We start from the raw sequence: 56,257 nt of genomic DNA on the forward strand, positions 1-56,257 counted from the left end.
GACATGCTGATGGAGCAGCCTTCTCCATCAAACTTGGCTTCTTTAACCAGATTATCTTCTACTTGTAATTGAAGTTGTATGCGATCACCACAGGTCGGATTATTCATATCCACTGTCATGTGATCTCCTTCAATTGCCCCTCGATTACGTGGGTTTTTATAGTGATCCATAATGACCTGGCGATAAAGTGTATCTAAATTGTTAAAAGACATCGCCAAAATACTCCTTTGTTGTTTGTAATCCTTCAACAAGTTTATCAATTTCTTCTTCTGTATTATACAGATAAAAGCTGGCGCGAGCCGTTGCTGACACTTCAAGCCATCTCATTAAAGGCTGAGCGCAGTGATGCCCCGCACGAACGGCAATTCCTTCAGCATCCAATACGGTCGCTAAATCGTGAGGATGAACATCCGATAGGTTAAACGTAACAAGACCTGCTCTTTCTTTCGGTCCGTAAATCGTCATACCTTCCACTTGCTGCATTCTATCTTGTGCATAAGCAGCCAATTTTTGTTCATGGCTTTTGATTTCGTCCAGACCCACTTCATTTAAGAAATCGATAGCAGCTCCTAGACCAACAGCTCCAGCAATAATAGGAGTTCCTGCTTCAAATTTCCAAGGCAAGTCTTTCCACGTTGAATCGTACCAATTTACGAAATCAATCATTTCGCCCCCGAATTCAGCCGGTTCCATATTTTTAAGGAGCGCTTTTTTACCATAAAGAACTCCAATTCCAGTTGGTCCACACATCTTATGGCCGGAAAAAGCATAAAAATCTGCATCTAAATCCTGAACATCAATTTTCATGTGCGGTGCACTTTGGGCGCCGTCTACTAACATAACCGCATCATTTTTATGAGCAATGGATGCTAGTTCTTTTATTGGATTTATCGTTCCAAGAACGTTGGAAACATGCATGATCGCTACAATTTTTGTGTCCTTAGTAATTGTTTCCCGCGCATCTTCCAAGTTAATCGTTCCATTAGCCTGAAGAGGCATATATTTTAAAACGGCCCCTGTTTCTTTTGCCACTTGCTGCCATGGAATGATATTACTATGGTGTTCCATTGGGGTGATGACAATCTCATCCCCCTCCTTGAGGTTAGCTCTTCCATAACTTGACGCAACGGTGTTAATGGCTGTCGTTGTTCCGCGAGTGAAGATTACTTCCTGAGTACTGGAAGCATTAATAAACCTTCTAACCTTTTCACGAGCACCTTCATACTCATCCGTCGCCCATGTTCCCAGGGTGTGAACGCCTCTATGAACATTTGAGTTATATCCGCGATAGTATTCATCAAGTTTTTCAATGACCTTAATCGGCTTTTGAGATGTTGCGGATGAATCCAGATATACAAGCGGATGGCCATTTACTTCCTGATGAAGAATCGGGAATTCATTGCGTACCGCATTGATATCCATTAATATACTTTCCTTTCAATTACCTGAGTCAGCTGACGTTTAACGGCTTCCACAGGAAGCTGTTTAACAACAGGAGCAAGGAATCCGTGAATAATGAGACGTTCTGCTTCAAACTTGGAAATACCGCGGCTCATTAGATAGTAAAGCTGTACAGGATCCACTCGGCCGACAGAAGCAGCGTGACCAGCAGTTACATCATCCTCATCTATAAGAAGAATCGGGTTAGCATCGCCGCGTGCATCTTTACTAAGCATGAGTACACGAGATTCTTGTTCAGCATTAGATTTGGAAGCACCATGCTCTATCTTGCCAATGCCATTAAAGATTGCAGAAGCTTTGTCTTTCATGACACCGTGCTGAAGTATATATCCATCTGAGCCCTGACCGAAGTGGGTAATATTTGCAGTAAAGTTCTGCTTTTGACTACCGCGGCCAATGGCTACTGTTTTCGCATTTGAATGAGAATTATCACCAATTAAATGAGTGATATTTTCAGACACAGTATCGCCTTCATTCATTTGCCCTAAAGCCCACTCAATCACAGAATCACGATAAGCAACACCGCGACGGTTCATATAAACCGTTGTTCCAGAATCAAAGTTATCAACAGCACCAAATGAAACTTTGGCACCGTCTTTGGCAATTACTTCAGTAACATTATTTGCTGAAGTTTTCTCTTCCTTATTATGAGAGATATAATTCTCCACATACGTTACAGAACTATTCTCTTCCGCCACCACGAGAATGTGGTTGATTAAAGAAGCTTTTGGGTCCTCCTGCCAGAAAATCGCTTGAATAGGCTCTTCAATTTGTACGTTTTTAGGTACATAAAGGAAGACTCCACCGTTCATTAAAGCTGCATGAAGGGCTGTAAGTCGATGTTCGTCCACGTGTACAGCATCATTCATATAATATTTCTGTACTAGATCGCTATGATCTCTGAGAGCAGAAGCCATATCGGTAAAAATGACACCTTGATCTTTTAATTCCTGATCGATCGCTGCATAGGCTACCGTATGATTTCTTTGAATAACCAGGTTTTGCTGTTCTTTCTCTTTATCTAAAAAGTCTTGAATTTCAGCTGGCAAATCCTCAAGTGAATCAATAACTTCGCCTTGAACATTGTGTTTAAACTCAGTGAAATTCCACTTACTTATATTTGTCTTATCAGGCTTAGGCAGTTGAAGTGTTTCCGATTTTTCCAAGGCATCCAATCGAAGGTTTCTCATCCACTCCGGCTCTTGTAAACCATTGGAAAATTGTGTTACGTACTCTTTGTCGTATGGTAGTGAGACGTCTACTGTCATGTGTTAACCCTCCTATCTTAGTTACGCTTTTTGACCGATTGTTTCGTCTTCGATTCCCAATTCTTGCTTAATCCAGTCGTAACCTTCTTCTTCAAGACGTTGGGAAAGCTCAGGTCCGCCTGATTTAACTACGCGGCCTTGCATCATTACGTGAACTTTATCAGGAGTAATGTAGTTTAGAAGACGCTGATAGTGAGTAATGATTAAGCAGCCAAATGCATCATTACGCATTTCATTGATACCCTTAGCTACGACTTTAAGAGCATCGATGTCAAGACCAGAATCGATTTCATCAAGAATTGCAATAGCTGGCTGAATCATCATTAGCTGAAGAATTTCATTACGTTTTTTCTCGCCACCTGAGAATCCTTCGTTTAGATAACGCTGAGCCATATTCTTATCCATATCCAATGTTTCCATTTTAGAGTCCATGTCTTTAATGAACTTCATAAGGGAAATTTCGTCGCCTTCCTCACGCTGAGCATTGATAGAAGAACGCAGGAAATCGGAATTAGTTACACCGCTGATTTCACTAGGATACTGCATAGCAAGGAAAAGTCCTGCCTGCGCACGCTCATCCACTTCCATTTCAAGGACATTTTCACCGTCTAATAAGATTTCACCTTGAGTTACTTCATATTTAGGGTGGCCCATAATAGCGGAGGCTAGAGTAGATTTACCTGTTCCGTTTGGTCCCATAACCGCGTGAAATTCACCGCCGTTAATTGTAAGATTTACACCTTTAAGTATTTCTAGACCTTCGATTTCCACATGAAGATCTTTAATTTCTAAAGTTGATCCTGCCATAATTAATACCTCCAGTATCTATAGTAATGGAATGGGTTTATTTATTTTAGATAGTAGAACCATTCTCAATTTATTCTCATTATAATCTTATATCATTTAGAAAGTGATATCAACTTTTTCCTCCTGATGGAAATAAGCCGATTTTCTAACAATTTACGAGTAAAATTCCTCTGTTTCTACATTATTATAACATGAAAAAATCAGGTGACTAAAGATCACCTGATTCTATGCTTAAGTTATCTATGCAATTGACGATCTAGTTGAGCAAACATCTTCTGACCTTGTTCAAATTCTTTCTGGCGTTTTTCTTCTACTTTCAAGCGTGTATCCAACTTGCTGCTGTACTCGGCATAACTCAGATTATGAGCCTGATGCATGGCTTTTTCCATTTCAGCAGTGTAATTTAAATGCAGTTGGTCACTAATAACGAATCAACCCTTTCAGATTATTTACACAATTCAGAGTACCACAAATCTTTACCCCTGCACAATCAGGGATAAACCTTGAAATATCTGATTTTAATTGATTATTTTAGATGAAAGCGTTTGATTCGACCAGTACATTTGAATACATCTGTTTTCCTCTAATTTTCTAACTATTCAGACTAATTGACACTGGAATTTAAATCCAAATACGCATCCTGAACCAATGTTACAGCCTGGCTCAAAGCCGCGCCTCCGCCAAAGGCAGCCGCTACCCCACAAGCCTCCAGAATTTCCTTTTCTGTTGCACCCTGATCAACACAACCTTTTGTGTGGTAAATCATACAATATTCATCTTGAGCGACTATGCTTATTCCTAGTGCCATCAATTGTTTCTGCTTTTTGGAGAGTTCGCCTTCTTTAAAACACGCTTCTGTAAATTCACTGAATTGATGAGCTACTTCTGGCATTTTCTCAGTAAAATCACCCAAACCTTCTTTATAATCATGTAAATACGTCTGTGTCCAATTCATTTGTTGTTCTTGCATCGCATTCTAACCTCCCAATAAAAATAAGTGACTGCGGTTAGTATAAACCGCAGTCACTTATCTTATCCGTTATTCAGCGCTGCCATCTACAGGTACAACAGCTCCATTATATTCTTCCTTCATGAACGTTTGAATTTCTTCTGAACGTAACACTTCTACTAAAGTTTGCAAAGCTTCAGAATCTTCATCTTTACTCTGAGCTGCAATCACATTTACATAAGGAGATTCAGAACCTTCAAGGATCAATGAATCCTCACTTGGATTCAAGTCAGCTTCAATCGCGTAGTTTGTATTAATGGCTATTAAAGCATCTTCTTCTCGTTTGTAGATCTCAGGTAATGTCGCTGCATCTACACCAGAGTCAAATTGAAGATTTTTTGGGTTTTCAACAATATCGTCTACTGTAGCATCTACCTTATCTACGCTTTCATCTAATTTCACCAGTCCTTCACGTTCAAGAAGAGAAAGAATTCTTCCATGGTCAGCTACTGAACGGCTCATCACCAGGGTAGTACCTTCTGGAACTTCATCAACGCTTGAGATGTTTTGAGAGTAGATACCCATAGGTTCAATGTGAATACCGCCAAGATTTACAAAGTCATAATCATTTTCTTGCATTTGTGTTTCTAAATAAGGGATGTGCTGGAAATAGTTTGCATCAATTCTTCCTTCAGCTAAGTCCTGGTTAGGAAGCACATAATCTTGATATTCTTCAATGGTCAGCGTAATTCCCTGCTCTTCAAGTAATGGTTTAGCTTCTTGAAGTACTTCTGCGTGTGGGACACTTGTAGCTCCAACAGCTATTTCAGTAGTTCCCTCTTCAGAACTGCCGTCGCCGCTGCTGCTATCTTCAGAACCGGAGTTGCCTTCATCAGATGAACCGCATGCTGATAAAAGGATGATTAATAATAAAGTAAAAATACCGAGTGTAATTTTTTTCATGAATACTCTCTCCTTTTTATATAATTTAAATTTTTTTATCTTTTATCCAATTTTCTCGAAACGAAGTCCCCGATAAATTGGAAAATGAAAACAATAATCACAATGAGAATCGTGCAAATAAAGACAACATCAAAGTCGCTTCGCTGAAAGCCGTAGAAATAGGCAAAGTCACCTAATCCACCGGCACCGATCGCTCCCGCCACCGCAGTATATCCGATTAAAGCAATAGCTGTAACGGTAATCCCGGAAACCAGAGCTGGCATAGACTCTGGGAGCAGCACCTTAAAAATCAAGGTAGAAGATTTAGAACCCATCGATTTAGCAGCTTCAATGACCCCTTTATCTACTTCTTTCAATGCAATCTCAACAAGCCTTGCATAAAATGGTGCGCCACCTATAATTAACGCAGGGAGTGCCGCTTTAGGGCCTCGAATAGTGCCAATGAGAAAATCCGTAAATGGGAATAATAACAGAATTAAAATGATAAAGGGTATAGCCCTGAATATATTAACAACTGAAGCTGTTATCCAGTTTAATATCTTGTTATGCCACAGGCCCCCAGGACCTGACAAGTATAGAAGCAAACCTAACAGTAAGCCTAAAATAAACGTACCTGCTACAGAGATAAGCGTCATGTAGAGCGTTTCATTAGTAGCTGTTATCAAATCATCCATAGTGACATTCGGAAAAAATTGATTAATCATCTGGACTCACCTCCACTTCTACAGAGGTAGATTGAATATATTCAATCGCACGAGTGATTTCTTCTTTTTCGCCAAGGAACTGAACGAACATCGTTCCATAAGCACCCTTTTGGGTTTGGGTGATCTTTCCGTGCAATATGTTTACATCTAGCACAAACTTTCTGGACACTTCACTGATTAAAGCCTGATTGGTGTTCTCACCTACGAAGTGCAGACGAAGAATTTCTCCAGTTTTATAGGTATCTTTTATGAGTTGAAGTGAATGTTCCCGTTCAGGGTCTCCCATTACCTGATCCACAAACTTCTTGGTAACCTTCTCTTTTGGATAAAGGAAAACATCAAGCACGTCTCCCTGTTCCACAATTTTACCTTGCTCCATAACGGCTACCTGATGGCAGATCTTTCGGATCACATGCATTTCATGGGTGATGAGTACAATTGTCAGTCCAAGCTTCTCGTTAATGTCTACTAAGAGATCAAGAATGGAATCCGTTGTCTCCGGGTCAAGTGCTGACGTCGCTTCATCACAAAGAAGAACTTTCGGTTTATTCGCTAACGCACGAGCTATTCCTACTCTTTGTTTCTGTCCGCCGCTTAACTGAGACGGATAAGAATTGCCTCGTCCACTAAGGCCTACCAGGTCTATTAATTCATTCACACGTTTGGTTCTTTCGCTTTTAGGTACGCCAGCTATTTCAAGCGGAAAAGCGATATTATCGTGTACGGTTCGAGACCACAAAAGATTAAAATGCTGAAAAATCATACCAATCTCCTGACGGGCCTCCCGCAGCTTCCCTTTGTTTAAAGAAGTTAATTCTTGATCATCAATAGTGACCTTGCCGTCCGTTGGATCTTCCAGGCGGTTTAGCAGCCTTATAAACGTACTTTTTCCAGCACCGCTATAACCAATGACCCCGTAAATCTCACCTTTTTTTATTTGTAGGCTAAGATCGTCGACGGCACGGACCTCCTGGTGTTTTGTACGAAAGACTTTTGATAAGCCTTTAATTGAAATCATGTCGTCTTCCCTCCAATAAAAAAACCTCTCTGCTTGAGAACAGAAAGGTTAGCGTAACAATCTTTATCTGTTCTCTCATCTTTACAAGGAATTACCTTGCAGGAATTGGCACCTTGCCAAGTCTTAGCTTGCCGGTTGCCGGGCATCAAAGGGCCAGTCCCTCCGCCTCTCTGGATAAGAGATTTTATTATATTAATTTATTATCACTTTAATACGTGTACGTACTATAAAAAGGATTCTAGCATTGTTAGAATTTCGTGTCAACTTGATAATATTCCTTTAAATTCGACAAAATAAAAACTCTTCCCTATTTAGAAGAGTTCGTTTAAAACGCTCTTCTCATCTACCAAAGTAAAATACTTTGCAGGAATTAGCACCGTGTTCATCTGCATGAACCGGTTGCCGGGCATCAAAGGGCCAGTCCCTCCGCCTCTCTGGATAAGTGAAGATGTCGCTATTAAATTAATAATTATGTTAGCATGGGGCTACAAATTAAGTCAACAATTAAGGAGTGGTTACGTTGAGGAATGCGCCAAGTTTCGAACTTCCGTATATAAATAAGGAAGGAACTTATAATATTAAAGAGGATCTGGGAAAAGTCATAGTGCTTACTTTTTGGACCTCGTGGTGCCCTGATAGCGGGAAAGATTTACCTAAAAAAGAACAACTTTATAAAACAATGGATCATGAGAAAGTAAAAATGATAACTATTAATGTATCAGGACGTGAACGGAGCGAAGCTGAGGCAGAAGAATATGCGGCAAAGTTTTTATCTCAGCCAGCCCTTAAAGACCAAGGACGAACAATTTACGATTTGTATAACAGCGACGGGGTCCCGACTACTGTTTTAATTAATAAGGATGGTTTTATTCATTCACAATTCGGGGATAAGGCAGATTTCTTATCCGTTGTAGAATCTCTCGGTGAACTTATCTAGCCAATAATAGAAGGGATTCTATAAATAATATATTCCGGTACGCCCCTTGAACTTTAATTGTGGTTTGGGGAAGAGAAGTTAACTTTTGTTCTCCCGCAAACAAAGTTTTCATAATACTACTGGAAGATTGCAGGCGAATGTCATTATGCCCATTATCCTGATGATCTGTTTTAAGATGTACACCTGACTGGTCTATATACATGTAAATTTTAAGACTGCCGACCAGTAGAATTACGTTAAGCGTACGTTCCCGCCAAGTGGGCAAAAGATCAGCTCTCTGGTTCACTTGTTTAACCCAATCTTGTATGAATTCCATCATTGTTAACTCCTCCTTTATTTGTTAAATAAATTCTTGATAAGGAGGAGTCATCCCTTCTAAAATAACGAAGAATCGTTCGTCATTTACCGGGTGATTCATTTATTTTTTTACATATTCAGAAAGTTTATCATACATAAAAGGAACAGAATGAAACGCATAAATTTTCTCTAGAATTTCTCCATGATGGGTTATAAGAAGACAGGGCACGCTTTTAATTTGATACGTTTTCATTAAGTCAGGATGCAGCGAAGCGTTGCATTCTTTAAATAAATCCCTGTTATATGTGACCTCAATGGTCGTAAGCATTTTTCTAGCCAGATGGCAGGTTCCGCAAAAAGGAGTATGGATGAATGTTAATCCAATGTTTTGTTCTTCTAACTCATGGCCTGCTGACTTGTTATCTATTTCTTGCACTATGATCCTCCTAAATAAGATAAATGGACTTTACGTTAAAGTGCCTATTTAATAAGGCTCTAGCTAATTCGGGCTCAGGAGTGGCAGCCACTTCCCGAAATGCTTTATCGATATAGATGTGTACGGCATGCGGCAGTTCTTCTGACAGCTGTTTTCTTAATTTATAGCCGGAATCGTCTTCATCGACAAGAATATACACCCTGCGCTCATCAAGATTATAATCGTATATCAGTTCCTCCATCCGTTCAATCCCCAGCGTTCCATGTGTGCAAATGATCTCTATGTCTTCATCAAGAATTTTCTTGATCTTTCGCTTATCTGTTATTCCCTCAACGATTATAATTCTTTCTCCATCCATTTTCTATCACCCACTATATAGAAACAGACCATGCCAAAGGGGCATGGTCTGAACATGATTAATATGATACACGATCATGTCAGACAAGGATCATATGTAGCCCTGCCTGTACAATTGCTCATGGTAACTGCTTGACTTTAGTCTTCATTAATCATTTCTTCATATTGATCGGATGTCATAAGTTCATCCATTTCAGAAGAATCACCTGGTTCCACAATCACCATCCACGCTTTTTCATAAGGGGATTCATTTACGAATTCCGGGCTGTCTTCGAGCTCTTCATTCACTTCTACCACTTTACCGCTTAAAGGAGCGTACAATTCTGACACTGTTTTCACAGATTCTACGCTGCCAAATGGCTCATCTGCTTCGAGTTCGTCCCCTACTTCAGGAAGCTCTACAAACACAATATCTCCCAGTTCAGATTGAGCGAACTCTGTAATTCCGATACGGACTTTTCCGCCTTCTTCTTTAACCCATTCGTGTTCTTCAGAGTAACGCAGATCTTTTGGTACACTCATTTAAATACCTCCATTAAATTAAATATACTTAATAACAATTACAAACATAAAAGCTTGCTGCTTTTATTTCCAATGTTCTGCTCACTGTCCCCAAACTTCTTGATAAATTTCAGGTTTAAAACCAACAGTGACTTTGTTTCCATCAGTGGCAATCGGCCTTTTAATTAACATGCCATCTGAAGCAAGCCATTCAATCATTTCTTCCTGAGTAGCATCCTTCAGTTTTTCCTTCATATTCAATTCTCTATACTTCTTACCACTCGTATTAAAAAACTTACGAGCAGGTTGATCACTTTGCTGGATTAGTTTTTCCAGCTCATTAGAATTCGGGGTTTCTTCCACGATATGTATGGACGTATAATTTATCCCTTGTTCATCCAGCCATTGTTTAGCTTTTTTGCAAGTCCCGCATTTGGGGTACCAATAAAAGGTAACCGACATAACTGTCACTCCTTACATTTGATATTTTATATTTTACCATAATGAAGATATTTATTTCATCGGTTAACCTAATTTAATGGTGATTTCCCTTAAAAGTAAACAAAAACCCCTGCTTTGACGGGCAAAGCAGGGGTATAATGAATGAATTTATACTACAAACTTCTCTGCTTGAATGAGTGCGGCAGCTATTTCCCGTTTCTTCGCAATTACATTAATTGGAGTATGTCGAGTTAACTTACGCAGCGCACCGAGCATCATTCGAAGGGAGTCACCTGATTCAGCAGCGATCAACGTCTCCTTCGCATGAGCTTCAATTCGGTTAAATGCTTCTTGGGTATAAACCTGGGTGTAAAGTAGTTTCAATTCATTTTTACTTTCACCAGTTTTCTGCAAGGCCTTATCCGTGCGAAGAATAGCAGATTCCATGTTATATATCTCACCTGTAATGTCAGCTATATTAACGAGAACTTCCTGTTCATTTTCAATTTTCTCACCATATTTCTGAGCAGCTAAACCAGCTGCAAGTAAAGCTATTTTCTTAGCATTCTTTAATAAATACTTCTCTTGCTCCAAAGGTTCAATACCTGGTTCTTCTGGCATAAGCGTCATAATTTCTTCTTGAAGGGACTGCGCTTTTTGAAGCAATGGAAGTTCGCCCTTCATGGCTTTTTTAAGAAGCGTACCTGGTACAATCATTCGGTTAATTTCATTTGTTCCTTCAAATATACGGTTAATTCGGGAATCTCTATACAACCTTTCGACTTCATATTCTGCCATAAATCCATAACCACCATGAATTTGAACAGCCTCATCGACAGCGAAATCCAGTAACTCTGTACCAAAAACCTTGTTCAAGGAACATTCAATTGCGTACTCTGCTATGACTTTGGCAACTGCTGCACCATCTTTAAGTTCTTCTTCAGAAAGTTTACCCATACTCTGCTCAAACAGCCCTACAGTTCGATATACTGCACTTTCATTGGCATAGGTATTTGAAGCCACGGAAGCAATCTTCTCTTGAATAAGTGGAAAGCTTGCAATCGGAGTCTTAAACTGTTTGCGCTCTTTCGCATACTTCACTGAAAGTTCTACAGCACGCTTTGCTCCCCCGACTCCTCCAATTGCCAACTTGTATCGTCCTACGTTTAGGATGTTAAAGGCAATTACATGGCCGCGTCCAATCTCTCCAAGAACGTTTTCGACAGGAACTTCGGCATCTTCAAGTACGAGCGTACGTGTAGAGGAACTTTTTATTCCCATTTTTTTCTCTTCTGGTCCTGTAGAAACGCCTGGATAGTCTCTTTCTACAATAAAGGCTGTGAATTTATCACCATCTATTTTAGCGTAAACGACGAAAACATCGGCAAATGCAGAGTTTGTAATCCATTGTTTTTCACCGTTTAAAACATAATGAGTACCAGCTTCATTTAGTTTTGCTGTTGTTTTGGCTCCCAGGGCATCTGATCCAGACCCTGGTTCTGTCAGAGCATAAGCTGCGATCTTTTCACCTGTAGCCAGTACGGGAAGATACTTTTGCTTTTGTTCTTCATTACCGAAAAACACAATAGGCAGTGAACCAATACCCACATGTGCTCCATGAGTAACAGAAAATCCTCCTCCGCGGGAAAATTTCTCTGTAATTAATGAGGAGCTGATTTTATCTAATTGAAGACCACCGTATTCTTCCGGCACATCTGCTCCCAGCAATCCAAGCTCACCCGCTTGCTTCAGCAATTTTACAGAATGCTCAAATTCGTGATTTTCCAGATTATCAATCTTCGGAACGACTTCACCTAACACAAAATCTTCAGCTGTTTTAGCAATCATCAAATGTTCATCCGTGAAATCTTCAGGTGTGATAACGTCCTCGGCCGATAAATCCTCCACCATGAATCCGCCGCCCTTAATCATTTCTTTTAATTCACTCATTTGTTCTTCCTCCTCTTATATTAACTCAAAAACTCCAGCTGCTCCCATACCGCCACCAATACACATCGTTACGACACCGAACTGCTCATTGCGCCTTTTCATCTCATGAATTAATCCTAACGTCAGCTTTGTACCCGTGCATCCCAACGGGTGACCTAGAGCTATTGCTCCCCCATTAACATTCACTTTATCTATATCAAGTCCAAGTTCACGTATAACACGGAGGGATTGTGAGGCAAACGCTTCATTTAATTCAAATAAGCCAATATCCTGAATACTTAGCCCAGCCATTTTAAGCGCTTTCGGTACAGCTTCAATCGGTCCTACTCCCATAATTTCAGGTTCCACCCCTGCTACAGCAAAGGAACGGAATTTTACTAAAGGCTTTAAACCTTCCGCTTCTGCTTTTTCACGATCCATTACGAGAACAGTGGCTGCTCCATCACTCATTTGCGAAGAGTTCCCAGCAGTGACCGATCCTTTTGTTGAAAAGGCAGGCTTCAGTTTAGCGAGGACTTCCTTGGTAGTACCAGGGCGTACACCTTCATCCATAGATATCGTTTTTTTACTTTCTTTTACTTTATTATCAGCGCCTAGAACTCTGTCTTCTACCTCAACGGGTACGATTTCATCATTGAATTTCCCTTCTTGAATCGCTTTGGCCGCACGTTCGTGACTTTGAACAGCAAAAGCATCCTGATCGTCTCTTGATATTTCGAAACGCCTTGCTACTTCCTCTGCCGTATGCCCCATCGACATATAATATTCAGGAGCATTCTTGACCAATTCAATATTTGGCTTGATCACATGACCTCCCATAGGAATTAAACTCATAGACTCTGCACCACCGGCGATAGCGGTATCGTTATGCCCAAGCATAATCTTCTCCGCGGCGTAGGCAATACTTTGAAGTCCTGAAGAACAATAGCGGTTGATGGTAATGGCCGGAACCTTATGGTGGAGCCCAGCAAGCCCCGCTATATTGCGTGCCATATTCATACCTTGTTCTGCTTCAGGCATAGCACACCCAATAATGACATCATCAATGCTTCCTTCGTAGTTACCAGCTCTTTTTAACGTTTCTTTTATGGTTAGTGCGGCAAGATCATCAGGACGCGTATGGGCAAATGCTCCTTTTTTGGCGCGGCCCACAGGTGTCCGTGCTCCTGCAACAATGACTGCTTCCTTCACGGTTCTTCCCCCTTTAATAATTAGTTACGAAGCGGCTTCCCTTTCATCAGCATGTGTTGCATTCGTGCTTGTGTTTTTGGTTCACCGATCAAACTTAGAAAGGCTTCGCGTTCCAGGTCTAATAAGTATTGTTCATCTACAAGCGAACCTTCTTTTAACCGTCCGCCTGCAAGAACGAATGCCAATTTTTCAGCGATTTTCAAGTCATGTTCACTTGCATATCCACTTAGCAACAATGATTTGGCACCTAACAGCATGGTGGCATATCCCTGTTCTCCAACCACTGGGATTTTTGTTCTTTTCGGGGCTGTGTAACCTGAATCAGCCAGACCGATCACCTTCTGTTTAGCATCATGCAGCAAGTGATCACCATTTGCGCTAATAGCATCCATCTGATCAAGAAAACCGTTTTCTCTGGCTTCTTCAGCCGAAGTAGAAACCTTAGCCATCGCAATTTTTTCAAATACATTGTTGGCTACTTTTTGAAGGTCGAAGTCGACCCCTTCAGGAATATTTCTAAGATGCTTCATGTAAAGCTCTTTATTTCCTCCGCCTCCCGGAATCAGCCCGACACCCGGTTCAACCAGTCCCATATAAGTTTCTGGTGAAGCCTGCACAGCATCAGATGGGAGACAAACCTCTGCACCTCCACCAAGCGTCATTCCAAAAGGTGCTGAAACAACTGGTTTGTCGGAATACTTTACTTTCATTAGCGCATCCTGGAAATTTTTCACGACCATTTCAATCTCAAAAAAGTTATAATCCTGTGCTTCCATAAGCATCATCCCTAGATTTGCACCTACACAGAAGTTTTTACCTTGGTTTCCTATGACCAGCCCCTTGTAGTGCTCGTCAACGTGGTCTATCGCAAAGTTAATCATTTGGATGATATCCAGTCCGATCGCATTGCTTTGGGAATGGAATTCCAGACAGGCCACATCGTCCCCTATATCTATTAAGCTTGCTCCCGCATTCTTTTTGATTACGTCTTTTGTCTCTTTAACTCTCTTTAAATTAATATTCTTTTTGTTGAAAGTCTGCTGTTTATACTCCGCGTTATGGTAAAAGTAAACGTTTCCATTTTCGGTTTTATAAAACGACCCAAAACCTTTATTCAGCATATCTTCTATCCAGGCAGGGATGTTTTCACCATCTTCCTTCATACGGGTCACAGAAGCTTGAACTCCGATGGCATCCCACATTTCGAATGGTCCCATTTCCCATCCGAATCCCCAGCGCATCGCTTCATCGATGGATGGGACGTCGTCAGCGATTTCACCATACAATTCAGCGGAATAAAGGAGCACGGGTTTGACTATGGACCAGATTAAATCTCCCGCTGGGTCACCTTTAGCATTTATTAACGCTTTTAGTTTGCGCCCGGATCCTTTTTCCTGTTTAGCCATTTCTGTTGCTTTTGTATTCAACTTTCCTCGTTTTTCATATTCCATAGTTTCAGGATTCAACTGTAATATTTCACTACCATCCTTACTTTTTTGTTTCAGGAAGAAACCTTGACCGCTTTTTGAACCCAACCAGCCTTTTTCAAGCATCTGGTTCATAAATTCAGGGATTTCAAAAGCTTCTTTCTCTTCTCCTTCTACTACTTGGTCATGAACGTTATTGGCTACATGAATGAAAGTATCCAGTCCAACTACATCCAATGTGCGGAAAGTAGCACTTTTTGGCCTGCCAATCATTGGACCGGTGACAGAATCTACTTCCCCAACGCTGTACCCTTTCTCTAGCATTTTCTGCACGGTTACAAGTAACCCATATGTTCCAATTCGGTTCGCTATGAAATTCGGTGTATCTTTAGCTTCTACTACGCCTTTACCGAGAACGTCTTCCCCAAATGTTTTTATAAACTCAAGAACTTCAGGATCCGTATCCTTGGTAGGAATTATTTCAAGCAGCTTTAGATAACGCGGCGGATTAAAGAAGTGAGTGCCTAGAAAATGCTTTTGAAAGTCTTCACTGCACTCGGCTGACATGGCTTCAATGGAAATTCCTGATGTATTGGAACTTACAATAGCTCCATTCTTTCTATGCTGATCCACCTCTGCTAACACTTTCTTTTTCACTTCTAAATTTTCCACGACTACTTCGATAATCCAATCGACTTCACTGAGTTTTTCCATGTCATCACTCATGTTGCCGACTTCGATTAAATTCAGGCTGGCTTTACTGGTAATCGGAGAAGGTTTTTGTTTTTTTAATGCCTCTTTATTCATTGAAGATATCCGATTTCTCACCTCTTTGTCTTCAAGTGTTTTTCCCTGTTTTTTCTCACGATCGTTCAGTTCGCGAGGAGTAACGTCGAGCATAAGTACTGGAATTCCGATATTTGCTAAATGTGCGGCTATTCCAGCCCCCATGACACCAGATCCCAAAACAGCTGCACGCTTTATTTTACGATTCATACTATGTCCCCCTATCCATTTGAATGAATACTCATTCATTTTATAACCAAAAAAATAAATGTTGCTGAGTTCGTATCTAATACTAATATAAATTATTTTCTGACATTTCGCAATCCTTTTTTCTACAATATGCTGGAAATATTTCGTTTTGAAAAGGAAGAATGGTAAAAACAATTATTCATTCAGAACTAGACGGAAAACCAACCTATCTTCTACGCAGCTGCGTCCACTAAACAACTGTAGGATCTGCACTTGCCCACGACTATCTTATGATTAACACCTTGGTTAAGGTTCCTAAAGTTTATTATCATCAAAAAAAGATCGTGTCACAGCAAGTTTGTTGTCATGACACGGCCTTTAGAGGTCCTTATTTTCCAAGGACACCTTTCAGAACAAAGGCTACATTCGCCGGACGTTCGGCTAAGCGTCGCATAAAATAACCATACCAATCATTACCATAGGGGACATAAACCCTCATTTTATACCCCTCTTTCACAAGTTCCTCCTGCCTTTCAACGCGGATCCCGTAAAGCATTTGAAATTCGAACTGGTCATTAGATATATTATTTTCTTCCACTAACCGTTTCGTGTACTCAATAATTGCATCATCGTGTGTCGCAACAGCTGTATAATTTCCATTTAAAAGGTGCATTTTGATAATTTTTTTATAGTTCTCATCAACGTCTTTTTTTTCGGGGAACGCAACTTTGGGAGACTCTTTATAAGCTCCCTTCACTAAGCGGAGGTTCGGGTCATATTGATTGAGGTCTTGCACATCCTCCGCCACTCGATAAAGATAGGCTTGCAGGACAGTACCAATGTGATCGTAATCAGCTCGCAGCTTCTTAAAAATCTCAAGCGTTTTATCACAGCGATCATGGTCTTCCATATCAATCGTTACAAATACATCTTCTTTCTCAGCCACATCCAGAATGCGACGCATATTCTCCATTACGAGTTCTTCTGAGATATCCAGCCCCATAGATGTAAGCTTTAATGAAAGTTGTGAATCCAGGTGATGCTCACCTATTGCTTTAATAGCTTCAATGCACCCATCGGCTGCTTCTCGAGCTTCTTTTTTACTATCAATAAATTCTCCGAGGTGGTCGATGGTTACTGACATTCCTTTATCATTAAGCTTTTGAATTGTATCAACTGCATTTGGAATCGTTTCACCTGCTACAAATCGACCAGCGCCGAATCGGAGACCGTATTTTTTAGCCAACTTTGTAAAGAAACGATTTTTGGAGAGAAACAAAAAGAAATTTCGTAAAATTTGTTCCATCACACTTCCCCCTACTACCAATTTTATCTCTTTTACCGTGAATTAAATGTAAGAAAATTGAGTTTTGTAAACGAAAACACACTCTTATTTTATCATCTTTTAAGATAAATGGGTACATAATCGGAGCTTCACGCTTCGAATTTTGTATGTTTTTCCATAAAAATGGGTTTATTAATGATAGAAAGTAATTTTTTTGGAATACTACAAAAGAATTTTAAAAGGAGGTAAAGATATTATGCAACAACAACAAAACCAACCGTCTTCTATGCAGCAGCAGGCTCAACCAATGGCTCAAGTCCCAGAAGTCGTAAGTACGAAAGACCAGCTTTATATTACGGACATGCTTTCATGGAATTTAAACGCCTGCAAAAAAGCTCACTTTTTTGCGCAGAACTGTCAAACTCCTGAAATCCAATCAGCTTTAGAAGAAGCTGGACAGATGCATCAGCGACATTACAATAAAATCCTGACTCACCTGGATACCCAAACCCAAAAACCTAATTAATGAATGGAGGTTATTAAATTGAAGCAAACTTCAAGCAAAATACAAAATCCCGAGACATCTGTACCTAAAACACCTCAGATGAATGAGCGTGACTTTTTAAATGACCAATTAACCACAGAAAAATACATGACGGCTTCTTATAACATTGCTTTAAATGAAGCGAGTAATCAGTCGCTTTATCAGGATCTTGCAACTATTTTTAAAGAAACGCAAGATTGTCAGCGTAACTTATACAATCTCATGTTCAAAAACGGCTGGTATGCTGTTGAACAGGAGCAGCAGCAAAAGGTTCAGCAATCGTATCAGCAATTCAACGGCTATAAATCGCAGCTTCCTTACACCGTGCAATAACCTTCTCCATTCAAGCTAGATAATTGAGTTAATCAGTGATACTTCTAAAAGAGAGAAATCGATATAGATACCATCACCCTTTACCTGTGGTATCTCTTTTTCAAGCACCTTCGATCCATGTAATTAATCCGATGGACTGTAACCACGAAGCGCGTTAAACGCCTGAAAGTTGTATTGAGTTTTTTAAAATAAGCGATCGCTTCGATTTGATTACTCAATTATATATGACAAGTCCTGATAGCCAATAACAAAAAATGAGACACCCGGCTTTAATAGCCGGGTGTCTAAGATTAACCTACTGCTTCATACCCTTGTGCTTCAATTGCTTCCTTCATCATGCCTTTAGATACATAAGCTTCGTCATACATAACGTCTACTTTACCACTGCTTAAATGTACCTCTACTCCGTGAACCCCTTCTAATTTTTCAAGAGATTCCTTTACTGTTTTTTCACAGTGCTCGCAACTCATACCGTTTACTTCTAATGTTAGATCCATTTTTTCACAACCTTCCTATTTCACTTAATAATTGAAATACATTCTGAGAAATCAGTTAAACTTTCTTTTTTATCTCCTCTTATATTTACTATTCCACAATTTAGCGATGGAATAACATCTGAGCATTGAATTTTTCAGAAGCTTCTATTATAAAGGCTGACACAAAACATATTTAAATATAAACTGAAGGAAGTTAGAAAGATTTATTTAAGCTAATTTATACTTGTTTTTCCCTTTTTACTACAGTTAGGAGATTTCATTATGAGAAAGTACATATATTTAGGTATCGCTTGCGGGGGCGGAGCGGGCGCAAGTTTACGTTATATTATTTCGACTCTATTTCCTTCCCATGGAGGCTTTCCTTATGGGACATTCATAGTAAATATGCTCGGTTGTTTTCTTTTAAGCTTTATGTATCATTTTTTTTCAAAATTTTTCACTAAAGCCGGTGTCCTAAAGAAGGCTGTAACGACCGGATTGATTGGATCTTTTACTACATTTTCAGCCTTCACTTCTGAATTTGTACAATTAACTTTTACGGACACTTATTTAGCATTACTCTACATAACGGGGACACTTCTGCTTGGAGGTATTATGACCATTCTTGGGTCCCAGTGGGGAAAGAAGTGGTTTATATGAGTATTTTGCTGGTGTTTTTTGGGGGGATGATTGGTGCCATCGCTCGATTTGAAGTGAGTAATCTCTTGAATGGTAAAAGTGATTTTCCTTTAGGTACTGCAGCAGCTAATATTTCAGGAGGATTACTACTAGGCATTCTAATTCGTCTACAGGAAACAGTTGGTCTGGAAGATTGGCTATGGCTGCTATTGGCTGCTGGATTTTGTGGAGGTTATACTACTTATTCTACTTTCAGCTACGAGGTTTTTCACTTAATTGAACAAGGCCAATGGAAGAAAGGATTCGTTTATGCTGGAACCTCGCTTATAATTACTGTGGCCGGCCTCTTTTTCATTCTCCTTCTCTGAGTCCCCATATACACATTTCATTTTAACTAGTTTTTCCAACAGTTTATGAACTTTACGCTCATGATGGTGGCAACCATATATAACCCCTCGATTTCTCTTATTTCAAAATCGAGGGGTTTATTGAGCACAATATTTAGCTACAGCCTGCTGCAGCGAGTGCATATAATTTATTTCCAGCGGAAGCTTTAAGTCGTTCAGCTGTTTTGCCTGATGCGGCTGGATGCCTATAATAATTATTTCCGCTCCCATATAAAACAGAGACTTCATCATATCTGTTAGAACATGAATCCCATCCCTATTAAATTCACCTACTGCTGTGAAATCAAACAGCAGTCGATCAATACCTTCTCTCTGTGAGGACTTCAGTAAACTATCTTCTACCGCGTGCATTTTCTCAATGGTAATATCTCCAAACAAGGGGATCATCGCTGTGTCCGCCGAAAGCACAATAAATGGAGCAGATAAACGATTGCTTTGCTCAATCGCTTCTTCTAATTTCTCCTTCTCTTCAAAAAGTTCAAAATTCGTGTCATTTAAACGGCTTCGAAGCTGAGTTAATGTCTGGGTAACTTTAGACAGTCGCTCATCTTTCACGTGTAATAGAACTTCAGCATATAAATCATTCTCCCACGAGACGTACATATCAGCCGTTTTTATAGAATCCTCCTCATCCAGAGGTTTTAAATGAACTTCAAGGGAGGCTTTTTGAATTTCCGGTTTTATCGTTCCTTTAACTTTTGTGAGACTCGCTTCATCAAAAATATCAAGCAAATGTTCTTTCACACCGTGCAAATCACAAGCTTCTTTAGAATAAGCATATATAAAGAAGTTTTTATTGATACGATAGTAAGGCAGCGGAAAGACGCGTTCAACTTGTTTCATTTATTGCGCCTTCCCTTCCTTCATTAAACCACTGATATAAATGATTTAAATCTTTAACCACCATAACTTGTGCGGATTCAAACTCATCCAATTGAAACTTCTTAGCCATACGCCCGCCAATCATAACCAGAGGCTTCCACTCCAATTCCATGAAACGGTAGAGAACTTTTTTTAACACGGGCAGGCGATAAGACAAAGCAGCTGATAATCCAATGACATCAGGACGGAATTTTTCAATTTGACTCATAGAATGCTCCATTGATAAATTCGGACCAAGGTATCTTACTCTCCACCCTTGCTCTTTAAATGTGTCTGCAACCATCTTCAGGCCAATGTAATGCTGCTCGTCTTCAACTCCAAATAGCAAAGCTTTATAATTCGTTTGGTGCTTGCCTTTAATCGGTTTGAGTTCGGACTCTAATCTGGATAAAGAAAAATCACAAATTGCCGTTGCCAAATGCTCGTCAGCTACAGTTATTTTGTTTTGTTCCCATAACTCCCCAATATAATACATAGCAGGGGTAATGATTTCTTGATAAAGGAAGGCTTTTGAATGAACCTTTACAAGCTCTTCCATATAGTCTAACGCCCCATCTTCATCTCCATTTAAGAAGTACTGGGCTAGTTGTTTGTGTTGTACACTCACACGTGTCACCTCTTTATTCTGAACGAGTACGTAAATAATCCAGGGCTTGCTGCAAAAATTCTATATATACTTTCTTTTCATATGAATCCTCGAGATCCGAATGCTCCAATAATCTTATCAACCGTTCGTAGTTATCAATGATTAAAGCCGTACCTACGTCTCTTGCCGTCAAGACACTGTTCAGCCATTCTGTATAATCTATGAAAAATGTAACACTACCCATTTCATAAGCGGTCTTTAAATGGTCAAGGTGATGATAATTGTCCTCTTCCGTTCGATCTCTACCATGCTGACCAAATCTTTCCCAAAGATTTGGATAATCATGATAAATCTCTGTAACTACCTGGGTTACCAAAAACTCTTGCTCCACTTTCTTCACTGAGCGACCACCTCATATTTGGAAACTTTCGGTACAATGCCCTGCAACTCCTGGTCAGGATATTGGCGTTCCAACTCATGAATTTTCTTAAATTGATCGCTTCTTGCCCAATTCAAGTAAGCACTTTTAGATTCCCATTCCAAATGTACAGTTAATTCTCCAGGTTTTCGCTCTTTTTGAAGTAGTTGAAAAGAAAGAAACCCTTCGGCCTGATCAACCAGACGAGATCGTTTTTTATATATATTAATTAATTCTTCAGCTTTATGCTCTGGCACTTCTACAGTCGAGTCAACTACAAACATTTAAAAATCCCCAATCTTAGCTCGTTTTCAATAAATACTATTTTATCATACTAATGAAACGTATGTATAATAGATCACCCTTAGCTTATACTTCTTCATCTTGAACGACTTAATCTGACAATAAGTAAGAAAAAAAATCAAAATACACCGAAGGGTTTAATCATAGAATCAGCGAAGGCGTAATATAGTACACTTTTTGAGGAGGCAAAGCTGTTGAAAGAATATATTCTGAATAATCTTAGCAGGGTTAAAGCTGAAATATTATACTCGGAAGCATGTAGGAATCACTCAAGAATCAGTCAAAAATCTCGACTGGCAGGTATGGAGCTCGCCTATTCAAATATGCTTTTTGTATTAACGGGCAACCGAACATTTGTAGATTTTAAGGATTCAGATCAGGCAAAGAAATTTGTAGATCAATCCGTGAAACAGCATGTACGGAAAGGATTTCGTGTTGGTAATGAGACATTAGACAAATTACTAATAATGGAATACCTGACTGATAACACTAGATGTTAAAAAAAGACACCGTGGCATTGCCCCGGTGTCTTTTTTCGTCTAACTTAATATTTGATGACTTCATCGATCACATGCATTTCTTCATGATCGAGCAAGTTTTTGTTAACCATATCTTCAGCGTTTTTGTTCATATTATCCTGTAAGTCTTTAAGTTCTTCTTTATCACCGACAAGATAAAATCTTTCCCATTCGTACTTCTTAGCCAGCTTATCAATCTTAGGAGCAACGCTCTTGTACCAACGGTAACGGTTATGTTCAAAGCGTTCTTTATACTCATCTCCCTGGGAAGATTTCGCTCCGCCAGATCCCATAGATGGCTGGGCACGATGAGGACCCTGATGCTGTCTCCAGTCTTCAGTATTTAAATCAAGCTCAAATATTTGAGTATCATTCAGCATACCAAGTTCAGCATCAATTACTTTAATCTGCTCTTTTTGAGTTAATACAATCCCTGTCTTAGGGAAAGAGTTACGCATTTCTTTTAATTGATCCAGTACAGGAGTTTCCTCCCAATAAAATTCAGTTTTCACTGGCATTTGGAAACGCTCAGCAAACCATACAGTTTCATCTGCGGTTGCGAACAGAACTACACTTTTAGCAAAGTGCTGTTCATTTTCTTCAATGAACTGCTCTACTTTTTCTTTTACAGCCCAATAATTTCTTTTTTCATCTGAATCTCCATCTTCCTGAAGATAAGACTCAAAGTTATTTAATCCATTTTTTAAGTGTATCTTCCATTCCCCGCCTTGTTGATCAGGGTCAGAAGGGTCGGTGTTTAAATACATTGAAAGTACTTTTTGTGGTTTTTCTAAATGAACTTGCTCTAATTTCTTAATTTCTTTGTTTAAATCCATAAAACAGCGACTCCTTTCAAGTGCTAAATTAACTTCTAGGAAGTATGTTACCTGAAATCGGGGCGCTTAAACTCTAATCCTAACATTTTATTTTTTATTCCTTATTTTCTTTACCAGCCAATTGTTTTTTCCACTTCCTAATTTCATCATAAAATAGGGATGTCTCATCGTTCGAAAGCTGTTCATTTCCATAACGGACTTTCTGATATAAATGGAGATTCTCTGCTGTAATCCCTATCCGTTCAAACCAATTTTGGAGAGACTCATTATACTTACGGCCATACCCGCATTTTTGAGCATAGTTCTCAAATTGCAAAAACTTCTTTCTTACTGGACCGTCAGCAGGACTTCGATTAAATCTCCAAACTGATTCATGATCCTCATCGCTATACTGAAGGGCATAGCTTTTATAAGTTAACTTTTGTCTATCTACTCGATCAGACCTTTTCTTGTTTCTTAAACGGTACATAATATACAAAATGAGAATAATACCAACGATTAGCAAAACGACCGTTCCCGCCTGTGCAGCCTCGGCTAATTGCTCCGAGGGTTCAGCGTCTCCTGAAGATGGTGGTTCATCAGAATCACGAAGTATTTCACTGCCTTCCTGCTCCTGATTTAATTCCGCTAAAGGCTCAATTTCGGATACTTCAAATCCCGTATGCTCTAATATAAAGAAAAACCCCTGTATTCCTTTTAAAAACACCATGGAAACTGCCTGCCATGAACTTGTAATTATTAACCTTAGAGGTTGGAATAAAGCTGCTAGCCCAGATGCTCCAGCGGCAAACCCGAGTATCAGCATCACTATTTTCTTCTTCCCTTTTTTTCGATCACTTTTAGAAACCTCTATGTAATGAGAGAAAAAATAACCAAGAATAATCACACCATACTGCAATGCTAAAACTATGATAATCTCTGGCTGGGCAAAGAAGAGCATACATACAAAAGCAATGATCGTCGTAAACAAAAGCATAAATCGTTCGTTTTCCCGATCAGGTTCCTGCTCATGCAACAGATAACGCCAAACCAGAAAGCCGGAAAGTATGAGGCTAAATACCAATGGTACTCCCATAACTACGCCTATCCCAGCTAATAAAACAGCCACAATAATGAAGGGAAGGAAGCTGGAAGATAACTTCGAAGCCCCAAGGAAGAATAAAAGCGACAATATGACTACTGTTATAAAGGAAAGAAGAGGTACCTGGAGAGAAATCCAGCTCCATCTTCCCACAAGAAATAGAAAAAAGAAAAAAGCCAGACCTTCACTTACAAATTGATAGGAAACGACGGTTAACTTATTACCACTAATCATACATATGCTCCCCTATAAGAAAAAGGCACCAAGATAGCTTGGCCGTCTTCTAATTGGATTTGAAATACTTTCAAACCTTTCCGGCTCCATTCTCTTATGTATTGATAGGTATGTTCAGGTATATCCCCAACAATAATAATGGTTTTCTTTTTGTAGAGCTCATGATGTAATCGGTGCATTAACTCTTCCATTGGCATAAATGACTGGTTAACTTGAATCCTCGCCAATAACTCCAGAGAATCTTTCAAGTGTTGATTTCCACTGCCTTCTGGTTGAAAAAAGAACGGTCTGTCATGCGGTCTCCTCATATTGATTAGCAGTTCGAAATCGTAGTTATTTTGTGTAGCAAAATGACAAAGGTAACTGGCATGAGATAATAAATTTTCTAAGTTTCTCGATATGTGTTCATTCCCAAGCCGGGTTTGCTGCGTTACATTTACAACGATCGTCCAACTTATATCTACTTGGCGTTCATAAACTTTAGTTTGCAGCGTGCCCGTTTTAGCACTTGCTTTCCAGTGAATACGATGAAACGGATCAGAAGATACATAATCCCTGGTTCCTACAGGAGTAAGTAAATCCTCAAATGGGGAAAATGAAGCTCGTTCTTCACCAGGCGCTATTTGAAATACTTCTTCCATTCCATACACTGGCTTTTGAATAGGGTAAATTACTATCTCCGTTTCATAGAGTGGCAGGAAATCCATAGATATTGAAGTGAATTTTATTAGATGCGGAAAACGATATTGAATATCCGTAATCTTAGTAACCCCGCGCTTCACAGCTTTGATTGGAAGTCTTACCTCCTTTTCCCCTTCGCTCATTAATGAGAATGGGAGTGAATATTGATACCCTTTCGTACTCTCTCTGGTAAAAGAATCATCAGCCTTAATGTTCGAGTTGCTCTTAAAAGATAATCGACCGTTTAGGACAGGAGCTTTAGAATTATTTCTAAATCGAAAACGAAGAGATGTATTTTCTCCAGGAAATAATCTAATGGATGTTCTATAATTAAACAGTTTCAGTGAAGACCCGCTGTATCCGTCATACCATTTACTCGCCAGAGCAATAACTACAAGTAAACTAGTTGGTATCAGAAGCATGGATTTATCGAGAAAAAGACTTAATACTCCAGTCAGTAAGATCATCGCCAAAAGAAAATCATAATACTTGCGATTTTCATACCCAAGATCTTTCTTCCACTGTTTCACCGCGTATCTCCCGCTTCAACTGGTACGGGTACTTGTTCTATAATTTCACTTATCACTTGAGAATTCGTTTTTCGAATTGAACCCTCCATTGAAAGGACAATACGATGTTCAAATACATAAGGAGCCAGTTTTTTTATATCCTCAGGCGTCACATAACTTCTCCCATTGAGTAATGCTTTAGCCTGACAGGATCTCATAAAAGCTAATGCTCCACGAGTACTTACTCCTAATTCAATATCGTGATTATGCCTGGTTAAACGTACAAGGTCCAATAAATAATTCATCGTATCCTCGGCAATTGTCACTTTTTTTACTTCTTGGCGTAAGGTCAGAATATCCTCAATATGAAGATCAGCCATTAACGTATGCATTGGTTCATCCATTTGATAGGTACGGAGAATGTTTCTTTCTTCTTCAGCTGAGGGATAGCCCATATCTATCTTAAACATGAATCGATCAAGTTGGGCTTCTGGTAAAGGGAAGGTCCCCTGACTGCTCTCGATTGGGTTCTGAGTAGCGATTACAAATAATGGAGGTTTAATTTGTAATGTTTCTCCATCTACTGTCGTCTGTTTCTCTTCCATAACCTCCAAAAGACTGGACTGAGTTTTAGGAGTGGCACGATTTATTTCATCAGCCAGTAAAATATTCGTCATGACGGGGCCTTCTCGCAATTCAAATTCCTGAGTTTTTGGATTGAAAAATTGAATTCCCGTTACGTCACTGGGAAGCACGTCCGGTGTAAATTGAACACGGCTGAACTTACCATCCATGATCTTCGCAAAACTCTTGGCCAACTTTGTCTTACCTGATCCCGGAACACTTTCCAACAGCACATGGCCATCTGCAAGTATTGCTGTAAATAACAACTCTATAACTTCTTCCTTTCCTAATATCACCTGGTTAATGGATTCGTGCGCTTTCCTTACAGTCTCTGTCCTTATGCCCAATCTTCATTTCCCCCTTATGTATATATACCTACCTAATCGTAACATATTTCTGATAATTCTATAGGACAATAAAAAAACAACCTGTTCTCGGGAGAACAGGTTGTTTGTAAAGGAATCGTTATTCAGCTGTCCATTCATCAATGACATCCTGATGTTCATCGATCCAGTTTTGGGCACCCTCTTCAGGAGTTTCTGCTTCGTTTAAAGCAGCCATCAAACTACCCAGCTGTTGGTCGTCCATCTTGAAGTTGTCAAACCATTTTACAACGGTAGGATTGTCTTCTTCCAAACCTTTACGGGCAGCATATGAAATATTTTCTGATTCACCATATACGCCTTTAGTATCTTCAAGGAACTTAAGATCCATTTCTGCAAATACCCAATGAGGTTTCCAAAGTGTTACAACGATTGGTTCTTCATCTTCAATGGCACCTTTAAGTTCTGTTGTCATTGTTGGGCCAGATGAAGCGGCCAGTGAATAGTCCAAGTCGTATTCATTAATGGCGTCTTCCGTTAATGACATCAGACTTGCGCCAGCGTCTATTCCCACGATTTGTTTCTCATCGAGTGCATCTGTAGTTTTTAAATCTTCTATCGTATTAATGTCTTCCATATATGTTGGTACCACAAGGCCTAATTCTGTACCTTCATACCAAGTTTCGCGCCAGTCAACATCTTCTTCATACTTTTCATAGAAAGCTTTGTCTGTGTTTGGGAGCCAGATTTCCATCCCGATGTCTAGGTCTCCAGAAGAAAGGGCTTCATATAAGAATCCTTTTTCTACTTGTTTAAGCTCCACGTCATACCCTTTTTCTTCTAAGACAATTTTCCACATATTTGATACGGCTACGTTTTCAGCCCAGTTGTTCATACCAATACTAATAGAACCTTTTTCTTCGGTAGATTCGCCGTTATCTGAACCACCATCACCATTTCCACCTTCAGCATTCTCGGAGTCGTCTCCTCCACCACAAGCGGCTAGTACAAGCACGATTCCTAAAAATAATGCAGGAAGCCATTTACGTAAATTGCTCATTAATATCCTCCTTTAGTATATTCCCTGATGACTTTAGTCTTGATTATATTTTCATATTATAGCATAAACAATCTCAAGTTCAAACAATTTTAACTGTACAATCATTCTTTTCAGTTTTTACTAATTTAGTTTTAAAAGCTGATAGCTACCTCAGACATCCAACATTTGGATGACCTGAGGTAACAGTATATGGCATTTATTTATTTGATTTTTTGTGAGCACGACGGTCAGCTGCTTTACTTCTTTCTAGAGCTTCCATATCTTCACGATCGGCAAGCTCTTCAGAAAATTCAACGTCGATACCCGGGTGCTTCTGATCTGTAGGTGTTTGAGGAAGTCGTTGTTTTCTCTTACCTTTTCCGCTGTTGTGTTCATCTCTTCCCATTAGCCATACCCTCCTTTTGGTTGATCATTTCTATTATTTACAACTAAAATCTTTTATATTCTTTGGTCATATTAAATGAAATAAAAAACCCCAGGAACATCCATTTTTTTGGATGACCTGAGGTTACATTTATTTCCATATCAATATTGCTGGATAGTCTGGGTTTTCGAACTGCCTCTAGTAATTGAGAAACAGCTAGAAGCTAGAGCAAGAAGAACAAACAGTCCACCAACTGTGGCGTTATGAATAACTGAACTCTGCTCAATTACTATACCACCTATAGTTGAACCTAAAGCAATTCCTAAATGAAGAGCAGAGTTGTTCAAACTTTGCTGGATATCAGAGGTTTCAGGAGCAGTAACTACAAGATAATTTTGCTGAGCAGGTGTGATTGCCCAGCTTAGAGAACTCCAGAAGACCATGACAATTAAGAATAAAGGTAATGAAAAAGTAACGTAAGGAATGATAAAGATCGCTAAAGCAAACAGTACAATAATACCTATAATGCTCTTCTCCGATCCCCATTTATCTGCCGCCATACCTCCTATACCGCCGCCTGACACTGCTGCCACACCAAAAATAAAGTAAGCAATACTTACCCACGCTGGGTCCAGCCCTAAAGTCGTTTTTAAAAAAGGTGTCAGATAAGCATATAAGGTCAGATGACCTGTTAAAAACAAGAAGGAGGTCAACTGAGCTGAAAAAATTTTCTTATCTTTCAAAGAATGGAGCTGTTCCTTAATTGGAATCACGGGCTTAGGCTTAATTCGTTCCAAAGTAAACGCCACAACAATCATAGAGACTAATGTAAGGATCGAGATAAGTAAGAAAGGAACTCGCCACCCAAATGCATTACCAATGGTTAGACCTATTGGCACGCCCAAAACCAACGATCCGCTAATTCCCATAAAAATAATGCCGATAGCACGTCCCCGGTATTGATTCTCCACAATAGCAGAGGCAATCGTAACCCCCAGCACTACTAACAAGGAACCACTTGCTGCCGTCAGCACTCTTGCCGCCATAAGAATAGCGTAAGAGGGACTCCAGAAAGCTATCATATTTCCTGTAAAAAAGATGAATAACGTCCATAACATTAATTGTTTTCTTTCTATTTTGGCAGTCGCTGTTAAGAGTATGGGCGAAGCCAAAGCAAAAACAAGAGAAAATATTGTAATTAATAATCCAGCCTGTCCTAAAGAAATACGTAAATCAGCAGCAACCAGGTCTAATGTGCCGCCTATAATCAATTCAACCGTACCAACTACAAAAGCAACGATAGCCAGCATATATACTTTTTTGTTCATTCGTCTAAAACCCTCTCTAATTAGGTTACCACTACAATAGTAACCACTTACCTTTACAAAAACAAGAGAAAATATGCTAGTATATTTTACGCAACAACTTATTCCATGTATTCTTTAAACAAGAAGTTATGGACAAGGGGAATCTAGTATGTTACAAAAATTCGGTTTTACTCAATACGAAAGCCAAGTTTTTGAAGTATTATCTGCAAGTCATCAGCCCATGGACGCAAGTACAATTGTTAGATTTTCTCAAGTTCCCAAGTCTAAAGTTTATGAAGTGCTGAATCGAATGGTCGAGAAAGGGCTAATCTTAAGTTCCTCTACTGACCGGAAAAAACTTTATAATGCTGTTCCGCTTGAAACTATTATTGAAAACCTAACCTCCGAGTTTGAAGCTAATGTGAAAGATCTGAGGAATAAAAAATACTCTCCCCCTCCGGTGGACGATCGTGTATGGACAGTAAAAAACAGCAGAACGATCTCGTCTATTACAAAAGAATTAACAGAGAATGCGAACTCCAGCATTTACATATCAGGTTGGAATGATCATTTGAAGGCTCTCACTCCATTACTTGAACAGAAAAAAAATGAAGGCGTTACAGTAGAAGTGCTGTCTGTAGGTGAACTGGAGAGTTCCATTCCACAAACTCATGTGTTAATACCGAATGAAGGTCATGAAGCTCTTGAAAAATATCAATTGTTGATAGTTGATGAAAAGGAGATAATGTTCGCAGGGATTGAACAGGGGGAGTGGCAGGGGATACAAACACTATCCAGATCTCTTGTTAAATTTTTCACTGAATTCTTTTACCACGACGTAGCCCTTACCGAAATTACAAAAAAATATGAAAACATTCTCATGGAAGATGAGAGTATCAAGACGATTCTTATGAAACTGAGGTATTAAAAACACCTCCGGCCTCCTATATTCCGGAGTACCCGAGGTGTAATCATTATACCTTTTCAACTATATAAGCTTTTTTCTCACGGAAGTATTTTTCTCCGTCCTCAGCGGAATGTTCAAAGAACCCTTCGAATACGTCCACAACTTTATATTGGCGCTCTGGATCAGTAAACAATTGTGATTCATTGTTTGATAGAACAACCACATCGGTTGTAGAAACAAAGCTGTCTAATTCTTTTGCTAAATAGTTTTGACCTACTTCTACATTACTTAAACGATGTTGTGTCATTTCTTTATTCCACCTTTCATATAGGGACGGTTTCCCTTTAAATTGAGCTGTAAAACATAAGAAAGCTAATGGATACAGAATGATTATTAGAAAAGAATTTGCAGGATTCTCCTTATATTAAAATAATTCGAAGTTACCAAAGGAAGAGTTTTTTCAAGTTATTCCTCCGGTTAGAAACGGAAGATAACGTGATCCAGCCCCTCTCTCAGGCAAGGATCTGTCTTAAAGATATTAAACGAAGTCATTTGTTGAGCCCGACTTTATCTTTAATAAGCATCTCTCCTCAGGTTTTTTCCTTAAACGTCTAAACCACCTCCCTTGCCTCTACTTTAAAACTAAGGTAAATTAAGGCTGGCAAACACAACAAATAACACTATCCAGCGGTCTGCTTGTAAGAGTGAGGCTGAAGGCTTTAAGACAGGAAAGCCCCTCTTTTTATCTCAGGAACTGCGTGGATGTTCATTACGCTGAATTTAATAGAGGAGAAGCGGGTATATGTGTTATGAAAGTAAAGAATTAATCCCTGCTCAACCTAACGATTAACCCAAAACTTACAATCAATATTACTTCGATTGATCAGCAAATGAGTTGTAAAAGTATGAAAAGGGATTGAAAGTGGAGGAGTCTGTTAAAAAGTTATTATCAATAGTCAAAGATTAAGAGTGGAAAGCACAGACCGTATGCATGGTATAATCTGTGAAATATTGATATAAAGAAGCCCCATCAATTGTCTTTATTGCGACTGAGTCTTTTAAATAAATAGAGGTGTAAACTTGTTAGAATATAAAGTATTTAGTGAAGAACATACAAAACCATATGTACTTTTACTTCATGGGATAGGTGGAAGTGCCAACATCTTTTTCCCTCAAATTAAAGAATATAAAAAACATTTTAATGTTGTCGCTGTTCATCTCCGTGGACATAAGGGGTCCCCAAGTGTTTATACAAACTCAAGCTCGTTTTCTTTTAAAGAGGCGGCTAATGATGTTATCGAGGTTATGGATCAATTACGAATTAAGAAAGCGCATTTCGTTGGGGTGTCTCTCGGAACGGTTATCATTCACCAGTTGCTATCTATGGCCCCTAACCGCGTAGAAACTGCCGTAATGGGAGGAGCCATAACAAAAATTAACCCTATATCGAGGCTGCTTCTTGCTTTTGGAAAGCTGGCCAAGAATGTCATGCCATATTTATGGCTGTATTCTTTGTTTGCACGAGTGCTGATGCCTAGAAAAAACCACAAAGAATCAAGGAATGCTTTCATAAAAGAAGCTTCTCAAATGAAACGAGCAGAGTTTTTAGGTTGGTATGATATAGCTCCCACTGTAGACACTACCTTTGAGAATGTAGAAAAAACGGCTGGATCTATTCCTAAACTTTACCTTATGGGCAGCGGAGACCGCATGTTTAAAAAAGATACATGGAAGGATGTAAGGAATATACCTAATACAACATGCCTTTTCATTCCTAATTCCGGCCATGTAGTAAACCTGGACACGCCAGAAATTTTCAATAACTGCTCAATCTCATATATCAAAGCCAAAGGAAACATCCATGGCTCCATACTAGAAGAAAAGACTTGAAATATCGGTTTATAAAAGGAGAAAGAGGTCCGGCGAATCGGCTCTTTCTCCAATAAAAAGATGGTCATGTGTATATTTATCCTAAGAACCCCTCCCGCTCCTAAAGCCTTCTCCTCCTAAATGGATAACAAGCGTTTCCGATACAGCAGTATGATCAATTCTATCAATAATTTAGGAAATCGCTTAGGGAAAAACTTTCTCAAGTAAAACTTATAGTATGCTTTCTTCAAGTCGGGCCAATATTGACATTCGTAAGGTTGAGTGAATCTTACCACATCAATCAGTACTACTTCGTTATTTCTGGTTAGCATAATATTTCTCAGATGTATATCACTAGGTGTCAAGCCCCTACTTCTCACATATGTTAACACTTCATCAACTTTACGTACCATCTCTGGAGTAATACGTTTTCCAGTTGTGAGACAGTCGTAAAAAGTAATACCTTCTACATACTCCAGAATTAAATAGCCATCTCCAACTTCTATTAAACGTGGAAAAAATACTCGGTTGGATAAGCGATTATAAACCTCTGCTTCTCTGAATGCTAAATGCTTATGAGAAGGGTAAAAGACTTTGATTACCTGATTGATGTTTTTCATTTTAAAAACAGCCGCACTGCGCCCCTGACCTACACACTCGAGTTCAACCGGAGAAGTTACAATACGGTTATCTTTAAACACAATTGCCTCGACCAGATCTTCTATCTTTTTCATAGTATCCCCTCTATGGAAAAACGTTTATTTATTACTTTCTATTATACCGGAGTTCACAAAAAAAGAATGAACTTTGCTTGTTCATTCTAATTTACGCAACTATATCATTTTAGTGCTCAAATAAGAAAGCGGGAAGATTTTCTTCCCGCTTTCTTATTTGAGCACTATTTATTTTTTTCCATAAGATCCTTCTGGGCTTGTCTAACTAATTCTTTTACCATTTGTCCCCCGATTGGTCCGCCAATTCGGCCAGCGTCCCGTGTACTTAAGTCTCCGTTATCATATCGGTTTAATGGTATGCCTTTTTCTTCTGCAACTTCAAACTTTGCATTTTCAGGAGTCTGGCTTTTCAGCAGTCTTTGCTTCAAATCATCCAGGCCTTTTTGTGCCTCTGGAACTAATATTTTATTTTTTCTGGCCATATAAATAACTCCTCACTTCTTATACTTAGGAAAACAATCTCGTGAAAGAGGTTTGCCTTCATGACTTATTAAATTTCCATCCTGGTCTAATTGATCAATGTTACCGTCGATCGATCCTTCCGTCATCGTGTCCGAAACTTGTTCGTGAGTGACTGAAAGACCCTGCGATGCTTCATCAGTTTTTTCGTAATCAGCCTGCTCATAATTGCGTTCAGCTATTTCTTCTATTTTTTGTTTTTTATTTTTCAAGATAAATACCTCCTTTACTTGCTCTTAGTTTCTACTTCTTTATTTAAATTCATTCGATGTCCTTTAAATGAACAACTAAAGCTTGGATAAAATTATTTTTATCATCCAAACTATATATGGAGGTGTTAAACGATGAGCAAGAAAAGTAATGCCAATAAAAGAAAGGTCCCAAAAACCGTGAATCCTCAAGGTTTGACAGAAGACATAGCCGATCAGCAGCCAGATTCCCAATTTGAACAAAAAGCTAAAAAAAGTAATACTAAAAGATAAAAGCTGACGCTTGCCGTCAGCTTTCTTTTAGAAACCTTGAAACAAACGAAATCGAAGGTTTTTCATCATACATTTGATAAATGGTTTGAGAAATACGGATCGGATCTCCAAAAAAGAACCGCTCATAAAGTGTTTGTCTCGAACCGAACGAGCTCATAGTCAGATCCCATGCTAACCTGAATAAAGCTACCCTATCCTTACCTTTCCAATCCCCTGCTCTCAAGTAATGGTTTAATTCTTCTCCTACACTTGAATCAAACGTTTTTTCGTGAGGAATAGTCATTAATCCACTTGCACCTATCAGTTGAATGATTTCAATCAATCGAGGATACAATTCCTGTGTTTGATTAATGGCTACATATAGAGGCTGAACAGAGGGCACAATTGTTCCACTTTTGTCAGTTTCAGCCTGGCATTCAGAATAGTGGAGCAAAGCCTTTAAACTCTCCAAGCCTTTTATAATTTCAACCACTTTGGCCTGAATATGCTGGTATTCTCCTATATTGATGGTCTCCACAATTTGGTGAGCGATGCCTAATAGAAACTCTAATTTAATAATTTGTCTGGAAATAATCTGATGGAGCGTGAATGGAATGAATTTACCTTTCTTATAAAAGTTATCAGCTGCTCGTATATTATCATGCAGGAATACTCTTTCCCACGGAACTAGTACATCATCAAATATTACCACCGTATCCATTTCATCAAATTTAGATGAGAGAGGAGAATTATAAGAGGAATGGTCATTACTGAAGGATTCCCGGCAAATATACTTTAATCCTTTCGTATTGCTGGGAATTGAAAAACCGTAGGTGTGAGCGCTCTCTTGTACTCCGGGGGCAGAAAAAACAATGATTTGATCTGTCATGCCGCCCTGAGTGGCCAGCAGTTTAGCTCCTTTAATAATAAGCCCCGTTTTCGTTCGGCTCACGATACGTGCATTGGTTACATCTTCATCAAGAAAAGCCAGTTTACCACGATTAGTCTGAGGATTTACAAACGTGTGCGTAAAGGTAAGATCTTGTTCACGCGCTTCCTCATAGATGGATAACAAACGATCCGGATAGCAATTAGCTTCCCCTCTTAATAAGTCGGCTGAAGCGGCAAAGGACGCAAACACTGTATTCATATAGTCAGGACTCCGCCCTAATAAACCGCCTGAATGGCGTGCCCAGCATTGAATCATCTTTCTTCTTTTTTCAAGATCTTCTTTTGTTTTCGGAATTAAGTAAGAGATACCAATCTCATTTCCCGTGGTATCTGACATGAAAGTTAATTCTTTTTTATGACCGGGGTTCAACTGCAAATCATAAAGCTCGCCCTGAGTCTGGATTACTCCTTTAAATGCAGGGTGACTTGATATTCTTCCCGTAACCCGTTCTCCGTCCAGCCAAACTTCCGCGTTTATCCCATCCACTCTTTCCTTGTACTCATCACCTGATATGGCAGGCATGTAATCACTCCCTTTGCTTACGTACACACAAAAACAGCCGATAACATACCTTATTACTTTGTAAAGATTATGTGAAAAATTCCCTACAAAAAGCCCACCTATTTAAGATGGGCTTGAAGGTTAGGACTGAGATACTGTTTCCGTCGTAAATTGCTCGGATTCGGTAGAGCCTTTTAATGCCGTAGTGGACGACGTACCTCCTGAAATAATTTGAGCTACTTCATCAAAATAGCCGGTTCCTACTTCCCGCTGGTGTCTGGTAGCTGAATATCCGTAAGTCTCACTACTAAATTCAGCTTGCTGTAATTCAGAATAAGCTTCCATTCCACGGTCTTTATAATGTCTGGCTAATTCAAACATGCCATGATTAAGCGCGTGAAAACCTGCAAGAGTTACAAACTGAAATTTATAACCCATCTCACCAAGTGTCCGTTGAAAACTCGCGATCGTCTCGTCATCCAGTTTTTTCTTCCAATTAAAAGAAGGCGAACAATTGTAGGCAAGCAGTTTTCCTGGAAACTTTTCATGAATGGCTTCCGCAAATCTTTTTGCTTCTTCTATGTTTGGTTCCGAGGTTTCACACCACACTAAGTCTGCATAAGGGGCATAAGCTAACCCTCTTGAAATCGCCTGATCTATCCCCGCTTCCGTTTTATAAAAACCTTCCGCTGTCCTTTCTCCTGTTAGAAATTCCGCATCACTTCCATCCACATCACTTGTGATAAGATCCGCTGCATTCGCATCGGTTCGCGCTATAATAATAGTAGGGACACCCATTACATCAGCTGCAAAGCGTGCAGAGATTAAATTTCGAACAGCTGTTTGAGTAGGCAGAAGAACCTTACCACCAAGGTGGCCGCATTTCTTCTCTGAGGATAGCTGATCTTCAAAGTGGACGGCCGATGCTCCCGCTTCTATCATTCCTTTCATTAATTCAAAAACGTTTAGCTGTCCCCCAAAACCCGCTTCGGCATCCGCAACAATAGGGGCGAACCAGTCAATGTCGTGTTTTCCTTCCATATGATGAATTTGATCTGCACGCTGTAATGCCTGATTAATTCTTTTAACTACCTGAGGCACGCTGTTCGCAGGATACAAGCTTTGATCCGGGTACATGTGTCCCGACATATTAGCGTCCGCTGCTACCTGCCAACCACTCAGATAAATAGCCTTAAGTCCGGCTTTTACTTGCTGCATTGCCTGGTTTCCAGTTAGAGCACCCAAGGCGTGAACATAGTCTTCTTCATGGAGAAGGTTCCACAATTTTTCGGCGCCCTTTTCAGCAAGTGTATGTTGGATATCCATAGACCCTCTTAATCGGATAACGTCTTCTGGCTCATATGGACGTAACACGCCGCTCCAACGTTGTTCTTGCCATTGATTTCTTAGTTTTTCTACTCTCTCATTCATCATTCCGCTCATCCCCCTCAAGATAACTGCTCATAGGCTTTAATGGTTAAAAAGTCTTCAAACTCATCATTTCTAATTAAGGTATCGAATAGTTTTTCAGCTTCTTTATATGGCCGTTTTTTGAAAAAATCGGCACTTACTTCTTGTCGGATAGCCTCCATCTCTTCTTCTTTTAACTTATCGTAAAGCTCAAACGTAATTATACGTCCGTCATTCAATGTACCTTTTGGATGACGGATCCATTGCCACACTTGAGCTCTTGAAATTTCAGCCGTTGCAGCATCTTCCATTAAGTGATGAATCGGTGCAGCTCCTTTTCCAGCGAGCCATGATGCAATGTATTGAATCCCTATGTTAATGTTCGTGCGTAACCCCTCTTCCGTAATTTCTCCTTCAGGAACTTCCAGCAAGTCTGCTGCTGAAACTGTAATCTTCTCTTTCGTTTTACTGATTTGATTGGGTTCCGGCATTTCCTCATTGAACACTTCCATGGCCGCCTGAACCATTCCAGGATGAGCTACCCAGGTCCCATCATGTCCGTCTCGGACTTCCCTTTTCTTGTCAGCTATTACTTTTTGAAAAGCTGCTTCATTCTTGGAGGGATCATTTTTTACAGGTATTTGAGCTGCCATGCCTCCTATCGCAGGAGCTCCACGGTTATGACACGTTTGAATGGTCAGTAAAGAATAGGCACGCATAAATGGAACAGTCATCGTTACTTCTGAACGATCAGGAAGTATCATAGATGGATCGTGACGGAATTTTTTTAAGTAACTGAAGATATAATCCCAGCGTCCGCAATTAAGTCCTGCCGAGTGTTCCTTTAATTCATACAATATTTCATCCATTTCATAAGCGGCGAGGATCGTTTCCAATAAAACCGTTGCTTTAATTGTTCCTTGAGGAATGTTCATGTAGTTCTGAGCATAAACGAAAATGTCGTTCCATAACCGCGCTTCTTTGTGATTTTCAAGTTTAGGGAGATAAAAGTAAGGGCCTGATCCGTTCTTTATCAGCTGTTTGGCATTGTGGAAAAAATACAATCCGAAATCAACGAGACTTCCAGACATTGCCTTATCCTGATAAGTTAGGTGCTTTTCCTCTAAGTGCCAGCCTCTCGGTCGCACCATAAGTACAGCTGTATCTTTTTCCAGTTGATACAATTTACCTTTATCATTTTGAAAGGTAATGGTTTTCTGAATCGCGTCCCGCAAATTAATCTGCCCGTGAATCGTATTCGACCACGTGGGCGAGTTGGCATCCTCAAAGTCCGCCATAAATACTTTTGCTCCAGAATTCAGCCCATTAATGACCATCTTACGATCAACAGGACCGGTAATTTCTACTCTTCGATCTTTTAAATCTTTTGGCAGATAACTTATCTGCCAATTCCCTTGTCGGATACGTTCCGTTTCTTTAAGAAAATCCGGCTTTTCCCCTCGCTCTAACTTTGATTGAACTTCTTCCCTTTTTTCTAATAATTGCTCTCGTCTCTCTTCAAAATGAAGATGTAAGGATTCTAGAAAATCCAGAGCTTCTTGGTTTAAAATTTCTTCAAAACCTGGTTGCAGGTGGCCCTTCACCTTGATCCCGGAAAACTTTGTCTCCATTTCCAACCCCCTCTTTATGTTATATATTAGATAACAAAATTATATATTGTTATATAACAGAAATAACGTACTTTTATTCAGCTTTCTTAGACAGACACCGATCGCATTCCATCATGTAAGTATAATGATGACCCTTCACTTCAGCACCACATTGCGGACATGGAACAGAAACCGTTTGATTTTTCTTTTTCATTTTAAATTCCTCCTTTTTTATATAACAGCTTAACTAACCTTTAACTGTTATGATACAGTTTACGATGTAACAACTTGTTTTGCAACAGTTTTTTGAAAATTTTATATAAATAGGCAGATGATGTAATATATCTCTCCCTCAAAAACTGGGAAATAACGGGCTTCATGGGCTATATATACCTCCATAATTTTTTTCAACAGCCTAAAAATGCCTGCCACGATGGGCAGGCATTTTATTTAAGCAAAAATTTCGTGTATTTGCTTTACTTCCTCTTTAGATAGCTCTAAATCCAATGTCTTTAAGTTGTTCGTTACTTGGTCTATTTTTTTAGCACCGGGGATGACAGCATCAATCGAGTCCTGAGTTAAATACCAGGCTAGCACGAGGTTTGGAACCTCTACATTTTTCGAATGAGCTATTCTTTTCAACTGATCGACTTTTTGCAAATTTTTTATATATTCTTCGCCCTGGAACAACGGGTTTTTAGCACGAAAATCATTGAATGTTGTATGTTCGTTATATTTCCCTGTTAGCAGACCAGAAGCAAATGGGAAATAAGGTACAAAGGAAATTCCATTCTCGGCTGTGTAAGGAAGCATCTCCTTTTCTGCTTCTCGTTTAAACAGATTGTATTCTCCCTGAATTACATCTACATATCCGTCCTTATCCGCCTCTTTCAACTGATCGACTGAAAAGTTCGACACTCCTATGGAACGAATTTTACCTTGATCCTTCATTTCTTTTAAAGCTCCCACAGCTTCATCTTTTGGTGTATGATCATCTGGAAAGTGTATATAAAATAAATCAATGTAATCTGTCTGTAGACGATCCAAACTTCCTTCCACAGCCTCTTTTAGAAAAGAAGGCGAGTTGTTAAAAACCACGTCGTCTCCTTTAAACTCATGTGCACCTTTAGTGGCTAGTACGACCTCTTCACGATTACCCCGCTCTTTGATAACTTGACCAACTAGTTCCTCAGAACGCTTCGGGCCATAAATAAAAGCTGTGTCTAAAAAGTTCATATTGTTCTCAAGCGCCGTACGCACCACATCTTTTCCAGCTTCTTCATCAAGATTCGGATATATATTATGACCGCCTACAGCGTTTGTACCCAATCCTATTGGGTTTACGGATAAACCTGATTTCCCAAGACTCACCAATTTGTCCATTTTACTCATCTCCTTTATCAATTCTTCTATTCTTTTACCACGTTATTATAAGAAGAAAACAGCACACGCAGACTTTAAACACATCCCCTGGAACTATTGAAAAAAGAGTGATTCCCAATGTTAAAGAAGAGCGGCTCTACTTTAGAGCCGCTCTTCTTTAGATCTCTAAATGTTTTGTACAATTAAACAATTCACAAGACCAATGACCTTGTTCTAATATAACTTCTGTGATGGAAGTATTTCTCATATGTTCTTTTCGTATTTTCACAGGATCAAGTTCGCTTACCAAATGACTGATTAAAGCACCATGACTAACCACTAAAATATTTCTCCCGGTATTTCTTTTCACCAGCTCATTGATGACGGAGATCCCCCGTTCCTTAATTCTTTCTTTTTTCTCAATTCCCAGGTCGAGCTCCCGCCAGCCGCTTCCCCATTTTTCAATTCTTTCTTCCTCTGTCGTCCCCTCAATTTGACCGCCGTCCACCTCCTGCAGGCGGATATCGTAACTGATCTCCAAGCCCAGCCGATTGGAAATAATCTGTGCCGTTTGAGCAGCCCTCTTTAATGGACTTGTGTATAACACTTCCCATTCTTCTGTATGTAATCGCTCTGCAAGCTTTTCAGCATCACTTATTCCTTCTTGGTTTAAAGGTATGTCTGACTTACCCTGAGCACGTTTTTCTTTATTCCAAGATGTACTTCCATGACGGATCAATCCTATTTTAGTCATTTTACTTCATTACCTCCTTAAAATTTGCTCTATTAAATCTCAGGGTTAATAGCTAAAGAAAAGCTCCCGATTACTGTAAGACTCAGTTTCGAGATAGTTGGGGTCCGTTACTCTATGTGGAAGAGGGCTGGTGGGGAAATAACTCGCTTTCCTATGGGGGAACGGTGAGCTTCCTCGCTTGTTTCACTCCCTGCGGGATCTCACCTAGTTCCTTCTCCCATGGGAGTCTCGCCATTTCCCCACCAACCCAACTATAATTTTGTGAACGGACCCTGCCAGAAGAGAAAAGTCCTCCTCCTTAATCTGTATTAAATGCTTTTATGACAGGCTATTACGCATCGTTACATCCTGAAAGTAGATACAAAGCCAAATGGTCTAATTCCTCATTACGTAGGTGATTTTTTAAGTAGTTTCGAGTTTCTGATTTAGCAAGGTCCGGAGGGGGACGATGAAGACTCCTGTGGGATGAAAAGACTGAGGAGGCTCAGCACATGCCCACGGAAAGCGAATCGTCCCCCTCAGGACCTTCACAGTAACCCGATATCTCGAATCTGAATCTTACAGTAACCGGCCCTATTGCTTAATTAGGCTTTTATCAAGAATTAATACCAGCGTTTAACAGCGCCAAATATTATAAAAAAGGGCAGCTTATAAAGCCGCCCTTTCAAAAAAATTATTCCAAGTCTGCGTCTGTTACTGCTCCTTTAGCTGAAGAAGACACTAATTTAGCATATTTCGCTAAGATACCTGTTTTGTATTTAAGTGCAGGTTTTTGCCATTCTTGTTTTCTGCGTTTAAATTCTTCATCAGAAACATCAAAGTTAATTTGCTGCACGTCACTGTCGATGGTAATCGTGTCTCCTTCCTTCAGAATACCAATAGGACCTCCCAGAGCTGCTTCCGGAGCTACGTGTCCAATCACGAAACCGTGTGATCCTCCTGAGAAACGTCCATCTGTAAGCAAGGCCACTTTACCTCCAAGCCCTTTTCCAACGATCATAGCTGTAATGGATAGCATTTCCGGCATTCCTGGACCGCCTCTAGGACCAACATTGCGGATGACAAGCACGTCTCCCTCTTTAATTTCATCATCTACGATAGCCTGGGTGGCTTCTGCTTCACTATCATAAACCCGGGCCGGTCCTTCAAATCTGCTGATCTTTTGACCAGACATTTTTGCGACCGCTCCTTCAGGTGCAAGGTTTCCTTTGAGCACTACCAGCGGTCCGTTTGGTTTAATCGGTTTATCCAGCGGAAGAATCACTTTCTGACCTTCTTTTAATGCTGGAGCTTCTGCGAGGTTTTCAGCCACAGTTTTTCCTGTAACTGTGAGACAATCTCCATTCAAGAGTCCATTTTCATGTAGAAGCTTCATAACGGCTGGAACGCCACCGCTTTCATAAAGATCCTGCATTACATATTTTCCACTTGGTTTCATATCAGCTATATGAGGGACCTCCTGTCGTACTCTTTCAAAATCATCCAGCGTCAAATCGACTCCCGCCGAATGAGCCATCGCAAGCAGGTGTAGAAAAGCGTTCGTGGAGCCTCCTAAAGCCATAACAACTGTAATTGCGTTTTCGAATGCTTCTTTAGTCATAATATCTCTAGGGTAAATGCCTTTTTCTAAAAGATCTATTACTAATTCTCCAGCTTGTTTACACTCTTGCTCTTTATAATCATTCACAGCAGGTGTTGAAGAAGAACCAGGGATACTCATTCCAAGAGCCTCTACGGCTGAAGCCATTGTATTGGCCGTGTACATTCCGCCGCATGCACCTGCACCTGGGCATGCATTACACTCTACCTTATGAAGTTCTTCATCATTAATCTGACCTTCATGATACTTACCAACGGCTTCAAAAGAAGATACGATATCAATATCCTCCCCGTTCAGCTTACCTGGTTGAATGGTCCCTCCATATACATAGACAGAAGGAATATTCATACGGCCAATTGACATTAAACATCCAGGGGTGGTTTTATCACATCCTCCGATCGCCACAATGCCATCAAGACGCTCAGCATTCGTTACGGTTTCAATGGAATCTGCAATTACTTCACGGCTTGGAAGAGAGTAGAACATACCTTCATGTCCCATTGCAATTCCATCGGAAACCGTAATCGTGTTAAAAATCATTGGAGCTCCGCCATTATCGCGGGCGCCATCTTTGGCTTCTCGCGCCAGCCGATCAATATGTACGTTGCAAGGTGTAACCTCACTCCATGTACTGGCAATTCCAATCATCGGCTTTTTGAAGTCCTCGTCCGTAAAACCTACAGCTCTAAGCATAGAACGGTTGGGAACACGATTAACTCCTTCACTGATGACTTTACTATTAATTCTTAAATCTTTTTTGGATTGATCCATCTCCTGCACCCCTTATCTTTTTGTTTGTCGATTTTTGAAACAACTTATTATGATGATACTAACTAGGATGAGTAAAGGCAATGACTTTTCTGAAAATATAAAACTTTCTTTTAATATAAAGCGCTTTCTTTTTTGTATAACTCCACCTTTGATGAATAATTTGGTAAAACATCAAAATCTGCACACATTCTTCAAGAATTCATTACAAATTTCATTATCAAAGTATGATAAAATAAGGAGCATGTGGTAAATACGGAACGTAAATGACTTTGTAAACTTTTTACCCAATTGACATAAACTATGTGTAGATAAGTTTATCCTTTAACCCTTCCAATTATTTAAGGGATTAAAGGCAGGAGAATAGAAAAACAACTTTAAATGGGACTGGTGTTCATGGAAACTAAAGAAAAAATCTATAATAAATTATTAAAGCTTGTTAAAAAAGACAACGTGAAGGTTAATGAGAGGTTAAAAGACCACTTATATACGAAACTTGGAGGCAAAGCTGATTTTTTCATTACGCCGACTACTTTTCAAGAAGTTCAGAACGTAGTCAAGCTATCCAATGAAGATAATATTCCTTTTACTTTGCTTGGGAACGGTTCCAATCTGATTATTAAAGATGGAGGCATTCGTGGAATTGTTATTAATTTAAAACATTTAAACGATATATCTTCTGAAGGAAATACCGTGGTCGCCCAGAGCGGTGCAAGGATCATTGACGCTTCAAGACATGCCTTAAAGCAAAGTCTTTCAGGACTTGAGTTTGCCTGTGGTATACCTGGTACGGTTGGCGGTGCATTGTATATGAATGCAGGAGCCTACGGCGGTGAAATTAAGGATGTCCTGGATTATGCATATGTAGTAGATAAAGAAGGTAACCTTGTGAAAAGACTGGCTTCCGAGTTGAACCTTGATTATCGTACGAGTAACATTCCTGAGAATGGAGACATTGTACTCGAAGCCACTTTCAACTTAAAGCCTGCTTCTTATGAGGATATTAAAGCTATTATGGATGATTTAACGTTTAAAAGGGAATCCAAGCAGCCTCTTGAGTATCCTTCGTGCGGCAGTGTATTCAAGCGTCCGCCTGGATATTTTGCCGGTAAACTAATTCAGGATAGTAAACTTCAAGGAACGAATATTGGCGGAGCTGAGGTTTCAACAAAACATGCCGGATTCATTGTTAATAAAAATAATGCCTCCACTACGGATTACATTTCTTTAATCGAACATGTCCAACGAACTGTGAAGGATAAATTTGGCGTAGATTTAGAGAGAGAAGTCCGAATCATTGGTGAAGACACTGATTAACTAAAAAGGATTCAGTCTGTGGACTGAATCCCTTTTAATTAGTCCTTTAAAACTCCCAGCTCCTCCCGATCCCTGAAGAACTTCCCATTTGGTCCGTCCTCTTCTAGTTGAGCAAGCCAAAGAATTCCTTCCATTGCCTGCTCTGGTTCTCGTTTAGCTTTTTCTCCTCCTAGATCCGTTTTAACCCAGCCCGGGCTCACTGAGTTCACCTTTACATTTTTTCTTCTTGCTGCCCCTGCAAAGAGTCTAGTCAGTCCATTCAGCCCATATTTAGAAACTTTATAAGCACCTGCCATAGGCGCATCCATTGCCTTACTAACACCCATCTCTGCTCCAAGATTAACTATTCGTCCATAATTATTCTCTATCATAACTGGCATAAGAATACTCATCATACAGTAAGGTCCAAAGTAATTGGTCAGGTGGATATCTTCGAAGGTGACCGTATCAATTTCCAATATGGAACTTTTCATATCTGGAAAGATGCCTGCATTATTTATGAGCACGTCAATTTTTCCATCTTGTTCTATAATTTGGTCTTTCACTTGACCAATCTTATCCGGCTGAGCAACGTCTAGGAATATATAGTGTACGTCCAAACTTTCTTCTTGCAGTTTGTCTGCTGCTTTCTTCCCTTTATCTTCATTTCTTGCACCAAGCCACACCTTAAACCCCTGCTGAGCCAGCTGCCTGCAGGCCTCAAATCCTAATCCGCGGTTTCCACCAGTCACGATTGCATTTTTAGACATTTTTCTCCTCCTTCATCCGCATGGTGTTATCTTTATTCCCAAAATGAGTAAAGGGATGAACGTTGTAATCGGTTTTCAATGTGCCATGTAGAGTAAAAAGCCAGCTAAAAAAAGACTGACCTATTCAAAAGGATCAGTCTTCCTTAATTACTTCAACTTGGCAACAATCTTGCCCGATACATGGCGCTCAGCTCAGAGAGAAACACCACTCTTGAACAATAATTCATCGGTTCCTAGTTGTTCTCACTCGAGTAGAGAGTTCAGTCAAAGGATGCAAATTTAGCATCAATTAATTACAGACAGCTAATACAACACTAAAAAAAACGGTCCCTGCTGACAGGACCGTTTAATTATCTCTTATGACATCCATTTAGGAGGAGTGTTTTTCTCCCAATATATTTCTCCAATAAAATGGTGGTTGGTAAAGTTGTCCTCGCTTAAGTGATAATGAAAATTGAACCAGTATCCTTCACCAGGCCGTTTATCACGACGCACATGGAAACGGGCCTCTTCTTCATTGGTTCGATGATTGTATAAGTTAAAAATTTTCTCTCCGTATCCCGGTGTAAGCTGCTCTGTAATTTCATAATAGGGAACTTGTTCCTTAGCTTTTGTAAGAAGCATCTCCACGACTTCTTCAATTTTAGGAAGAATTTCTTCCGTCATTTCAGCATCTATTTTATCAAGAATTTTAGGTCCCATTTTTGTAATCGTTTGTTCTTTAGCCTGTGCCATAATGATATCAAACGGATCTTCATCCGGCTTTTCTTGTTCCTTAGAACTTTCTTCCGTAAGAGGTGTTTCTTCAATAGATAGAGGTATCTCTTTTTCTTCACTAGAATCTTCGGAAGTCATTTCTTTTTCTGCTGACTCAGCAGCAAGTTCTGTAGGCGGTATATATAAACCTAATGTAAGTACGGATATTAATATAACAAATATTTTTCTGCCCCATAATTTCATAAAAAATTAGCTCCTTTATATAGGCTCCTCTTAGATTTTATCATTTCAAACAGGAAAGTCTATATGAAAACGCAAACAATTTCGAATATTTAATGACGATCAGGATTAGTGTTCAGCTATTTGACTTTTACGTACATGGTTTCTCTATCAAAGGGCATCCTTAAAGGTGAAACCTATTTTATTTTAACTGGAGGAAAAGTCATGCAATCTCAAAACCAAACGCAATCCAATAAGGCTATGCAGCCTAATATCGCCCCGAATCAGAATCAGAATCATGGTGGTCATGAACTGTTCGACGCTCACGAGGTGATAGCTGGTGTGATCAGCATGCTGGATCAATATCAGATGTATGATCAGCACATTCAAGATCAGGAACTAAAAGATATTTTACACCGTCAATCCGCTTTCGTTACCCAGATGTATAATACTGTTGTGCAAAGCTTTCAAACTGGGCAGGATCCAAAAATGCCTACCCAGCAATATAACATGCAACAGAACAACAATGCCGTGTATGGTTTGAAACCTGGGCAGCCTAAAAAGCCAAATCAGTCCGTTAATGAGCTCTCTGATCAGGGTTTATCTGCTTATATGCTAGGTCAGACTAAATCGTTAGCTTCTCTACTAACGATGACGGCACTGGAAATGACAAACCCTGTTCTTCGTCGTGTCATTTCTGACAGTGTCCCGAACTTCATTGAGATGAGTTATGAAATATTCCTTTATCAAAATAAAAATGGATACTATCAAGTCCCTCAATTAAACCAGCAGGATATGAACCAAATGCTCCAAAGCTATCAGCCTGCTCCACCACAAACTCATTAATAATAGCAAGAAAGCTGGAGGCTGATTTTTACACTCCAGCTTTTTTTCATCTCCTCTAGACAAACACACTTCCTCTCTTCCTTAAATATGCTACTTGTAACCTACTGTTAAGGGGGGCCTCCAAGTGAAATTATTAACGAAAACCTGGATAGAGGAACATATATCCCATTTAGACTCATGGAAACAGAACGCCTTTAAAGATTTTTCTACCATGATGAATGAAAAAGAAAATCTCTATCCTTGTGTCCCAGGGAAACAAGGGTTTAACTCTAACTCCCTCCGCTTTGGTTTTGCCGATAGTCCTGACTCACCTCATGCTTGCAAACAAGCATCTGACTATTTAAGACAATACAGTAAAGTTTCAAGAGTCACTGGAAAATATGCTTCCCTTGTTCTATTCTTCAACACAGAAAAACAGGAAGGGAATATAGAGTACTATCAGGCTCTCTTTTGGAAGATCTTAAATCATATTCATGCTTATGACGAAAAGTCCTGGCCTGGACATATCCCTTTAGATCCTGTTCAAAGCGCTTGGGAATTCTGCTTTCATGGAGAACCTTACTTTGTTTTTTGTGCTACTCCAGCACATCTCAATAGAAAAAGTCGCTTTTTTCCTTATTTACTTCTTGCCTTTCAGCCACGCTTTGTATTTGATGAGATCAATAGTGAGACCTCTCAAGGACGAAAGCTAAAAAATATTATTCGCACGCGCCTGAAAAACTACGATAATTCCCCCATCCATCCAGATTTAAAATGGTACGGAGAGGAAGGTAATCTCGAATGGAAGCAATATTTTTTAAAGGACGATAATTCTTCTCTTTCGAAATGTCCTTTCAGCGGGAATAAGCAATCTCCCTCAGCCGGGGAATGATTATCCACCAGGAGGGAGATAGTATAAAGAGATATACAAAGGAGTCACCGATCATGCAGCTGCCTATACACTGTTGGAATGAATATGATGAATTAAAGACGGTAGTGGTCTGTTCGCCGTCTCTTTTAGAGATCCCTGATCAACAAACAGCTGAAAACGTTCAATGGCTGAAACCTTTTGATCCAACCAAAATCGTTCATCAATTTGAAACGCTGGTGCAATCAATGAAACAAGAAGGCGTCCAGGTTATCGATTATTCAGATTACTTATCACCGGAGGACCGATACTTCAATCAACAGTTAATCAGCCGAATCTTTGTCCGGGATTTAGCTTGTGCATTTGGTCGTACACTCCTTCCCGGCAAAGCCGGCACCTCTATGAGAAAACCTGAATATGCCCATAGCCATGATGTATTCCAAAAGTGGTGGGATGAACGTACATTTCCATTGCAAGCAAACAATAAGTGGAATTCTTTAGAATTTGGAGATGTCATTGTATTAAGTGAGGATGCTGTTTTAATTAATGCCGGACTACGGACCAGTATGGAATCCATGAATGATATACAACATCAAATCAGAAGAGCAGGTTTTTCAGAAGTCGGCGTGATCGACTTGCCACGCAGGTCCGATACCCTCCATTTAGATATGAATTGTAATGTAGCAGGTGAAAGACTGCTTCTAACTAAGAATTTTTTACGCTATTTTCCCATAGAAGTTCTGGACGGCCAAAGCCATTACTGTATGTTTCATGAATTCATTGAGCGTCATGGATTTACAATAATCTGGACAGATAAAGTTAAAAATACCGTTCCTGACATTAATTTTCTTACCATTAACCCGGAAACTATACTTGTAAGTAAACAACTGAACAAAAAGATTATTCGTCAATTTCCTGACCTGCGCAGAAAAAATCTAATTGAAATCGAGATCTCCGAATTAGAAAAAGGAGGGGGCGGAATCCGCTGCATGACTCTTCCGTTGGAGAGAAGGTAAATGGACAACCCCGCGATATTTCTGTATTAAACCTTCAAGCCAGACAGGGAAGTATTCCCTGTCTGGCTTAACAGCCTCTATTTAAATTCTTTATTTAGTGAAGCAAAGATCTCTTCCACACTTTTTCCTATACTTGATTCCACGGCGGCAAGATAAGCCCCCTCTAAAATCGGAGCAGAAGCAAGATGAACGTTTTCAAACCCAAGCGTCTCAATCGCCATCTCGGCATTCATTTGAGCACTTCCAATATCATAAAAAACAATGGTTCCTTTTTCACTGTGTATGTTTTGAATAGCTGCTTGTATCCGCTCGTAGTTGGTACCGATTTCTCCACCTTCCAGACCACCGGCTGCTTCTACAGGGATTTCTCCCACTACTTGTTCTAAAATCTCACGGATTCCTGAAGCAGCTTTTTCACTGTGTGAAACCAATACAATTCCAACGTGTGACATATTTTTATTCGTCTCCTTTTATACAGTCAGCCAGGGCTTCAAATACATAGTATGAGGACATGGCTCCTGGATCTATATGGCCTTTAGATCGTTCTTTTAAATAAGCGGCCCGTCCTTTTGTTGCTACAAGATCTTTCGTTGATTCCATCGAGGATCTTGCAGTATCAAGAATAAGCTGACGATCAAAATCCTGGACTTCACTCATTTTGTCTGCCAAAGGTTCCCAAACATCGAGCATTGTTTTTTCTCCGGCTTCTGCTTTTCCACGCTGCTTAATTCCGGATACAGCCTCCTTCAACGCTGAAGAGAAGGTTTGAGAATCAATGTTTTCTACCCCTTTTACTGCAGTCGACATTTTTAAAAATACGGTGCCATATAAAGGCCCGGAAGCTCCTCCGACTTTAGACATCAGTGTCGTAGCGATGTCTTTCCAGACTCCGGACACATCTGAGTAGTCTTCTCCAGATATTTTATTTACTGCTTCTTGAAAGCCACGAGACATGTTAATCCCATGGTCTCCGTCGCCAATAGCCTGATCCAGTGACGTCAGTTCACCTTTATTGTCTTGAATTTTTTCGTTAATTCGGTTTACCCAGTCGAGGGCATGGCTGACTTCAAAATTCACGTGAATACCTCCCCTTTAAACCTTAAATGCTGGTGCCTTGGACGGTTGATTTAACAATTCTTTTAATTCTTCATCTACTTTTAATAAGGTGACCGAACAGCCGGCCATTTCAAGTGAGGTCATGTAATTTCCCACGTAGGTCTTATACACGTTAATTCCTTTCTCCTGCAAGTGCTCTTGTACTTTTCGGTTAACGATATAAAGCTCCATTTCGGGGGTGGCCCCCAGTCCGTTGATCATAACCGTCACATCATCAGATTCGGTAAGATTTAAATCCTTAAGTACTAAGTCCGTCAATTCTACAGCAATGTCATTTGCTGAGCTAACCGCTTTTCTCTCAGTACCTGGCTCACCATGAATACCGACTCCAATTTCCAATTCATCTTCATTAAGCTCGAAATTCGGCTTACCTGAGGCCGGCATTACAGGCGGCTTAAGAGCTACACCCATAGAACGCACATTAGCTACTGCCTTGTCAGCCGTAGCTTTTATTTCTTCCAGGGAAGCTCCTGTCTCAGCTTTAGCCCCTATTATTTTGTGAACTAATACGGTCCCGGCAATTCCGCGGCGCCCAGTGGTAAATGAGCTGTCTTCAACAGCCACATCATCGTTAACCACCACTTTCTCCACTTCGATGCCTTCTGCTTCAGCAAGTTCTGCCGCCATTTCAAAATTCATAACATCACCGGTATAATTCTTGATGACAAGAAAGACCCCAGCTCCCCCGTTGACTGCTTTTATTCCTTCTAATACCTGATCCGGAGTCGGAGATGTAAATACTTCTCCTGCTACAGCTGCATCAAGCATACCCTCACCAATGTATCCCGCGTGAGCCGGTTCATGACCGCTCCCGCCACCGCTTACAATACCTACTTTATTTTTAACAGGAGCATCTTTCCTCACTAACACTGTCGTATCCTGCAATCGTCTGACATCATTCGGATAGGCTGATGCAAATCCATCCAGCATTTCTGTTACGACTTGCTCGGAGTCATTGATTATTTTTTTCATCATGCTCTTCCTCCCTGAATTGAACTATCGTATAAATCACATCAGCGACAGGTCCTCCATAGAAAGACCTGTCCTGATGACTACTTGTACTCTCTTGTTGCAGCTACTGCTTTCTTCCACCCGTTATAAAGCTCGTCTTGTTTACCTTGTTCCATGTCTCCAGTAAATGTACGTTCATTTTTCCATTGTTTTTGAATACCTTCTTTATTTTCCCAGTAACCCACGGCGAGGCCTGCAAGATAAGCGGCTCCAAGTGCTGTGGTTTCCTGAACCTCAGGTCGCTCCACAGGAACTCCAAGAATGTCGCTCTGAAATTGCATTAAGAAATCGTTTTTAACTGCCCCTCCGTCTACTCGCAAAGTTTTTAAGTTAATTCCGGAATCCGCAATCATAGCATCGAGAACATCCTTCGTCTGGTAAGCAAGTGACTCTAAAGTCGCACGGACAAAGTGAGCCTTGGACGTTCCACGTGTTAACCCAAATACCGCCCCACGTGCATCACTATCCCAGTAAGGTGTACCAAGTCCTACGAAGGCAGGTACAAGATAAACCCCGTCAGTAGAATCGACAGACAGTGCCAGGTCTTCTGTTTGAGGAGCACTTTCGATCAATTTCAACCCGTCTCGCAGCCATTGAATCGCTGAACCAGCTACAAAAATACTACCTTCAAGAGCATATTCAACTTTGCCATCGATTCCCCAGGCCAGAGTAGTCAGAAGTCCATGCTCTGATTTCACTCCTTCTTCGCCTGTGTTCATAAGCATAAAGCAGCCGGTGCCGTAAGTATTCTTAGCCATACCTTTTTCAAAGCAGGCTTGTCCAAAGAGAGCAGCTTGCTGATCCCCTGCAATTCCAGCAATCGGAACTTGATGACCAAAGAAATGGTAATCGACAGTTTTTGCATAAACTTCGGAGGAAGGTTTCACTTCCGGCAGCATGCTCTTCGGAACGCCTAAAATATCCAGAAGTTCTTCGTCCCACTTCAAATCATAAATATTAAACATGAGCGTACGGGAAGCATTAGAGTAATCTGTTATATGCGCTTGTCCACCCGATAGTTTATAGACAAGCCACGTATCGATTGTCCCGAACATTAAGTCCCCATTCTCAGCTTTTTCACGTGCTCCATCCACATGATCCAGTATCCATTTAACTTTGGTTCCCGAGAAATAAGGGTCTAATAAAAGGCCGGTCTTATCTCTGAAGAGATCATTGTGACCCTGAGCACGTAAATCTTTGCAAATGTCTTCTGTTTGTCTAGACTGCCATACAATCGCTTTATAAACTGGTTTGCCCGTGTGTTTATCCCAGACCACTGCAGTTTCACGCTGGTTAGTTATACCTATTCCAGCAATTTGATCAGGACCCACGTCTGACTTTCTTAATACATCTGCTATACAAGCCAGAACGGAAGTCCATATTTCATTAGCATCATGTTCCACCCAGCCCGGCTTTGGAAAAAACTGCTCAAATTCTTTTTGCGCGGTTTCCACAATTGTTCCTGCTTCATTGAATAATATAGCTCGTGAACTTGTCGTTCCCTGGTCAATTGATAAGATATACTTGTTTGTCATCCTAATCTCTCCTTCAACTTTAGCTTATTTTTTCTTCTACTTGCTCGGCTACAGTATGCTCTTTTTTCAATTCAGAGAATGCAGCCCCTACTAAAATAATGGCTACAAATACGCTGAGTCCCCAGAACAGGCCTGTGAATTCTTCTAAAAACATGGCGCGATAAAATACTGCTCCGTAAATTCCACCTAAAATAGGACCAACTACCGGTATCCAAGCGTAGCCCCAATCGGAGCTTCCTTTTTTAGGGATGGGCAGAAGAGCATGAGCTATTCTCGGACCAAGATCTCGAGCTGGATTAATAGCATATCCTGTCGCACCTCCCAGGGACATTCCTATCGCTACAATTAGTAATCCTACAATTAAAGGATTTAGTCCTTCTGTAAATTCGTTCGCACCGATAAACATAAGTCCCATCAACAGTACGAAGGTACCAATCATCTCACTTACTAAATTGGAAAATGGACTGCGCACAGCAGGATCGGTTGAAAAAACAGCAAGCTTTGCTCCCTGATCTTCCGTGCCTCTCCAGTGAGGAAGGTAGTTAAAAAATACGATAACAGCACCTATAAAAGCACCGATCATTTGAGCTGTAATATACACAGGCACTTTACTCCAAGGGAATTCTCCTACAGCAGCAAACCCCAGGGTTACTGCGGGGTTAATGTGGGCTCCTGTAAAACTGCCGACAGCGTAAACTCCCATCGCTACAGCAAGACCCCACCCAATCGTGATAACGACCCAGCCTGCTCCTTCAGCTTTAGAATTTTTTAGTACCACACCACCGACCACACCACCGCCAAAAATAATCAGAATCATGGTGCCAATTAGTTCTGCCAAGAATTCCGACATGTTACTCCACTCTCCTTCTTTAATTCAAGATGACAAGATAACGGGTGTTCTAAAAAAAAGACTCACACTGAAAGGCGTACGTATCCCAAAGGATGTACTAGTTCAGTGTGAGTCTCCATGTCTCCGTCACAACGTTAACTTGTTAGTTATAAACTTACTTGAATATGAAAGCGTTGTCAATATTTTTCTTAATTTTCACTTATTTAATACTATTTGTCGTATAACGTTAAAATCTTTTATTTCCCGGAAAATAGTATTCAAATAAATCTTTTTCCATGGATAGTAAAGGATTGAATGAATAATTTATTATATATTAAAAAGATTTGAGTCTCCCAAATAGACTCAAACCTTCTAAAGAATTTAATTAAAGAAAATAAAAAAACCACCAATTATGTATTGGTGGAGACGGTGGGAGTCGAACCCACGTCCGGAGATATCGGCACTCGGGCTTCTACAAGCATAGTTGATATATTATTATTCGCTTCCTCTTCAGCCTATCAACAGGCTTCCGAGGAGCTAGCCTGATTAGTCTCTTCGTTTCTCCTCAGGCGGAGGAAAAACGCGTAGCCCGTTTCAGTTTGAGACCCTTCATCTGCCACACGGGCAATGCCAGGAAGGATCAGCTATAGACTGCTTATGCAGCTACAGCTAGGTTATCGTTAGATTCGCCAGTTATATTTAGGCAAATGACGTTTAACGAGACGTCGCCTCGACTCGCAACCCGAGCTCGACCTATCCCCGTCGAATCCGTAACGTCCCCGTTAGGATTAAAGGATAGAGCATCAAGCTCTAAAAACATCATCGCGTTTAGCGACAATTATTATTATAGCATAATTATAGCATTTTTCAAGGGAAGAGTCTATTTCAGACTATCCTTTATCGCTCGATCAATTTCACGCTTTTGCTGCTTACGCTTCAGATCTTCACGTTTATCATACTTTTTCTTACCTCTTCCTAAACCAATCAACACTTTTGCTACCCCGTTTTTAATATACATTTTCAAAGGTACAAGCGAGTAACCTTTTTGCTGGGTTTGACCAATTAATTGATTAATCTCTTTTCGATGCAGAAGCAGCTTTCTCATACGAGTGGGATCATGATTGTAAATGTTCCCCTGCTCATAAGGTGATATATGAAGATTATGCAAAAATACTTCTCCATTGTTAATACGGGCAAAGCTGTCTTTTAAATTCACACGGCCATTACGAATGGACTTGATTTCCGTTCCTTGCAGAACAATCCCGGCCTCGAAAGTTTCTTCGATTGAAAAATCGTGCCTTGCCTTTTTATTTTGTGCGATTGTCTTACCATTTCCTCGTGGCATAGCGTTATCCTCCTCTTGTGCGTAGCATCTATTGTACCAAATAACCCTGGTGTTTCCAATTCAAACACCATTCTAGCCGGAATCATAATTAATGGACTTTTCCGTATAAAAATGAGAATATAATCCTGAAAAATGATCATAAAAGGAGTCGCCCTAATGGAACAAGTTATGAATGTGCAGCCTTTAACGCATAAAGACCGGCCGGCACTTGAAGCCATGGATACTGGAATTGAAGATGATTATGTTGTACGAATATTTGAAAGATTGATTGAATCTGATAGTCATGAGCTGTTCGGTCTATTTAGAGAAGGAAAGATGTTAGCAGTGGGAGGATACAGTTTATTTGGCAGCGGTAAATTTGCCATGCTGGGCCGCTTGCGAAGTGATCGTCGGTCACTTATGAAAGGAAACGCCACTGAACTTCTGCAGCCAATTGTAGACCAGCTTTTCCGCGATCCTATGGTGGCCTGGGTCGGCGCAAATACTCATCTGCATAACCATGCCGCGAGAAGAGTCCTGGAAAAGTTATCGCTCAACCAAGGTCCTGTACTACATTTCTTAACGCTAAAGTCTCCAAAGCTATTAACAGCCCATGAGTCAGGCCCAGTTTGGGAAGAAGTAACCGATCTCCAGCATAAAAAGGAACTTATTCACTCCACAGAAATGAACGAGTTGGGTGTTTTTCCTTTTGAATGCTACTATCCGCTTCCTTATGATAACGCTTTGTTTACTGACCAACACCTTGAAAAATCCTCTTTTTACCAAAATCCCGACGCTTCCCGATTCGTAATCGTGAAAAGTGATACGAAAAAATTTGATTATTCCCATGTGAAATATTTTTGGAACGATCACTATAACCAGCCTGGTTTCTTTGAAACGATTCTTCACCATTGGAAGCAGCACCCGGATCATGTCGGGTGCTGGATTGATTTCTCTGCGGAAGGATTTAAAAATATTCCGGATTTATCCCCTTACGACGTCCAGGAACCATGGATGTTATATGGCAAATGGAAATAGGGTTCTACCTAGATGTAAAAACGCGCGAAGCAACTCGCGCGTTTTTTATGTTACTTCTTCTTTTTACTACCTTTTTTCGGAACGCCTTTATTTCTATAAAAAGGCTTGTTTCCTTTTTGCTTGTTCTTTTTCTTTTCTTTTTTCTTATCCGGCCCTTTAGAATTAATCTGTTTAGGTTGAGCAGGACGTTTACGTTCTTTTCTTGGCTTCATTCCATCAATTTCGAAGTCAACGACACGCTCATCAAGATTTACATTCGTTACTCGAATGGTTACTTCATCCCCGATTCGAAATACGTTGCCCGTCCGTTCGCCAATCATAGCAAATTGTTTCTCATGGAAATGGTAATAGTCATCAGTTAATGTACTCACGTGAACGAGACCTTCAACTGTATTCGGAAGTTCAACAAACATGCCAAAGCTTGTTACAGAGCTGATAACACCTTCATATTCTTCCCCAACCTTATCCTGCATGAATTCGGCTTTCTTCAAGTCGTCCGTTTCACGTTCAGCATCGACCGCTGCACGTTCCATTTCAGAAGAGTGTCTAGCTATTTCAGGCATTTGATCCTTCCAATGTTTACGGGTTTTATAATCCAGCTTATCTTCCACCAGATACGTGCGAATTAGACGGTGGACAATTAAGTCAGGATAACGGCGTATCGGTGAAGTGAAATGCGTATAGTAATCCGTAGCTAAACCAAAATGTCCCAGACTTTGAGGATCATATTTAGCCTGCTGCATCGAACGCAGCATCAGTTTTGAAATAATCATGTCCTCCTGTGTACCTTTCACTTCTTCTAAAACTTTTTGAAGGGCCTGCGGATGAACATTATCTGCTGTTCCTTTTACTGCATACCCAAGATTAGCTACAAACTCAAAGAAGTTCTGAAGCTTGCTCTCATCTGGGTCCTGGTGAATTCTATGAATGAATGGAACATCCATCCAGTGGAAATGCTCGGCAATGGTTTCGTTAGCGGCAAGCATGAATTCTTCTATTAAACGCTCCGCAACTGACCGTTCCCGAAGTTTAACATCAACGGCTTTTCCTTCTTCGTCTACAATGACTCCGGCCTCTTTAAAGTCAAAGTCAATAGCACCGCGGTCCATACGTTTGCCGCGAAGGGTCTGGGCCAGAGCAGCCATATCACGGAACATAGGTACCAGGTTCTCATATTTCTTAATCAGCTCTTCATCTTCGTCCTCAAGAATTTT

General features: G+C 40.1%; 63 protein-coding genes, 1 other RNA gene and 2 riboswitches (1 of these 66 running past the window's edge). Of the genes, 14 read left to right on the forward strand and 50 right to left on the reverse strand.

Annotated features, from left to right (window positions below):
* The 9 genes from sufU to BMZ06_RS09230 all read right to left on the reverse strand — a co-directional run.
* Positions 1–212 (reverse strand): Fe-S cluster assembly sulfur transfer protein SufU (gene sufU, locus BMZ06_RS09195; RefSeq protein ID WP_089751813.1); only part of this gene is annotated, 212 nt, incomplete at its 3' end.
* Positions 202–1,422, reverse strand: coding sequence for a cysteine desulfurase (locus tag BMZ06_RS09200; protein WP_089751753.1), 1,221 nt, complete (start codon positions 1,420–1,422; stop codon positions 202–204). The genes sufU and BMZ06_RS09200, both read right to left, overlap by 11 nt.
* Positions 1,422–2,729: a Fe-S cluster assembly protein SufD gene (gene sufD, locus BMZ06_RS09205; RefSeq protein WP_089751754.1), complete on the reverse strand. Its 1,308-nt coding sequence runs from the start codon at positions 2,727–2,729 to the stop codon at positions 1,422–1,424. The genes BMZ06_RS09200 and sufD overlap by 1 nt, the downstream gene beginning before the upstream one ends.
* 21 nt (positions 2,730–2,750) lie before the next feature.
* Complete coding sequence (gene sufC / locus BMZ06_RS09210; protein ID WP_089751755.1) at positions 2,751–3,536, reverse strand: Fe-S cluster assembly ATPase SufC; 786 nt, start codon at positions 3,534–3,536, stop codon at positions 2,751–2,753.
* 236 nt (positions 3,537–3,772) lie between these two features.
* A complete protein-coding gene (locus tag BMZ06_RS20665; protein WP_173380435.1) occupies positions 3,773–3,913 on the reverse strand; it encodes a YuzK family famiily protein in 141 nt (46 codons plus the stop codon).
* A 227-nt stretch (positions 3,914–4,140) separates the two neighbouring features.
* The gene (locus tag BMZ06_RS09215) at positions 4,141–4,506 is read right to left on the reverse strand and encodes a carboxymuconolactone decarboxylase family protein (protein ID WP_089751756.1); all 366 of its coding nucleotides are present in this window, start codon (positions 4,504–4,506) and stop codon (positions 4,141–4,143) included.
* A 69-nt stretch (positions 4,507–4,575) separates the two neighbouring features.
* The gene (locus tag BMZ06_RS09220; protein ID WP_089751757.1) at positions 4,576–5,448 is read right to left on the reverse strand and encodes a MetQ/NlpA family ABC transporter substrate-binding protein; all 873 of its coding nucleotides are present in this window, start codon (positions 5,446–5,448) and stop codon (positions 4,576–4,578) included.
* Between the two features lie 35 nt (positions 5,449–5,483).
* Complete coding sequence (locus tag BMZ06_RS09225; RefSeq protein WP_089751758.1) at positions 5,484–6,152, reverse strand: methionine ABC transporter permease; 669 nt, start codon at positions 6,150–6,152, stop codon at positions 5,484–5,486.
* Positions 6,145–7,170, reverse strand: a complete 1,026-nt coding sequence (locus BMZ06_RS09230) for a methionine ABC transporter ATP-binding protein (RefSeq protein ID WP_089751759.1) — start codon at positions 7,168–7,170, stop codon at positions 6,145–6,147. Before BMZ06_RS09230 ends, BMZ06_RS09225 begins: the two co-directional genes overlap by 8 nt.
* 72 nt (positions 7,171–7,242) lie before the next feature.
* A riboswitch (SAM riboswitch) is annotated at positions 7,243–7,351 on the reverse strand.
* Between the two features lie 155 nt (positions 7,352–7,506).
* Positions 7,507–7,615: riboswitch (SAM riboswitch) on the reverse strand.
* Positions 7,616–7,681: 66 nt separating this feature from the next.
* Between BMZ06_RS09230 and BMZ06_RS09235 the strand changes: the two genes are divergently transcribed.
* Entirely contained in the window at positions 7,682–8,107 is a 426-nt protein-coding gene (locus BMZ06_RS09235; protein ID WP_245755989.1) for a TlpA family protein disulfide reductase, read from the forward strand.
* On the opposite strand, the gene BMZ06_RS09240 is transcribed toward BMZ06_RS09235, so the two are convergent.
* From BMZ06_RS09240 to BMZ06_RS09280, 9 genes are all read right to left on the reverse strand, one after another.
* Entirely contained in the window at positions 8,100–8,426 is a 327-nt protein-coding gene (locus tag BMZ06_RS09240; RefSeq protein ID WP_089751761.1) for a hypothetical protein, read from the reverse strand. The two genes, BMZ06_RS09235 and BMZ06_RS09240, sit on opposite strands and share 8 nt — an antisense overlap.
* A 99-nt stretch (positions 8,427–8,525) precedes the next feature.
* Positions 8,526–8,840 (reverse strand): thioredoxin family protein, encoded by a 315-nt coding sequence (locus BMZ06_RS09245; RefSeq protein ID WP_089751762.1) that lies wholly within the window; start codon positions 8,838–8,840, stop codon positions 8,526–8,528.
* A gap of 10 nt (positions 8,841–8,850) precedes the next feature.
* Complete coding sequence (locus tag BMZ06_RS09250) at positions 8,851–9,198, reverse strand: toprim domain-containing protein (protein WP_089751763.1); 348 nt, start codon at positions 9,196–9,198, stop codon at positions 8,851–8,853.
* A gap of 137 nt (positions 9,199–9,335) precedes the next feature.
* Positions 9,336–9,719: a glycine cleavage system protein GcvH gene (gene gcvH / locus BMZ06_RS09255; RefSeq protein ID WP_089751764.1), complete on the reverse strand. Its 384-nt coding sequence runs from the start codon at positions 9,717–9,719 to the stop codon at positions 9,336–9,338.
* Positions 9,720–9,800: 81 nt separating this feature from the next.
* Positions 9,801–10,160 carry an arsenate reductase family protein gene (locus BMZ06_RS09260; RefSeq protein WP_089751765.1) on the reverse strand — a complete coding sequence of 120 codons (360 nt, stop codon included), beginning with the start codon at positions 10,158–10,160 and terminating at the stop codon, positions 9,801–9,803.
* Between the two features lie 147 nt (positions 10,161–10,307).
* Positions 10,308–12,089, reverse strand: coding sequence for an acyl-CoA dehydrogenase family protein (locus BMZ06_RS09265; protein WP_089751766.1), 1,782 nt, complete (start codon positions 12,087–12,089; stop codon positions 10,308–10,310).
* Positions 12,090–12,104: 15 nt separating this feature from the next.
* On the reverse strand, positions 12,105–13,280 hold the full coding sequence (locus tag BMZ06_RS09270) for an acetyl-CoA C-acetyltransferase (RefSeq protein ID WP_089751767.1): 1,176 nt from the start codon (positions 13,278–13,280) through the stop codon (positions 12,105–12,107).
* A gap of 20 nt (positions 13,281–13,300) precedes the next feature.
* Positions 13,301–15,703 carry a 3-hydroxyacyl-CoA dehydrogenase/enoyl-CoA hydratase family protein gene (locus tag BMZ06_RS09275; RefSeq protein ID WP_089751768.1) on the reverse strand — a complete coding sequence of 801 codons (2,403 nt, stop codon included), beginning with the start codon at positions 15,701–15,703 and terminating at the stop codon, positions 13,301–13,303.
* A 367-nt stretch (positions 15,704–16,070) separates the two neighbouring features.
* Positions 16,071–16,988, reverse strand: coding sequence for a proline dehydrogenase family protein (locus BMZ06_RS09280; RefSeq protein WP_089751769.1), 918 nt, complete (start codon positions 16,986–16,988; stop codon positions 16,071–16,073).
* Between the two features lie 235 nt (positions 16,989–17,223).
* Between BMZ06_RS09280 and BMZ06_RS09285 the strand changes: the two genes are divergently transcribed.
* Positions 17,224–17,493 carry a hypothetical protein gene (locus BMZ06_RS09285; protein ID WP_089751770.1) on the forward strand — a complete coding sequence of 90 codons (270 nt, stop codon included), beginning with the start codon at positions 17,224–17,226 and terminating at the stop codon, positions 17,491–17,493.
* A gap of 3 nt (positions 17,494–17,496) precedes the next feature.
* Complete coding sequence (locus BMZ06_RS09290) at positions 17,497–17,844, forward strand: spore coat protein (RefSeq protein ID WP_089751771.1); 348 nt, start codon at positions 17,497–17,499, stop codon at positions 17,842–17,844.
* 290 nt (positions 17,845–18,134) lie between these two features.
* Here the strand turns inward: BMZ06_RS09290 and BMZ06_RS09295 are convergent, their stop codons facing one another.
* Positions 18,135–18,341 (reverse strand): copper ion binding protein, encoded by a 207-nt coding sequence (locus tag BMZ06_RS09295; RefSeq protein WP_014644180.1) that lies wholly within the window; start codon positions 18,339–18,341, stop codon positions 18,135–18,137.
* Positions 18,342–18,602: 261 nt separating this feature from the next.
* Here BMZ06_RS09295 and BMZ06_RS09300 point away from each other — a divergent pair, with 261 nt between their 5' ends.
* Both BMZ06_RS09300 and crcB read left to right on the forward strand, forming a co-directional pair.
* Positions 18,603–18,980: a fluoride efflux transporter FluC gene (locus BMZ06_RS09300; protein ID WP_089751772.1), complete on the forward strand. Its 378-nt coding sequence runs from the start codon at positions 18,603–18,605 to the stop codon at positions 18,978–18,980.
* Positions 18,977–19,327, forward strand: a complete 351-nt coding sequence (crcB, locus tag BMZ06_RS09305) for a fluoride efflux transporter CrcB (protein WP_089751773.1) — start codon at positions 18,977–18,979, stop codon at positions 19,325–19,327. Before BMZ06_RS09300 ends, crcB begins: the two co-directional genes overlap by 4 nt.
* A gap of 117 nt (positions 19,328–19,444) precedes the next feature.
* Here the strand turns inward: crcB and BMZ06_RS09310 are convergent, their stop codons facing one another.
* Genes BMZ06_RS09310 through BMZ06_RS09325 form a run of 4 tightly spaced genes read right to left on the reverse strand, consistent with a single transcriptional unit; the run spans position 19,445 to position 21,536 of the window.
* Positions 19,445–20,209 carry an STAS domain-containing protein gene (locus tag BMZ06_RS09310; protein WP_089751774.1) on the reverse strand — a complete coding sequence of 255 codons (765 nt, stop codon included), beginning with the start codon at positions 20,207–20,209 and terminating at the stop codon, positions 19,445–19,447.
* Positions 20,196–20,855: a cobalamin B12-binding domain-containing protein gene (locus tag BMZ06_RS09315; RefSeq protein ID WP_089751775.1), complete on the reverse strand. Its 660-nt coding sequence runs from the start codon at positions 20,853–20,855 to the stop codon at positions 20,196–20,198. The genes BMZ06_RS09310 and BMZ06_RS09315 overlap by 14 nt, the downstream gene beginning before the upstream one ends.
* A gap of 13 nt (positions 20,856–20,868) precedes the next feature.
* A complete protein-coding gene (locus BMZ06_RS09320; protein ID WP_245755990.1) occupies positions 20,869–21,234 on the reverse strand; it encodes a hypothetical protein in 366 nt (121 codons plus the stop codon).
* Positions 21,231–21,536 (reverse strand): antibiotic biosynthesis monooxygenase family protein, encoded by a 306-nt coding sequence (locus BMZ06_RS09325; RefSeq protein ID WP_089751776.1) that lies wholly within the window; start codon positions 21,534–21,536, stop codon positions 21,231–21,233. The genes BMZ06_RS09320 and BMZ06_RS09325 overlap by 4 nt, the downstream gene beginning before the upstream one ends.
* A gap of 213 nt (positions 21,537–21,749) precedes the next feature.
* Here BMZ06_RS09325 and BMZ06_RS09330 point away from each other — a divergent pair, with 213 nt between their 5' ends.
* Positions 21,750–22,055, forward strand: coding sequence for a hypothetical protein (locus BMZ06_RS09330; protein ID WP_089751777.1), 306 nt, complete (start codon positions 21,750–21,752; stop codon positions 22,053–22,055).
* 44 nt (positions 22,056–22,099) lie between these two features.
* On the opposite strand, the gene BMZ06_RS09335 is transcribed toward BMZ06_RS09330, so the two are convergent.
* The 7 genes from BMZ06_RS09335 to BMZ06_RS09365 form a co-directional block, all read right to left on the reverse strand.
* Complete coding sequence (locus BMZ06_RS09335) at positions 22,100–22,909, reverse strand: VLRF1 family aeRF1-type release factor (RefSeq protein WP_089751778.1); 810 nt, start codon at positions 22,907–22,909, stop codon at positions 22,100–22,102.
* A 94-nt stretch (positions 22,910–23,003) separates the two neighbouring features.
* Positions 23,004–24,224: a hypothetical protein gene (locus tag BMZ06_RS09340; protein ID WP_089751779.1), complete on the reverse strand. Its 1,221-nt coding sequence runs from the start codon at positions 24,222–24,224 to the stop codon at positions 23,004–23,006.
* Positions 24,221–25,435: a DUF58 domain-containing protein gene (locus BMZ06_RS09345; protein ID WP_089751780.1), complete on the reverse strand. Its 1,215-nt coding sequence runs from the start codon at positions 25,433–25,435 to the stop codon at positions 24,221–24,223. Before BMZ06_RS09345 ends, BMZ06_RS09340 begins: the two co-directional genes overlap by 4 nt.
* Positions 25,432–26,385, reverse strand: a complete 954-nt coding sequence (locus tag BMZ06_RS09350; RefSeq protein WP_089751781.1) for an AAA family ATPase — start codon at positions 26,383–26,385, stop codon at positions 25,432–25,434. The genes BMZ06_RS09345 and BMZ06_RS09350 overlap by 4 nt, the downstream gene beginning before the upstream one ends.
* A 118-nt stretch (positions 26,386–26,503) precedes the next feature.
* A complete protein-coding gene (locus BMZ06_RS09355; RefSeq protein WP_089751782.1) occupies positions 26,504–27,421 on the reverse strand; it encodes a glycine betaine ABC transporter substrate-binding protein in 918 nt (305 codons plus the stop codon).
* A gap of 196 nt (positions 27,422–27,617) precedes the next feature.
* Positions 27,618–27,806: a YfhD family protein gene (locus BMZ06_RS09360; protein ID WP_089751783.1), complete on the reverse strand. Its 189-nt coding sequence runs from the start codon at positions 27,804–27,806 to the stop codon at positions 27,618–27,620.
* A 140-nt stretch (positions 27,807–27,946) separates the two neighbouring features.
* Positions 27,947–29,113, reverse strand: a complete 1,167-nt coding sequence (locus BMZ06_RS09365; RefSeq protein ID WP_089751784.1) for an MFS transporter — start codon at positions 29,111–29,113, stop codon at positions 27,947–27,949.
* 148 nt (positions 29,114–29,261) lie between these two features.
* Here BMZ06_RS09365 and BMZ06_RS09370 point away from each other — a divergent pair, with 148 nt between their 5' ends.
* Positions 29,262–30,020, forward strand: coding sequence for a TrmB family transcriptional regulator (locus BMZ06_RS09370; RefSeq protein WP_089751785.1), 759 nt, complete (start codon positions 29,262–29,264; stop codon positions 30,018–30,020).
* Between the two features lie 46 nt (positions 30,021–30,066).
* Here the strand turns inward: BMZ06_RS09370 and BMZ06_RS09375 are convergent, their stop codons facing one another.
* Positions 30,067–30,306, reverse strand: a complete 240-nt coding sequence (locus BMZ06_RS09375; protein WP_014644194.1) for a hypothetical protein — start codon at positions 30,304–30,306, stop codon at positions 30,067–30,069.
* Between the two features lie 773 nt (positions 30,307–31,079).
* Between BMZ06_RS09375 and BMZ06_RS09380 the strand changes: the two genes are divergently transcribed.
* Positions 31,080–31,889 (forward strand): alpha/beta fold hydrolase, encoded by an 810-nt coding sequence (locus BMZ06_RS09380; RefSeq protein WP_175477849.1) that lies wholly within the window; start codon positions 31,080–31,082, stop codon positions 31,887–31,889.
* Between the two features lie 116 nt (positions 31,890–32,005).
* On the opposite strand, the gene BMZ06_RS09385 is transcribed toward BMZ06_RS09380, so the two are convergent.
* The 3 genes from BMZ06_RS09385 to BMZ06_RS09395 all read right to left on the reverse strand — a co-directional run bounded on the left by BMZ06_RS09385 (position 32,006) and on the right by BMZ06_RS09395 (position 33,273).
* Positions 32,006–32,602, reverse strand: coding sequence for an RIO1 family regulatory kinase/ATPase domain-containing protein (locus BMZ06_RS09385; protein ID WP_089751787.1), 597 nt, complete (start codon positions 32,600–32,602; stop codon positions 32,006–32,008).
* 164 nt (positions 32,603–32,766) lie between these two features.
* Positions 32,767–33,024, reverse strand: coding sequence for an alpha/beta-type small acid-soluble spore protein (locus BMZ06_RS09390; RefSeq protein WP_089751788.1), 258 nt, complete (start codon positions 33,022–33,024; stop codon positions 32,767–32,769).
* Positions 33,025–33,036: 12 nt separating this feature from the next.
* A complete protein-coding gene (locus tag BMZ06_RS09395; protein WP_245755991.1) occupies positions 33,037–33,273 on the reverse strand; it encodes a YozQ family protein in 237 nt (78 codons plus the stop codon).
* A gap of 132 nt (positions 33,274–33,405) precedes the next feature.
* On the opposite strand from BMZ06_RS09395, the gene BMZ06_RS20670 reads away from it, so the two are divergent.
* Positions 33,406–33,543, forward strand: a complete 138-nt coding sequence (locus BMZ06_RS20670; protein ID WP_175477850.1) for a hypothetical protein — start codon at positions 33,406–33,408, stop codon at positions 33,541–33,543.
* Between the two features lie 16 nt (positions 33,544–33,559).
* Here BMZ06_RS20670 and hpaB read toward each other — a convergent pair whose 3' ends face one another.
* The 6 genes from hpaB to ilvD all read right to left on the reverse strand — a co-directional run bounded on the left by hpaB (position 33,560) and on the right by ilvD (position 42,482).
* Complete coding sequence (gene hpaB, locus BMZ06_RS09400) at positions 33,560–34,996, reverse strand: 4-hydroxyphenylacetate 3-monooxygenase, oxygenase component (RefSeq protein ID WP_089751790.1); 1,437 nt, start codon at positions 34,994–34,996, stop codon at positions 33,560–33,562.
* A gap of 120 nt (positions 34,997–35,116) precedes the next feature.
* Complete coding sequence (gene aceA / locus BMZ06_RS09405; protein ID WP_425431754.1) at positions 35,117–36,418, reverse strand: isocitrate lyase; 1,302 nt, start codon at positions 36,416–36,418, stop codon at positions 35,117–35,119.
* Between the two features lie 5 nt (positions 36,419–36,423).
* Entirely contained in the window at positions 36,424–38,016 is a 1,593-nt protein-coding gene (gene aceB, locus BMZ06_RS09410; RefSeq protein WP_089751792.1) for a malate synthase A, read from the reverse strand.
* 429 nt (positions 38,017–38,445) lie between these two features.
* Positions 38,446–39,378, reverse strand: a complete 933-nt coding sequence (locus BMZ06_RS09415) for an aldo/keto reductase (protein ID WP_089751793.1) — start codon at positions 39,376–39,378, stop codon at positions 38,446–38,448.
* Between the two features lie 157 nt (positions 39,379–39,535).
* Positions 39,536–40,111 carry a histidine phosphatase family protein gene (locus BMZ06_RS09420; RefSeq protein ID WP_089751794.1) on the reverse strand — a complete coding sequence of 192 codons (576 nt, stop codon included), beginning with the start codon at positions 40,109–40,111 and terminating at the stop codon, positions 39,536–39,538.
* A gap of 673 nt (positions 40,112–40,784) precedes the next feature.
* Positions 40,785–42,482, reverse strand: a complete 1,698-nt coding sequence (ilvD, locus tag BMZ06_RS09425) for a dihydroxy-acid dehydratase (RefSeq protein WP_089751795.1) — start codon at positions 42,480–42,482, stop codon at positions 40,785–40,787.
* A gap of 393 nt (positions 42,483–42,875) precedes the next feature.
* Here ilvD and murB point away from each other — a divergent pair, with 393 nt between their 5' ends.
* Entirely contained in the window at positions 42,876–43,796 is a 921-nt protein-coding gene (gene murB, locus BMZ06_RS09430) for a UDP-N-acetylmuramate dehydrogenase (RefSeq protein ID WP_089751815.1), read from the forward strand.
* 38 nt (positions 43,797–43,834) lie between these two features.
* Here the strand turns inward: murB and BMZ06_RS09435 are convergent, their stop codons facing one another.
* On the reverse strand, positions 43,835–44,545 hold the full coding sequence (locus BMZ06_RS09435; RefSeq protein ID WP_089751796.1) for an SDR family NAD(P)-dependent oxidoreductase: 711 nt from the start codon (positions 44,543–44,545) through the stop codon (positions 43,835–43,837).
* Positions 44,546–44,902: 357 nt separating this feature from the next.
* On the reverse strand, positions 44,903–45,505 hold the full coding sequence (locus BMZ06_RS09440; RefSeq protein ID WP_089751797.1) for a YpjP family protein: 603 nt from the start codon (positions 45,503–45,505) through the stop codon (positions 44,903–44,905).
* Between the two features lie 201 nt (positions 45,506–45,706).
* Between BMZ06_RS09440 and BMZ06_RS09445 the strand changes: the two genes are divergently transcribed.
* From BMZ06_RS09445 to BMZ06_RS09455, 3 genes are all read left to right on the forward strand, one after another.
* A complete protein-coding gene (locus BMZ06_RS09445; RefSeq protein WP_089751798.1) occupies positions 45,707–46,327 on the forward strand; it encodes a spore coat protein in 621 nt (206 codons plus the stop codon).
* A 124-nt stretch (positions 46,328–46,451) separates the two neighbouring features.
* A complete protein-coding gene (locus BMZ06_RS09450) occupies positions 46,452–47,198 on the forward strand; it encodes a YqcI/YcgG family protein (protein ID WP_089751799.1) in 747 nt (248 codons plus the stop codon).
* Positions 47,199–47,251: 53 nt separating this feature from the next.
* A complete protein-coding gene (locus tag BMZ06_RS09455; protein ID WP_089751800.1) occupies positions 47,252–48,190 on the forward strand; it encodes an arginine deiminase family protein in 939 nt (312 codons plus the stop codon).
* A 77-nt stretch (positions 48,191–48,267) separates the two neighbouring features.
* Here BMZ06_RS09455 and dhaM read toward each other — a convergent pair whose 3' ends face one another.
* The 7 genes from dhaM to smpB form a co-directional block, all read right to left on the reverse strand.
* On the reverse strand, positions 48,268–48,642 hold the full coding sequence (dhaM, locus tag BMZ06_RS09460; RefSeq protein WP_089751801.1) for a dihydroxyacetone kinase phosphoryl donor subunit DhaM: 375 nt from the start codon (positions 48,640–48,642) through the stop codon (positions 48,268–48,270).
* A gap of 4 nt (positions 48,643–48,646) precedes the next feature.
* Positions 48,647–49,267, reverse strand: a complete 621-nt coding sequence (dhaL, locus tag BMZ06_RS09465; RefSeq protein ID WP_089751802.1) for a dihydroxyacetone kinase subunit DhaL — start codon at positions 49,265–49,267, stop codon at positions 48,647–48,649.
* A 15-nt stretch (positions 49,268–49,282) separates the two neighbouring features.
* Positions 49,283–50,278, reverse strand: coding sequence for a dihydroxyacetone kinase subunit DhaK (dhaK, locus tag BMZ06_RS09470; RefSeq protein WP_089751816.1), 996 nt, complete (start codon positions 50,276–50,278; stop codon positions 49,283–49,285).
* A gap of 80 nt (positions 50,279–50,358) precedes the next feature.
* Entirely contained in the window at positions 50,359–51,852 is a 1,494-nt protein-coding gene (gene glpK, locus BMZ06_RS09475) for a glycerol kinase GlpK (RefSeq protein ID WP_089751803.1), read from the reverse strand.
* Between the two features lie 19 nt (positions 51,853–51,871).
* Positions 51,872–52,702, reverse strand: coding sequence for an MIP/aquaporin family protein (locus BMZ06_RS09480; protein WP_089751804.1), 831 nt, complete (start codon positions 52,700–52,702; stop codon positions 51,872–51,874).
* A gap of 397 nt (positions 52,703–53,099) precedes the next feature.
* Positions 53,100–53,462: a transfer-messenger RNA gene (gene ssrA / locus BMZ06_RS09485) on the reverse strand.
* Positions 53,463–53,561: 99 nt separating this feature from the next.
* The gene (smpB, locus tag BMZ06_RS09490) at positions 53,562–54,026 is read right to left on the reverse strand and encodes an SsrA-binding protein SmpB (protein ID WP_089751805.1); all 465 of its coding nucleotides are present in this window, start codon (positions 54,024–54,026) and stop codon (positions 53,562–53,564) included.
* A gap of 156 nt (positions 54,027–54,182) precedes the next feature.
* Here smpB and BMZ06_RS09495 point away from each other — a divergent pair, with 156 nt between their 5' ends.
* On the forward strand, positions 54,183–55,043 hold the full coding sequence (locus BMZ06_RS09495; protein WP_089751806.1) for a GNAT family N-acetyltransferase: 861 nt from the start codon (positions 54,183–54,185) through the stop codon (positions 55,041–55,043).
* Positions 55,044–55,093: 50 nt separating this feature from the next.
* Here BMZ06_RS09495 and rnr read toward each other — a convergent pair whose 3' ends face one another.
* Positions 55,094–56,257, reverse strand: partial view of a ribonuclease R gene (rnr, locus tag BMZ06_RS09500; RefSeq protein WP_089751807.1) — the 3' portion only. Its footprint extends 1,125 nt past the window's final position; the window shows 1,164 of its 2,289 coding nt (coding positions 1,126–2,289); the start codon falls outside the window, past its right edge; its stop codon occupies positions 55,094–55,096.

It is taken from the genome of Halobacillus alkaliphilus (genome assembly GCF_900113125.1).
In the GTDB taxonomy this organism is placed as follows: domain Bacteria; phylum Bacillota; class Bacilli; order Bacillales; family Halobacillaceae; genus Halobacillus; species Halobacillus alkaliphilus.

What these genes read in the sequence shown, in the direction of transcription:
- BMZ06_RS09365 (WP_089751784.1), bottom strand. Translation starts at nt 29,113, where the DNA reads ATGAACAAAAAAGTATATATGCTGGCTATCGTTGCTTTTGTAGTTGGT.
- BMZ06_RS09250 (WP_089751763.1), bottom strand. Translation starts at nt 9,198, where the DNA reads ATGGATGGAGAAAGAATTATAATCGTTGAGGGAATAACAGATAAGCGA.
- BMZ06_RS09435 (WP_089751796.1), bottom strand. Translation starts at nt 44,545, where the DNA reads ATGTCTAAAAATGCAATCGTGACTGGTGGAAACCGCGGATTAGGATTT.
- BMZ06_RS09200 (WP_089751753.1), bottom strand. Translation starts at nt 1,422, where the DNA reads ATGGATATCAATGCGGTACGCAATGAATTCCCGATTCTTCATCAGGAA.
- gcvH (WP_089751764.1), bottom strand. Translation starts at nt 9,719, where the DNA reads ATGAGTGTACCAAAAGATCTGCGTTACTCTGAAGAACACGAATGGGTT.
- smpB (WP_089751805.1), bottom strand. Translation starts at nt 54,026, where the DNA reads ATGCCACGAGGAAATGGTAAGACAATCGCACAAAATAAAAAGGCAAGG.
- BMZ06_RS09355 (WP_089751782.1), bottom strand. Translation starts at nt 27,421, where the DNA reads ATGAGCAATTTACGTAAATGGCTTCCTGCATTATTTTTAGGAATCGTG.
- BMZ06_RS09215 (WP_089751756.1), bottom strand. Translation starts at nt 4,506, where the DNA reads ATGCAAGAACAACAAATGAATTGGACACAGACGTATTTACATGATTAT.
- BMZ06_RS09415 (WP_089751793.1), bottom strand. Translation starts at nt 39,378, where the DNA reads ATGGACAAATTGGTGAGTCTTGGGAAATCAGGTTTATCCGTAAACCCA.
- hpaB (WP_089751790.1), bottom strand. Translation starts at nt 34,996, where the DNA reads ATGCCTGCCATATCAGGTGATGAGTACAAGGAAAGAGTGGATGGGATA.
- BMZ06_RS09310 (WP_089751774.1), bottom strand. Translation starts at nt 20,209, where the DNA reads ATGAAACAAGTTGAACGCGTCTTTCCGCTGCCTTACTATCGTATCAAT.
- aceB (WP_089751792.1), bottom strand. Translation starts at nt 38,016, where the DNA reads ATGGAGACAAAGTTTTCCGGGATCAAGGTGAAGGGCCACCTGCAACCA.
- BMZ06_RS09225 (WP_089751758.1), bottom strand. Translation starts at nt 6,152, where the DNA reads ATGATTAATCAATTTTTTCCGAATGTCACTATGGATGATTTGATAACA.
- BMZ06_RS09265 (WP_089751766.1), bottom strand. Translation starts at nt 12,089, where the DNA reads ATGAGTGAATTAAAAGAAATGATTAAGGGCGGCGGATTCATGGTGGAG.
- BMZ06_RS09440 (WP_089751797.1), bottom strand. Translation starts at nt 45,505, where the DNA reads ATGAAATTATGGGGCAGAAAAATATTTGTTATATTAATATCCGTACTT.
- ilvD (WP_089751795.1), bottom strand. Translation starts at nt 42,482, where the DNA reads ATGGATCAATCCAAAAAAGATTTAAGAATTAATAGTAAAGTCATCAGT.
- murB (WP_089751815.1), top strand. Translation starts at nt 42,876, where the DNA reads ATGGAAACTAAAGAAAAAATCTATAATAAATTATTAAAGCTTGTTAAA.
- glpK (WP_089751803.1), bottom strand. Translation starts at nt 51,852, where the DNA reads ATGACAAACAAGTATATCTTATCAATTGACCAGGGAACGACAAGTTCA.
- BMZ06_RS09495 (WP_089751806.1), top strand. Translation starts at nt 54,183, where the DNA reads ATGGAACAAGTTATGAATGTGCAGCCTTTAACGCATAAAGACCGGCCG.
- BMZ06_RS09480 (WP_089751804.1), bottom strand. Translation starts at nt 52,702, where the DNA reads ATGTCGGAATTCTTGGCAGAACTAATTGGCACCATGATTCTGATTATT.
- BMZ06_RS09420 (WP_089751794.1), bottom strand. Translation starts at nt 40,111, where the DNA reads ATGACTAAAATAGGATTGATCCGTCATGGAAGTACATCTTGGAATAAA.
- dhaM (WP_089751801.1), bottom strand. Translation starts at nt 48,642, where the DNA reads ATGTCACACGTTGGAATTGTATTGGTTTCACACAGTGAAAAAGCTGCT.
- BMZ06_RS09220 (WP_089751757.1), bottom strand. Translation starts at nt 5,448, where the DNA reads ATGAAAAAAATTACACTCGGTATTTTTACTTTATTATTAATCATCCTT.
- dhaK (WP_089751816.1), bottom strand. Translation starts at nt 50,278, where the DNA reads ATGAAAAAAATAATCAATGACTCCGAGCAAGTCGTAACAGAAATGCTG.
- aceA (WP_425431754.1), bottom strand. Translation starts at nt 36,418, where the DNA reads ATGAGCGGAATGATGAATGAGAGAGTAGAAAAACTAAGAAATCAATGG.
- BMZ06_RS09390 (WP_089751788.1), bottom strand. Translation starts at nt 33,024, where the DNA reads ATGGCCAGAAAAAATAAAATATTAGTTCCAGAGGCACAAAAAGGCCTG.
- BMZ06_RS09280 (WP_089751769.1), bottom strand. Translation starts at nt 16,988, where the DNA reads ATGGAACAAATTTTACGAAATTTCTTTTTGTTTCTCTCCAAAAATCGT.
- BMZ06_RS09260 (WP_089751765.1), bottom strand. Translation starts at nt 10,160, where the DNA reads ATGTCGGTTACCTTTTATTGGTACCCCAAATGCGGGACTTGCAAAAAA.
- BMZ06_RS09300 (WP_089751772.1), top strand. Translation starts at nt 18,603, where the DNA reads ATGAGAAAGTACATATATTTAGGTATCGCTTGCGGGGGCGGAGCGGGC.
- BMZ06_RS20665 (WP_173380435.1), bottom strand. Translation starts at nt 3,913, where the DNA reads ATGCATCAGGCTCATAATCTGAGTTATGCCGAGTACAGCAGCAAGTTG.
- crcB (WP_089751773.1), top strand. Translation starts at nt 18,977, where the DNA reads ATGAGTATTTTGCTGGTGTTTTTTGGGGGGATGATTGGTGCCATCGCT.
- BMZ06_RS09335 (WP_089751778.1), bottom strand. Translation starts at nt 22,909, where the DNA reads ATGGATTTAAACAAAGAAATTAAGAAATTAGAGCAAGTTCATTTAGAA.
- BMZ06_RS09275 (WP_089751768.1), bottom strand. Translation starts at nt 15,703, where the DNA reads ATGAATCGTAAAATAAAGCGTGCAGCTGTTTTGGGATCTGGTGTCATG.
- BMZ06_RS09385 (WP_089751787.1), bottom strand. Translation starts at nt 32,602, where the DNA reads ATGAAAAAGATAGAAGATCTGGTCGAGGCAATTGTGTTTAAAGATAAC.
- BMZ06_RS09375 (WP_014644194.1), bottom strand. Translation starts at nt 30,306, where the DNA reads ATGACACAACATCGTTTAAGTAATGTAGAAGTAGGTCAAAACTATTTA.
- sufC (WP_089751755.1), bottom strand. Translation starts at nt 3,536, where the DNA reads ATGGCAGGATCAACTTTAGAAATTAAAGATCTTCATGTGGAAATCGAA.
- BMZ06_RS09370 (WP_089751785.1), top strand. Translation starts at nt 29,262, where the DNA reads ATGTTACAAAAATTCGGTTTTACTCAATACGAAAGCCAAGTTTTTGAA.
- BMZ06_RS09290 (WP_089751771.1), top strand. Translation starts at nt 17,497, where the DNA reads ATGGAGGTTATTAAATTGAAGCAAACTTCAAGCAAAATACAAAATCCC.
- BMZ06_RS09340 (WP_089751779.1), bottom strand. Translation starts at nt 24,224, where the DNA reads ATGATTAGTGGTAATAAGTTAACCGTCGTTTCCTATCAATTTGTAAGT.
- BMZ06_RS09285 (WP_089751770.1), top strand. Translation starts at nt 17,224, where the DNA reads ATGCAACAACAACAAAACCAACCGTCTTCTATGCAGCAGCAGGCTCAA.
- BMZ06_RS09455 (WP_089751800.1), top strand. Translation starts at nt 47,252, where the DNA reads ATGCAGCTGCCTATACACTGTTGGAATGAATATGATGAATTAAAGACG.
- BMZ06_RS09360 (WP_089751783.1), bottom strand. Translation starts at nt 27,806, where the DNA reads ATGGGAAGAGATGAACACAACAGCGGAAAAGGTAAGAGAAAACAACGA.
- BMZ06_RS09230 (WP_089751759.1), bottom strand. Translation starts at nt 7,170, where the DNA reads ATGATTTCAATTAAAGGCTTATCAAAAGTCTTTCGTACAAAACACCAG.
- BMZ06_RS09295 (WP_014644180.1), bottom strand. Translation starts at nt 18,341, where the DNA reads ATGGATCTAACATTAGAAGTAAACGGTATGAGTTGCGAGCACTGTGAA.
- BMZ06_RS09240 (WP_089751761.1), bottom strand. Translation starts at nt 8,426, where the DNA reads ATGATGGAATTCATACAAGATTGGGTTAAACAAGTGAACCAGAGAGCT.
- sufD (WP_089751754.1), bottom strand. Translation starts at nt 2,729, where the DNA reads ATGACAGTAGACGTCTCACTACCATACGACAAAGAGTACGTAACACAA.
- BMZ06_RS20670 (WP_175477850.1), top strand. Translation starts at nt 33,406, where the DNA reads ATGAGCAAGAAAAGTAATGCCAATAAAAGAAAGGTCCCAAAAACCGTG.
- BMZ06_RS09325 (WP_089751776.1), bottom strand. Translation starts at nt 21,536, where the DNA reads ATGTTTGTAGTTGACTCGACTGTAGAAGTGCCAGAGCATAAAGCTGAA.
- BMZ06_RS09445 (WP_089751798.1), top strand. Translation starts at nt 45,707, where the DNA reads ATGCAATCTCAAAACCAAACGCAATCCAATAAGGCTATGCAGCCTAAT.